The sequence below is a fragment of the Halorubrum sp. Atlit-8R genome, from assembly GCF_003666025.1.
GTDB classification, from domain to species: domain Archaea; phylum Halobacteriota; class Halobacteria; order Halobacteriales; family Haloferacaceae; genus Halorubrum; species Halorubrum salinarum.
Genome location: NZ_QPLV01000005.1, coordinates 1 through 56,129, shown reverse-complemented (window position 1 = coordinate 56,129; position 56,129 = coordinate 1). Strand labels below are relative to the sequence as shown.

Below are 56,129 nucleotides of genomic sequence, written 5' to 3'. Positions count from 1 at the left end.
AGGGTTGTGAGCCTGCGTAGTGTTCGGCGTACGATTCGCGCATCGTGTCGGCGAGTTCTAGTGGGTCGAATTCCATCGGTGGGTATCTCTTGTGGGATGTGGTTAGTCAGTCAACTGTTCGTTTGTGTCACGGTTGTCGAGTGGATGAATCGACAACCTCTGTTCGTCTAAGTTAGCCTGGAGACGGTCACGGTCGAAGGACCGCTGGTCGTTTCTGACGTCGCAGCCGTACTGGTACAGACACGACGGACAGCCATTGTCACAGTCGCAGTCGAACTGCTCGCTCATAAGACCGACTGCTCGAGAGAAGGCGCGGAAATCTCCATCGGACTGCTCGAAGAGCAGGCGTGCGACGTCCGATCCGCCCTCTTGTGACTCGAAGACGTCGACGTGGTCCTCTCCGACGTACTCGGACAACTCACGGATGTTGACGCCGCCGAGGTACTGAAGGGCGACCCGGAGGCCGTGAGCGAGCGTGTGGGACTGTTCACGGTCTTTCAACTCGACTCGGACACCCTGTGTCTCGTATTGGTAACCGAGTCTGACGAACTCAGAGTTTGCCCCTCTCCCTTCGGGGAAGTGTTCGGGGTCTGCGCTACACCGACGCGTCTCATCGTCGTCCTCGTAGATTACACCGTGGCAGTTCTCCTCACCACAGACTTCGAAGGGTGACTCTCGTGCGTCAACCTCTCCTGATTTGTACTTCGTCCGATAGCCGTCGGTGTGCAGGAGAACTGAGTAGTCACCGTATTCGAGCGTTCCGAGTACCTCTCCCTCGTCTGTCTGTAACTCGTACGTCTGCTTAGTATCGAAAGAGAGGATCGAGGTCTCGCGTTCGGCGTATGTGTTCTGAACTTGCTGGTTGGGTTCGCTATGTAAGTAACGTGCCTCGTCGCCTTCGGAAGTGAGTTGTAGGTTGTCGTGATATGCCTCGACCGAATCGAGGACGGCGAGCTGGCGTCGTTTCAAGGGCACGTCGTTCTCGCAGTCACAGCTGGTCGCATCGAGCCCGTAAGTCGAATTACACGCCGGACAGACCAGTTCGTCCGCGAGATGGTCGTCGCCGTTCGCGTCGTTGACTGCTTCTCGTAAATCAGAACCTGCCTTATCATCGAAACGAACGCAAGCGACAGTGTAGGTCTCACCGTTGTCGAGGTACGCCGCTCCCGGATGGAGCTCTGACAGCGCCATCCGCATCGCCCTACCGCTCGATTGGTCCCCGATGTTGCGTCGGTCGTACCCTTCGTCGACCAGCGTTAGACCAGCAGTAGTGGCGACGCTTCGCATCGAGAAATCATACTTGCTCTCGCGGGATTCCCGGAGGAAATCGAAGTAACTCTCTTGGCCTAAGTCAGATAGGTGCTCTTTGAGAACCTCCATGCGTTCTTGGAGTCCCCGGCGCTCACGCATGATTTGACCGCGTTCATCCGCACTCGCACGTTGCTGGTCGCGCCGTAGATCGCGATCTCGTTCGGAGAGCGACGCGCGCTCACTCTCCAGCGACTCCTGATACTCTTGATAGTGCGTGATGTACCGGTCGTCGAAGTTCGAGATTGCGTCTTCGACGAGGTGCCCGAACTGCTCTCCAGCGTGTCTGATTCGACCGTCGCAGTCCTCTCGCTCACAGGTGGTTCGATCGTCGTCGGCTGCGTACCGCCGCTCACAGTCCTCGCAATACTGGTACTCCAGCAGGGACTCGAGGTAGGCCCTGATCTCTGACTCGTAGTCAGATACCACTTCGCTCAGTACCGCGAGTTGCGAATCGTCGCTCCCCAACGATAGCGTATCAGCGGCAAGCGACATGACGTGGGTCAGTTTGCTTGCGTCCTCTCGTTCACTCTCTTCGAGTATGCTGCGTTGATGGTAGGTGTCACCACCGTCGATCGAACGGGAACGACCGTGGCGACTGACATCCCACGGAATCGAGAAGTTGGCCGCTACGAAATCGAAGACGGCCCACGAAAGCGATACTCGTAGTACCTCTTCGTTGTGCTCGTTGAGTGGCACCGGCGTCGGTTCGGCCGAGATGAGATCCTCTGGATGGTCGTAGTAGTAGTAGTCAATTGGATTGCGCTGGCTCACAGAGTGCACTAACGACGAGTGAGAGCTACGTCCAGCACGACCGACACGCTGGAGGTACGCGTTCATGTTGGGTGGCGTCCCGTACAGCAACAGGGCGTCGAGCGCCCCGATGTCGACACCGAGTTCCATCGTCGGGCCCGACGACAGGTGGTGTGGATAGTTCTCTTCGCGGAAGAGGAACTCAAGTTCGCGGCGCTTACGCTTCTCGGTCGTTCCGAGATACTCCTCGGAAACCAGAATACGGGTCTGTGAGTATTCTACCCGGTGCGCACGCTGTGTGAAGCGTGGATGTGACACGGAGGCCAGCTCCGACAGAGTCGCGTTCGACGAGACTGTCGATTGACTGTCGAGCCCGAATTTGTGCTCAAGTGTTGTGTAGTACCGCTCGGTCTCGGGGTCGAAAGCGATGCTATCGTCGTCACCCGCAATAGTGACTTCGAGCGCAGTCGGGTCAAACGAGACGTACTCGTCGGAGTGGCCGTACGTGAGAATGCCGCGTTCGACGAGGTCCGAGACCACCTCGGTTGCGCCTCTGCTAGCGCTTGGATCATCGAAGTTCGCCACACGGTAATCGTTCCCTTCATCGACGAGTTCTCGGACGATTGTACGTTCGGCATCGGAAAGGGCATCCAGTCCGGGAGCGAACCGCACGTCGAGTAAGCCGACTTCTGAGAGAGGGTCGTCGCGTTCCCCGAGACGCTGACTGTATGTGTGCGATATTGCGCGGCGTGTGAGGCGGTCGTACAGCGCATCATCGTCGTCCCACCGTTTACGAGGTTGATCCTTGAGACGGGATTTCAGGTCGAATTCAACGTTCCTCGCCACACGTGGCGGTTCCAGCAACTCGTTGAGGCTGTCAATAGATTCGTCGGCGTATTCGAGGACGTCGTCGAATGGTACCCACGAGGACGAACCGTCGTTCGATGCGCCACGCACGAGCAGTTGGTCCAGCAGCGTCTCGACCTCGGGTTCAGAGAAGTCCCTGCTGAGCTCTTTCATATCGCGGTGCGAGTCAGCGAACGAGAGGAGTTTGGCAGCCTGTTGCCCCTCGTCGTCAGCGACTGCACGCATCAGGTACTGTGATGTCGTCGCTGCCAGGTTGTTCGGACTGCGCATCAGTTCATCGAACCGGTTACCGATTTCGTAGCGAGCATACGAGTGGGGGCACGGAACTGCCGAGCCCTGGGAGCTAATCGAGTGAATTCGACCGTGTGTGTCGAGCGTTTTGTAGGCCCGATGAGACCCCGTTCTCTGGTGGACGTCGGGGTCGTCACAACTACATCCTTCTTCTCCGACGAACGCAGTGTCACATGACCGGCAATGCTGGTCGCGCTGTATCTCGAATAACCCACGCTTCACAAACGACGACGATCCACACTGACACTGGTCAGGGGCATCTCGGAAGTGGATCCGGTCACAGCCGTCGTTCGCACACACCCACGGTAGGTATCGTGTCGATTCGAGTGCCGAATCACACTCTCGACAACGCTCAGGAGCATCTTCGGGCCGGTCGTACGTAGCTCCACATTCAGGGCAATCGAATTGCCCCTCGACAGTGGTAACTTCGAACACAGAGCCCTCACACCGCTCACAGGTGTGTTCAACTGGTTGGGTACTCCCACACTGTGGGTTAATACACGTGGTAGTCTCGGAATCGGTCCTGACAGTACGGGACCCGCAGTCGGAACATCCAGTAATGGTAGTCCGTTCCGACTGGTGATTACATTCCAGACACTCCAAGAAGGGTTGGAACGTGACACGAACCATCTGTACCGCGTCGTCGCGAACGCGTTCACACCGAGTACAGACGTGATCCTCGTCTTGTCCAACTGATCCGTGTTCGGTAGGCGTGTACGATTCTAACTGGTCACATTCGGTACAGTACCAGGCAACAAGGTGTTCGTCGCTGCAATACCGACAGTATGTGGAGCGAGTAACAAACTCGAATCCGCACTGCCGACAGGAATCCTGTGGTGAGCGATAGGCGGTTTCGCACGCAGCACATGCGTAGAACCCGTCGATCGGCCAAGAGAACATGTGACTACGGTTCTCCAAGATTCCGGAGAACTCACCGAGCGTACGGACGTTCTCCACCAGCGTCTCAACACCTGACTCATTGAGGTCGAAGGTCTCAGCCAACTGATCGTGTAGTTCTGACCGCGTCAGCGGATCGTCGTAGAGCAACTGGTGGACGTACTGTATGACCTGTACGCCGGTATTGTCGTGATCGCCGGTCAGATGATCGAAGAGGGCATCGGCGACCAGTGTCTCCCGGCGGTCACGGTCGTAACTCGATGCCTCCTCAAGCGTGTAATCGAACGCGTCAAGCCCCGGTACAGCGTCGTCCGGCGCTCCGGTCGCACGCAGAATGCGGTCGACGGACAGACTGTGCGACGTAAGCTCTTCCGGGACGGACGATGGTACCGTCACGTCGAGCTCGCGCGGCGACTCGCTCACCTGCGTGACATCTACGGCGCCGCTGACTTTCTGGAAGAGTTCGACGTCGTTCTCGACGGTCGCGCTGCTCGCGATGAGTTGCAAGTCGTCGACGCCCCGGTTCTCTCGCAGGGCCTGCACGCGCTTCATCAACGTCGACGTGTAGCTTCCGAACAGGCCGTCGTACGTGTGAACCTCGTCGAACACGAGGAACTCGGGTTCGTAGATGAACCGTTGGTGTTCGTCCTCGGCGTTGGTGTTGATGAGTCTGTAGTTGATCGTGTCGGGGTTCGTAAGGACGATGTCGACGCCGTTTTCGAGGATGTCGTACCGAGTCAGCCGAAGGAAGTCCAACGGCACGTCGTTCGGATCATCGTCCTCGCAGTGAGCTTTCTCCGGAATGAGCTTGAACCGGGAGCCGGTGTTCCTGACGCGAACACCACCACCGCAGTCCTGACACTTGTCGAGTTCGGGATTGTATCCGGGACACTCGAAGTGTTTGAACGTGGAATTGAGGTACCCTTCCGAACCGGACTCGCTCACGTCTCGGGGAGTGTCCCCGTCGTAGATGCCGACTGAGATGCGTTGTGACGACTTCAGTTGCTTGTTAATGAGGTAGAGGTATTGGAGGAGGCGCTTCAACTGGTCTTGCGCTAGGGCCTTCGTCGGGTAGATGAGTGTAGCCTTGACGCTTGTGTCGTCTCCCTCGTCCTCTTCGTGGCGTTTCGCTTCGAGGATCCGGTTGAGAATCGGAATGAGCCAAGCCTCGGTCTTCCCCCGCCCCGTCGCGGCAGTGATCACCGTGTCATCACCCTCGAGTATTGACTCGATACTCCGCTCCTGGAAGTCGTAGAGCCTCTCGAAGCCGATCTCCGAGAACGCCCTCCTGATGTGAGGTTCGAGGTGTGCTGACCTGGCGAAGGCATCCCACGAGCGGTCGCTCCAGTTCGGGATGTCGAGTGCTTGTAGGAATGGCCCACGCATCCCTGTGATGTCGCTTTCCCCGTCGGCTAACCGATGCGCTACGCTGCGGGCAGCGCGTCCCCCGCGACCGATGAAGTAGTCGCGGTAGGCCGCTTGCATCTGTTCCGCGCGGGCGGCGGGGTCTTTCATTGTCAGAGACTGAGTTCTACGGCTGATTCGAGTTCATCGACGCGTTTCATCTCTTCAAGAGTATCCATAGAGACGTCGGCCAGCGTGAGCTGCTGAGACTTACTGAGCGTCTTCACGTCCTCTATGGTTGAGTCCGACAGGTCGTGTTTCTCTTTGAAGTCGTCGAAGCTCTGGAGCGACTGGTGCTCCTCCCAGTTGTCAGTAGCGTTCTCCCACTCGGACACGAACCTAGATGCGTTCTCACTGGAATCCATCAGATCCCGGGTGAGGAGTTGGTGCATGTGGTTGAGCGTACGCGCGAAATCTGAGTTCTGACTCCCGAGGATCTTCTGGAGTTCTTCGGCGGCGCTTACGCGCGTACTCCAAGTGTCACGCTTGCTCTCTAGTTTCGTTTGGATATTCTCACTAACATTTTCTACCATTTGTTTTGCGGATCGAATCTGACTTCGCTGTTTCTTCACTTCCGGTGTGAGTTCAACCTCAAGCCCAGTCAGGTCTTCCTCATGAACGGTTTCGCCCTCATCCATCGCGTTGTTTTGGATATTCGCCAGCAGTTCATCCTGTGTCACTTCAACAGCATTCTCAGCGGCTTGGACAGCACTACTAACCATCGTCGGTACTGAGCCATCGAAGGCTTCCACAAACACGGTTTTGTAGTACCGCAGATCGCGAACTGACTCTTCGAGGTCGTCGAGTTCGCTATTAATTTCGCGTATGTTGTGGCGTGCGACCGAGACGTGATACTCGGTGTTTTGTGCTTGTTTATGCTCTCGAGCCTTGTCTTCCAGAGCGTCAACGGCCGTGGGTAGTGATTGGGTTCCAGACATCTTACAGGTCCTCCGTTACGGAGAGAATCTTCTGGCGTTGCTGCTCGTAGTCACTGTACTCATCAAGTTGTTTGATACGGTGTTCGAGGTCGACACCGGTCGCATGGTCTTGCTCCTGGAGGTCGTCGATGAGCGAGTCGAACGCCTCGTAAATCTCCCAGGCGTCCTGCTCGTGTTGGCTTCGGGCGAAGTCGTGGAGTCGAGAAACGAGCGTCATGCCCGTCGTGTTCCCCATGTTCTGGAACTGCTCGACATCGTCACTGAACGCCGATAACTTCACTTCCTCAGACGATTCGGTGAGCGTCTCGTAGGCGTTTTCGTAACTCGGTTTGATCGGCACGTCCATCGCGCCGGCACATTCGTACAGGGTCTCGAACCACTCGGCCAAGTCGTCGACAGTATGGCTCTTGTCGTACCACCGCTCTACCGGTTCGAGCGCTTCCTGAATGTGGGATGCGTCTTCCTCGACGGTGAGGCGGTCGAGTTCGGCAGCGTAGTCGGAAATACGATCGAGCAGGCTCGACAACTTCGTGTTCGCCTTGTTGCGTGTCGTGCCAACCTTGTATGCGTCCGCTAGATCAGCAGTATCGATCATCAGCGCTGCGTCGACGTGCGCTTGTGGGTCGTCTGTAATATCGCGCCGTGCTTCCGAGAGGCGCTCGTAGTCTACGACGTTCGACTTGAGGAGGAAGATCCCCTCGATCAGGTCGCCGATGTCGCTGGACGACATCGTCAGGTCAGTGAACGCCTGTCCGAACGCACTCTCTCTATCGAAGTGCTCGGACACCGGCTTGCCGTACGGTTGATTACTGTTATACTCCTCAAAAACGAGTTCAGGCGAAATCCCGTCATCCTCAATCTCGACGCCCCGAGCTGCGTTGATCAGGAAGCACTGGGCCAGTACCAGCGTCTTCTCGATGTTGAGCTCTGACGGGAGACACTCTTCGATCTCCTCGCGCATCTGGTGTTTGAACTGAGCGACGTTCGTGTCGGCCCAAGAACGAAGCTGGTCGAAATCCGTCGTCTGGGGGTCGAACACGTCGAAGAGCCCATACTCAAGCATACTGGTGTAGAGGTCGCCATGGTTCTCCCCCCACTCGAGTTCGATGTCGATGCTGGCCTGGCGCTGTTGGTCCCCCTGAATCGAGACGGGGATGCTGTCGCCGCGTGCGTAGTAGATACCTCCAGCAGAACGCGTCGACGCGTTGGGATTACTGAGGCGTGTTGGTTCGTGCCAGCGTTCGAGTGTCGCGACCGCACCGTCGTGGAGTGTGTCTGAACTCGGGTATTCCTCCCCGTTGGTCACCCAATCCTGGAACTCTTGGAATTTCTGCTGGCGCTCGCGCTCTTCCTCCGTGAGTTCCGGTTCGTCAATGACTTCGACTTCATCCTCCTCGTCCTCCTCACCTTCGTCCGTTTCAGTTACCTCCGAATCGCCCTCCTCTTCCTCGGTATCCTTGTCGATGTCCTCGTCTTTGTCGACGTCGTGTTCCGGCGCTGGAGGGTTCTTGATCTTCTCGATGACTGTACTACCTCTCCCACGCTCGAAGACCACATAGTCATCTTTGACCGGTGCTTTGTCGCTGTCAGGGAGATCAATATCGAAGGTTTCGAGAATACCGACCTTCACACCAATTCCATCAGCTACCGGGACGCCGTACCACCGGCTGATATCCTGGTAAATTTGGTCGTACTTCATGTCGATCTCGAACGTCGGCGTATCGACGAACGAGTTCGACTTCATCGCCTCGTAGGGCGGCCAACTCGACTTCAGACAGTGTTTGACTACCCGGAGTAATAGTAGCCTCGGCGTCTTTCGGCTACTCCCTCCGTCGTTCAGTTGTCTGTATGCGACGTGAATGAAGCGCTGGTTGAACGGGTAGAGTTCGTCGAACGCTTCCTCGACTTCTTCCGGAGCGGTCTCAGCGTTGGAGTTCCGCTTGATTGCGCCGAGGTACGACCGGGCGAGCGCGACGGACGCATCGTCGTCGAGGAAGTACGCCTCGCCGTTGTCGTCGGTCATCGTGAGATACCCCTCCGAGCGCCCTTTCATGTACGTCGCAGCGTTCTCACGAGCGAGCGCGTCGTTGATGTTGTCCTGTTCCCATCCGATAGTCCATCCGAGAACGATGTCGAAGCTGCTACTACCGAGCTCGAAAATGTGGTCCAAGAGTTGTTCCTTCAGGACACTGAAGGTGGTGAGGTCCTCACAAATGAGCGTCGGTCGAATACCCTGATCCTGATACCTTTGGGAGTATTCTTGTAGCAGCTCTTTGAAATCGCCGACGAGGTTCCGAGAGAGGTACTCGTGGGCTTCGTTCTTGAGGACGGAAAAGAACACGTCCTTGTTTTCGGTGAGTTTGTTTCCGAAGCTCACCTGTAGCCGAAGATCCCGGTAGTCTGTCCGAGTGAGAAGGTTGAAATCTGGGTTTTCGTCGCGGGATTCGAGAGCCTCCTGGTACTCTTGGATGTTTTTTGCGAAGATTTCGCGAAGGTCGCTCTTGTCTCCCCGGGCTTCCGTCAGTTCGCGAATCTCATCGTCACTGAGGTGTTCGGTCGACCAGATGCCGCGCAGGTACTCGACGATTGCAGCGGCCGCGTCGTCGGGGTCAAGATCGTCGATGTTGCGGACATCGGTGTCAACATCCAGGGGCTCGGTTAAAATATCGAGAATCTGGTCCATTCGGGTCTGGCTGCGTGACACGTGGAGTGCCACACGATCCTCGATTCCCTCGTCATCCTCGCCGTAGCCGTTGATTTGGTACTTAGTCCACTCACAGAGTTGCGACTTGCCAGATCCCGGTTCGCCACGCAAGATGAAGATGCGGTTCGGGTCATCGAGGTTCGACGCCGTGATGGCGTTGAGTATGTCTTCTTGGGTGACAAACTCATCAGAGACGCCGAGCGGCATCAGATTGTCCGCGTAAATCCGGTCGATGTCGACGTGCGTCTCCCTGAACTGTTCTGGTGTCTTCTTTTTCGTATGCGCCTCTGACGTGATGAAGTGGTCGACTTGCTGGTCGTCCCAATATGTGGGCATCTCGTTGCCTACCGTCGATTTTGGAGTCTGTTGGCTCATGAGTGGGTAAGGAACTGGTCGAGGGGGTACTGATAAGCTGTCTCGCTCGGTTTGGAGTGAACCGACACGTACGTCACGCCCTGCCGATTGCCGCGACTGTCGTCGTCGAGATTTTCGGGAGGGAGCTTCACTTCGTTCTGTGAATCTCCCGGTGCTGAGAGGTCGATAACGCTATCTTCGGCCATGTTTCGAAGGACGTCGGCGATAGCGGGGTGGATCTTAGGGGTTCCCGTTCTAGCTGCGTAAACCGTGAACAGATTGTCATTAATCCAGTTGAGCATCTGCTGAGCCTCGCCGTCTTCTACCGGGAGGTCGTCGTACTCGGGATCATCACTCGAACTGGTTGGCGCGAGCGCGAGCGCATCGTACATCAACGCACGACAGGGGCTCAAAACAAGGCCGTCCTCGGTCTCGGTGACGAGCCCCAGCTGCTCGGTCAACGTCACCCACATATCGATTTTCTCGTCGGTCCAAGAGAAATCGTAGTCTGTCTCCCGCTTCAGGATTGTTCGGAGGTTATCCCGGCCGGCGTCCACTGTCCTGCTACCCTCGCTCAAGAGCGCTCGGTGGATGTCAGCGAAATGGCTTTGACGACCATCTTGCTGGTTACAGTGATACAGCAAACGCGACTCAAAGGGTAATTCCTCGAAGTGACGGTCGTTAATTCGCTCAACCGTGTCCAGAACATCCCCAGTCGGACTCTCGACGAGATCGACCGCATTCAGAAACCGCAGCGAATCCTCGACGTGGTTCGTTTTGAGACCACTGCCGGACGGACGACCGAACTTGCTCGTAACTTCTGACGCGCTCGTCGTCCCCTGAAGCGAGGCGTGGATGTGTTTGAGTTCCGGTGCTCGAACCGAGATGAACCCGGTGAGTAGCTTGTCCGGCTTTTGACTCGCCGGTGTGTATGTCGTGGTCATGCGTCTTTTTGATGCCGGTAGCGGTAGTTGTCGAGCCGGTCCTCTTCGAAGTCGACTAGCTCGAGCATGTCGAGCATGCTGTTAGCGACTTTCTGAGTTGGTCCACGTTCGGTCCAAGAACGAAGTGCTTCACGAATGCGTTCAGAGTAATCCTCAAGCACTTGATCGACATCCTCGCGAATGAGATAGTAGAGGGGACCCCACGCGGGACTGTCCGCTGGGATGCGCGTGTAATCAAACAGGTCTGGAATGGAACCAGCTTCTATACCGGCGTGCTTGTGATGCGCTGAAACCTCGTGGAAGTACAGGTTCTGTGTCGTTGACAGGGGGAGCGCGGAGTCGAGATTGTACTGGAGATACCGTTTCAGTAACCCCTTGTAATCTGCGACCGAGCATTCGAACTCGTCGATGAACGACTTGCCGGGCTTTTTCGTGAGCCGCGGCATCTTCGGGGTACTCGTGTCGGTAACAAGTACGTACGTCGCGTCAGTCGGCCGCGCTCGTAGCAGCCGCCGAACGACATCTTGTTCATCGTAGGTGCTGTCCTCGTCCTGTAGTTCACCAGTCAGCATTTCCTGACTGACGTAGTGAACCAGTGGGAATTCGACATCCTCAACACCGTTTTCCCGTAGTGTTTCGTTCGCTACGAGGTCGTATTCCACGAGTCGGAGCCCGTTGTCGTAGATACCGGGATGGGCGACGTTCTGGAGACTGAACTGCGCGAGGAACGGCAGCGATCTGAGTTGTGCGCGGGCCTGTGAGCCAGTTTTGGCGAGTTGCGGGTCTCGGATCACGAGAAACGAGTCTCGTGTTCCGATAAAATCCGCGAGTGCTGGCGTCTCTGGATCGGGTGGGTCTGTCATTTTCTGGGGTGCTTGGGTTGTTCCGGGCGTCGGTGTGGGATGGTTGACGCCGCTCTTTCGCCTCTGCTTCCCATAGCGGTGGCTACGGGATACAGGCCACCTCTGGCCTGGTCATATTGAGTGCTTCCGTGAATCAATCACACCCCGGACATGATAAAAGTGTCGGGTAGATTATGTATTGTAGAGATGCCTCTCCTCGTGCCGGTGGTTACCACCTACCGACACGTAGTATGCGAACATGGACCAGTTTATATTCAGACATCAAATAATTATCGCCGACGAAATAATTCTCCATCACTTGCATTAATCTGGGACAGTTTGGAGGCCTTATTCAGAAAAGTGCTGAGTTAGGCACCTCCGACTCTGTTTTCATCCCAATATTGCGATGACTGTTGCAATATTCCGGAACAGTAACGGGGCTTTGGACCGACACCATGTGTATGAGAACATACCTCGCGCCACTGGGATTCGACAGTCGACGTGTTGTTCGACCGGTATTGAGCGAAGGATTGGATGAATCGGATCGCGTTGTTCTCCTCCAACCCGCGAATGGTTCTGACCAAAGCAAGGACGCGTATGAGGAAGTGGAAAACGTTCTGACACAGGTTGTTCCGGACCTCAAGTTGGAGTCGGAGCATCTCCCGTATGCCGATTTTGTCGAAACGACGCTACTCTGTGCAGACTTTATGCAAGCAGCCGAAGGTGAAACGATAGTTGTACTCGGTGGTGGAGCAAGAGAGATCCTATTCCCGTTGACGGTTGCCACGTTCTCCAACGAGAACCACATCGATACCGTTCTCCAAGTCGGTGATATTGACAGTAGCGTGCGACGGCTTCCACGCGTGAATCTTCGAGGAAACGTCTCCGATGCTGAAGCAGCTTTACTCACTGATCTGAACGGTTTGGAAACGCCATTATCTATCAGCGACATTGCCACAGAACTTGACAAATCAAAAAGCACTATCGCACGTCACGTAGATAGTCTAGAATCTGAAGGTTTTGTAAGAACTACAAAGAAGGGCAGGACCAAAATGATCGAAGTAGCCGATAGTGCTCGGATATTCCTAAAAGGAAAATATGGTTGGTAGATATTCGATCTTCATATGATCACCAACAGATTTTAAATATACTACTCGTATCGGTTTATCCTCTCTTCGTTACCAGAGATGAGTCGTAACATTTGGGGATTAACGTGCTTGTGTTACGCTATTGAGGAGCAGAAAATCAACCTTCAGCATAGAACTGAGGAGGAATACAATGGGAAGACAGATTGAAAAGCGGACACCGCGCTCGCAGCCGTGTCGACAGAGCGCCTTGACGCTGGTGACGTCGAATTTGTGTATATTGTGGCGACTGACATGGTCGCCAGCGAAGGTATTGTTTTGGTTCTCTCACGGAAAGGGTTCGACGGGCGCGTTCAGTTCAAAAATGGGTTCGAGTTGATCGAAGAGATTACTTGGCCCGTCACAGGCTGTCGAAGTAGTCTCCCTGCTGCCCCCCAGTTCTGAGAACCGAAATCGATGCTGCCCAGCTATTCACAAGGGACACAAATTTCTTACAGTCGTGATTTATACGCAAAAATACTGAGGAATACCAGCAGCGAGGCGGGCTAATATAACCCGCTGCGGATCTTCTCTTCAGCGACCCCGTAACCGTCCAGGGGTACTAGATCCAACTTTGATGGGGTATGCCCCAGAAGTTGGCGAATCTCAGACTGTGGAACCCCGAGCTGAAGCAGGCGCGTTGTGAATGTCGATCGAAGTGCTTGAGGGGTGATGTTCTCGGAAAGACTGTCTTCACTGATTGATTTGACTCGGTTCGTCACCGTCGAGCGGGTGATCCCAACCTCACTTCGCGTTGCGAAGAACTCCTCGAACCGTTCGACCCCTTCTTCGGACAGCGGAATCGATCTCACTCGGGACCTAATGCCTTTAACTGCATCTTCCGGGACTTGGAGCATTCGCTCTCCGCTGTCGAGCCATTCACAGCTCAAGCGACTGAACTCACTGCCGCGCAGTCCAGTGTGGCCGAGGGCGTATACGGTGAATCCGTGGCGGTTTGATTTCTCTTCTGCGGTGTTAAGCAGTTTGTTGTACTTTGATGCTGACAGCGGTTTGGGTTCTTTATTCATCTTCACTGAACACTAGGTCGTACAAGTTCGTTCCTTGTGGGCCTCGAGCGTATTGCTTGAGGAACTTGAGGCCGTCTTCCGCTGCTACTTGCCCTTCTTGAAAGATAGGAATCTCAAATGGGCTCCCTGTTCCCTGGGACTCGAGGTGTACGATTGCCTGTATCTGGTCTCTTGCGAACTGAACATGCTTTTGAACATCCAGCGAACCCAGGTAAGAGAGGTTAGCGTGATCCTTGATGACGAGTCCACTCTGTTCAAGCAGAAACTCTTTGGCTGCTACAATGCTATGAGCATCTTCTATCTCGCTGAGGCTGCGGACGTAGTCTTCCAACTCCATTCTACCGTGGTTTTGTGACTTTGATTTTGACATAGATCGCTCTAGCTGGTTCTGCGACTTTCGTCTCAGATGGCTCATTTCGCTATAGATTGGCGAACTCTACTACCTGACTTCGCTACAAGTGATTTTTAGAGAGTTTAGTAAAACGCTTTTTGGTGGTTAAAATGGGCAAATAATCGCTCCTCTTGACTCTATTTAAAGAACATATATAGATTTTCGATCGTCGGAATAGAATGCCATGAATTATCTCTTTTAGAATTGAATAAATACCTCGTGAACCCTCGCCTCAAAATAAAAAACGGACTTACCTATAATAAATCTAATAAACGAAGTGTTCTCTCTTAGAGACTGTAATTCAATTGTCCGTCGTGGACAATTGAACCCAGTAACGCCTCCCTTGGCCAACACTTGGCAAAAATAATACCAATCTACCGACCGGACCTTCTCACGTGTTCCCGCGCGATAAAGAAAAAGATCCAGAATGGTGTCCCAACTGTGAAGAAAAATCAGCTCGAGTTGCATGGTCTGACGACAAAGATTGGTCGCTCACGGCTACCTTTGCTGACCTAGACGATGGGGAGAGTATTTCGATGAGGCGGTACTGTCGACAGTGTGGCTGGGACGAAAAACGCCGTTTCACAACCACTATAGATTCAAATGACAGTCTAGGAAGCGATGAAAGTCAGTAAGATATGCCCACTATTGAGAGCATATTCGACCAGGGGGGAGACGCATAGATCATCTAATTACGATTCGGCGTCACGTAACGACGAGACGCACCTGAAGATGATCGACGTCGATATCTCGCTGGCTAAATTTAGAAATAAATAGCGCTTTGGAAGACCTCTATTGCCGCATAATCGTGTCTTGGAGGGATCCGGGCCGTGCTCCTGACATTCGTTCATACATTTCTATGGCCTGTGTCTCAGTCATGTTTGAGATCATGTCGGCTACGATGCGTGCCCGTGCAGTATCGTCGTCCTCGTCGGTATCATTCAATCGTTCACGATATGGTTCCAGTATTGCTGACGTGTCAACCGATTTTGGTGCCGCTTCGTCGTACAACAGTTCGAACAACTCGTCGATGACCTGAATCTGTCCTTTCTGCTGTCCTCTGAGAGTTGGATTACTGATGACGTAGTAGAAGGTCAGCTGTTTTAGAATCTCAATCTCTTGTCGTAGATCGTTGTCCACGAGCAGTGTCGGATTACCATCTTCGTCATGCTCACCAAGTTCGACGTATTCTCTGTCTCCGGGATCATCTTCAGTCGCCTCCAGATACCAACTGATCATGGACGACGAAAACTCGTTCAGGAGGTTACGTTCCGACTGGGTCCCCTCGTATGGCGTGTAGAACTCTTCGACGACCGTCGCAAAATCGCGAAGTTCAACGAAGAAAGAGAGGACATCCTCAATCGACGCTTCGACATTGGTGTCGTCGTTAATGTACTGGCCGAAATCGTGGAGTTTCATGTCGTACGACTTGGCATAGGATCGGAGCAATTCGGTGTGCTGCCCAATGTCGTCGTCTTCACCAAAGTCGTCTGGGAGCTGATTGCGGAGTTCTCCTGCCTCACGCAGCAATTGGTCGAAGGGGAGCAGCCCACTTCGGTAAAAATCCTCCACGTCATGAATCGCATACGTCAGGTCATCCGCGTAATCCATTATTTCCGCCTCAAGGATCTTGTTCCGGCCGTCGGCGGTCCCAGCTCGCGCGAACTCGAAATACCCCTCTTCCGACGGATAGTATCCCCACTTGTCGTCTGTGTCTTCGTCCGTTTTAGCATCTGCCGCTCTTGACCAAGGATACTTTTGTATGGCGTTGAGAGTCGCCCTAGTCAGGTCAATACCTTCGATACCTGAGCGATGGGATCCCAAGCGAGTCACGGCACGGAACGACTGTGCATTCCCCTCGAACCCCTGAATCTTTGATTCGTCTTGTTCCTCACTATCGTGGTCTCTGTTGGTCTCCCCCTCTTCACCATTTCTTCCGTCACCTTCCGTGTCTTCAAAGTTTTCCTCTACTCCATCCTCTCCCGACTTTTCGCGCACCTTGTCGTCAAGAAGCTCTTCAATCTCGTGACCGAACGGTGGGTGACCGATGTCATGAGCCAGAGACGCTGTCTCGACAACTTCAGGGTCGAGATAATTATCGAGATTCTCGAACTCGGCGTCATAGAATTTCTCAAGCAGTTCAGCGAGCCTACGCCCAACCTGTGCGACCTTCAGTGAGTGAGTCAATCGGTCGTGATACAGATATGACTCGCCTGCGCGAGCGACCTGCGTGACATCCTTGAGCCGACGGAATTCTCGACTGTACAGGATTCGGTCCCTGTCTCGCTCGAATGGACGCCTTTGATCTTCCGTATCGCGATCTACACTCTTTTCTGACTCTTTTTCTGGATCATACCCGGAACTCAAATCTTGATCGAGATCTGAGGGGCGGCGATCACGTGGAAAATCCGCTGTCATCTAAAACGATGCTATGCGGTCGCAGAAACGTCACTTGCAAGCTTATATTTGAAACCAGGAGTGGTCGAGATCATCCCCTCGTCGATCATCGTCCGGAGAACCTGCTTCGCTTCTCTCCGGCTCTCAACGGAAGTTTCGTTGAGTAAATAGTCGATGCTCACAGCCTCGCCTCGATCAGAGAGCTTCTCGATGAATTCCGATCTCAGGCTTTCCTGTGAGGCCGCTCTTTCTCTGGCACTCATCACACACCGACTTTCTGACCGACTACACTTATAATCTGTTACTATCCGGATCCTCGAGCACGCTGTTACATCGGCTCGTCACGGAATTATTGTCGGCAATTCACGCGCTCATTATATATCACAGAGTCGACAGCGACCGAATTCGCGTCGTTGCTAATCAGGTGTAACGGAGTGTCAGTAATTCTAAATCTGTCGTTTTGTCCATCAAACACTATGAGACAAATGTTGACACGCCTTGGGCTGACCCTTAAGTCAGACTAGCGAAGAAGCATCGAACCCCAAAATGGAACTGAACGAGGATTGGCCCAGCAAAAGGGATCTAACGTCGGTTCAAGGGCTTGTACAAAATCACGCGACGGACAGCCGGTCTCAAATGCGTAATCATCGCTGGACGGAGGACGAATAATATGTCGTCCGATCTCAACCCGATCACGCCAGAGCAAGCGAAGGATCTCTACCTCGATGAATACGAGGAGAAAAGGAGCTATGAATCATTGCGCAAGGCTCGCTCTGTCCTCGATACGTTCGTCGAGTGGACGGAACAGGAAGGTCTAGAGAACATGAACGAGATCGACGGTCGCCAGTTACAAGAAATGAAGATGTGGTGGAAGAGAGAATCCGACACCAACAACGTCAGCCTCAACGGGTATCTTGCGGTCGTCCGGAGATTTCTGGTGTTCTGTGAACGCATCGAAGTTGTCTCCGAAAACACACCGGACAGGATGCCTCAGGCGAGCATCGATGAAGACGAAGAAGTCTGTGATCGGAAACCGGACGACGAGGCAGTAGAAGCGATCAGTGCGTACTTTCACAAGTACGACCGCGCATCCCGCCGTCATATCGAATTTGCTCTGCCGAAGGAACTGACGATTCGTCTCGGTGCCCTCGTCAGTATCGACGAGGACGACTACTACCCTGACGAGCAGAAGATCGAACTTCGGCATAGACCTGAGGAAGAATACGGTGGGAAGGGGACACCATTAAAAAACGGGTCCGACGGAGAGAGGAACATCAACGTCCCGAGTCACCTCTGCGAGCTGATCAACGAGTACCTCGAACATCCTGAACGAAACGGCGAGGGGACGGACAAATTTGGTCGAAAACCCTTACTACGGAACAGGAACGGCGGTCGTCCTTCGACAACGACGGTCCGTCGGGATCTGTATAAGATGACTCGACCGTGTGCCTTCTCGAATGAATGTCCTCAGAACCGAGACATCAACGAGTGTGACGCAGCCAAAGACTCGATGGCGTCGGAATGTCCCGTCAATTACAGTCCGCATCCGATCCGCCGTTGGTCTATCGAAGACCATCTGGACGACGGCGTACCGAGGGAAGACCTCGCTGACCGAGCCGATGTCTCCGTTCCTGTGCTCGACAAGCACTACGACCGACGGTCCAAAGAGCGCAAGCGCCAGCGAAGAATGGAGACTTTGGCCGCCACCCGAGAAGGGTACGAAACGTCAGATGGCGACTCACAGATGAGCCTATCACAGTTCGAAAACGGTCCCAATGCGGTAGCACATCCGGTGGCTTTCCCCGTTCAGATCGGTGTCGAGATCGGCGCGTGGATACCAGACCGACTCAGCCGTGAGCTGAACGAACTCAGTCCTAGTGATGGAATCTCGACGCCTGACGCTACCACGGCCGCGAAGGGGATGGTCACGTACAGCATGATGGTCTGTATGGTCGCTCTCAATCTAGCTTTGCTCGCGAGCTGATGGTGAGTACCCTTCACTTGATTCAAGCCTGATTTGAGAATACGAGAGCTGAAGGGGTGACTATCGACACCGATTTTGAATTCGTGATGAGCAAAGAAAGGATAGCTAGGATACAGAAATTGGGGGAGATCCTACGATCTCACGATTCAGATCCAGTTCAGATATTATCGAGGAAACTCCGACGCTGCTCGACTTTGACCTCCTCTGTTCGTTTGTCGTAGTGCTGATCTAGAACCTTCCTGCTGACATTCATCCTATCGGTCACGACTTCCGGAGGTACGTCTTCGGTCAGGTAGTGAGTGATCGACCCCCTCCTGATCGCGTGAGGACTAACTGCCTCGTCGCACTTTTTCTCCCCGTCCTCGCAGCCATCACACGGTTCGTCCCTGAAGCAGGGAGCTGTTATCCGATACACATGGCGTCTGATCGCGGCTCGAGACATGCGGCCCTTTGTTGTCGTCAGTAACGGCTCACGACCGTTGTCGTCAATCTGGTCTTTCCGCCTGTTGGTGATATAATCCTCCAGCAGCTGAGTCAGCTCAGGCGTGATCGCGACCAGTCGCTCCCCGGCTTCGCCGTTCTTCAGGTTCGTTCCCTGGTGTGGGCGGTGTTCCAACCGGAGGTACCGCTCTTCTAGGTTGACGTCGTCGAGATCGAGCGAATGCACACCGCCGATACGCATCCCGGTCTCCCAGAGTAGCGCCATCACGACGTGCTTCTCGCTACCGTAGTGGTATTTTGTGAGATACTCGAGGATTTCTTCAGCAGTGTCCGCATCGAGTGTTTCGTCGCGCTGCCGCTCTTCGGGAGCGACACGTGGGATCATGATCTTGTCGTAGAGATCCGACGGCACGGCCTCGATCGATGCGGCCCACTTCAGGAAGACGCGCAGCGTCGACATTTGTGCCTTGACCGTGAGCGGACAGAGATCGCCGTCTTCCTTGCGCCAGAGACGGTATTCCTGGAGGTACCGTCCGGTCAGGTCGTTTAGGTTGTCGATCCCTTCGATGTCGCACCAGCGGACGAAGTGGTTCGTCCTGTAGCGGTGGTTACGGACAGTAGCTTCGGTACAATTGGTCGCCTTGTGGTCGAGGAACAACTCTTGCGCGTCAGCCGGACTCATCGGCTGAAGTTCGTTTCGTTGTATGCTCATGGGTGGCATGGAACCCCCAGAAACGCTCCATACCGCCCGACAGCGCGGGGGAAGACTTCGTACGTACTTGTTCAGAGTCCCGCCCCAACCCATACGTTTTCCTGCTGTTTTTGAAGGAGACGCAGAACAGGCCAGCGTTCGATCCCCCTCCCCCGAGTCGCGTCTGATCGCCCGAAGCGACGAGCGCCGCTTTCGACGACCGGGAGGCGGACACAAGAGGTAATCCGCTGGCTCCGAGTGAGGGCGTATGGACGAGACGCCGTTACACGAGCGGATGGAGACGCACGATGCGCTGGCGAGCGAGGCGGCCAAGGCGGCGCGGAAGCGCGACGAGACGGCGTCGGCGATCGCAAGGCGGCTGGCGAACTCGGTCTCGGAGGCCGTCGAGCGGGCCGGGGCGAACGTCGAAGCAACGGGACGGTCGGCCGACGGGCACCGGTTTCGGTTCGCGGCGCGGCTCGACCGGGCGGCGCTCGTGGCCGCGCTGACGGAGACACTCCCGGACGGCTTCGTCGTCTCGCACGTCAACACCGACGGCACGCTCTCGATCGAGTGGACCGGAAAGGACCGAACGCCCTCGAAGCGCGAGCGCGGCGCGATCCTCAAGGCCGTCATCGCCGAGGAGCTGGTGGTGGACGACGACGGGCTCATCGAGGACGTTCCCACCCGCGATCGGGTCATCTCGCGGGCGGTCGAACTCGGAGTCGAGGAGGCGGACGCGACCGAGCGGCTGCGCCGGCTGGCGGCGCTGGACGTGGTCGACCTCGCGGACGGGCGCGTCTACCCGGACGACAACTTCTCGCGCTACTGACCGGCGGCACCGCCGGATCGGGGCGCGTTCGAGGGCGACTCGACTCCGACCGCACGCGCCGCCGGCACCTGAAGGGTTTTGCGGCGACGCGCCGATCGACGAGGCGAGTCATGAACGGAATCGCTGGCAAGACGGCGCTCGTGACGGGCGCGGGGTCGGGGATCGGCCGGGCCTCGGCGCGCCGCTTCGCGGCGGAAGGCGCGAACGTCGTCGTGGCGGACATCGCGACGGAAGAGGGGAGAGAGACGGTCGACCTGATCGACGACGCCGGCGGCGAGGCGACGTTCGTCGAGGTCGACGTGGCGGACGCGGAGTCGGTCGAGAACATGGTCGACGTCGCGGTCGAGACGTACGGGAGCCTGGAGTTCGCGCACAACAACGCCGGCATCCTGACCGACTTCGTCGACGTGACGGGGATATCCGAAGCGCGCTGGAACCGGATCATCGACGTGAACCTGAAGGGCGTCTGGACGTGTCTGAAGGCCGAACTGCCGGTGATGAAGTCGCAGGGGGAAGGCGCGATCGTCAACACCGCCTCGGAGGCGGGGCTGGTCGGGATCCCCGGCCTCTCCAGCTACTCGGCGAGCAAGCACGGCGTCGTCGGACTGACGAAGTCGGTCGCGCTCGAACACGCCGAGCGCGGGATCCGGGTCAACGGGGTCGCGCCCGGCCCGACGAAGACGAACATCCAGTCCGGGCTGCTGGGGGAGGCCCCCGGGGGCGCGGCGCCGTCGCTCCGGGACCGGCTCCGGACCGCGGTCCGACTGATTCGAACGGCGGTCCGGACGATCCGCGCGGACTACGACACGTCGGCGATGCGCGACGTGCCGATGGGGCGGATCGCCGACCCCGAGGAGATCGCCGGCGTCGTCGCGTTCCTCTGCTCGTCCGACGCCTCGTACGTCACGGGCCACACGATCCCGGTCGACGGCGGGCAGGCGGCCGACTGAGCCGTCGTTCGGGAGCTCTGGTCTGGAGCCCGCGAAAGCCGACGCGGCCGGCGCGGACCGCTGGGAACGTGACGACTTTCACGCGCCGGCCCGTACCCGAGCCATGGCTCGCACGGCAGTCATCGCCGGCGTCGGTCCGGGGCTCGGGGAGTCGCTCGCGCGGAAGTTCGCCGCGGAGGGGTGTCGGGTGGCCCTGTTCGCCCGCTCGACGGAGTTCATCGAAGACCTCGCCGCCGACCTCCCCGAACCGGGTGAGGGGCTCGCGGTCACGACGGACCTCGCCGACGTCGACGCGATTCGGGAGGGGTTCGAGACCGTCCGCGAAGCGTTCGGGCCGGTGGACGTGCTCGTCAACCACGCGAGCGCCGCGTCGTGGACCGGGCTCATGGACACGAGCGTCGAGGCGTTCGAGGAGTCGTGGGCGGTCAACGGCCGCGGCGCGTTCGTCTGCTCGCAGGAAGCCGTCGACGACATGCTCGAAACCGACGGCGGCACGGTGATATTCACGGGCGCGACGTCGGCGGTGCGGAGCCGCGGCGGAGCGATCGGGTTCACGGCCGCGAAGTTCGCCGCCCGCGGAATGGCGATGGACATCGCTCAGGAGTTCGGCGGCGAGGGCGTCCACGTCGCGCACGTCGTGATCGACGGTCAGATCGACTCGCCGGACGCCCGCGAGCGACAGCCGGACCGCGAGGCCGAGACGTTCCTCGACCCCGACGAGATGGCCGAGACGTACTGGCACCTCGTCGAGCGGGACGACGTCGGCACGCAGCCGTTCGAGGTTCACATCACGAACGGGCCGAACCCGTCGGAGTTCATCTAGCGAGGCGACCACGAGGGACGCGAGGGAGGGGACGGGACGGGACGAGACAAGACAGGGTAGGACGGCAACGGCCACAGCTCGGCGTCCGACCGGTCCGACTACCGCTCGCTCCGGACCGACACCGTCTCCTGTTCGAACTCGTCCGCGTCGTCGCGCCAGCGCCACGAGCCGACGAACGGGTAGCCGTCGAGCGCGCAGATGACGTACGAGCGGTCCGGCCACGTCGCCCGCGCGGCGTCCGTCTCGCTCGGGTGCGTCGGGCCGGTGGGATGCGAGTGGTAGAAGCCGACCACGTCGCGGCCCGCCGCCTCGACGGCCTCGATCAGTTCGAGCTGCGTTTCGGGATCCATTCGGTAGCGGATCTCGGGCGTGTCCGCGACGTTCTCGGCCGGGTGCGTCTCCGTGACGACGCTGGGATCGCCGTCCGTCCCGCGGTCGCCGGCGAGGACGCCGCAGACCTCCGCCTCGCCGCCCTCGTAGGCGTGATACACGATGTCGTCGTACGCCGCCCGCGTGAGTTCGATCATACCGGAGGAAGGCCCGACGACGGCATAAGTCCGATCCGACCGGCATGGCTACGACTGGTCGGCGATACCGGCAGTCGCTGGCGAGGTGAGAGCGTCGATAAAAGCGTGAGTGCGGTTCGGCGGACCGAGCCGCTCAGAACGTGATGATCTCGTAGTCGTCGTCGACGAGCGAGCGGATGCTCGGGTGGCCGTCGTACTCCGCGAGGGTGGCGAGCCCGGAGTCGGAGACGGCGTCCGCGACGTCGAACGCGCTCGAACAGTAGTCACAGACCGCGGCGTCGTCGCGGACCGCGCGGTAGAGCTCGTGGTAGTCGCTCTCCTCGTCTTCGAGCTCCGGGACCCACTGCGTCCCGGCGCCGTCGAAGATGAGCTTCAGCTCGTCGTCGTCGTTCTCGGCGAACTCCTTGGCCGCCTCCAGGGCGTTCGCGAGGCGACCGTAGTCGGCGTGCGACTCGTTGCCAGCGAGGATCACGATTGCTGCTTTCGCCATCGTGGCTCCCGATACATGGCACGCACTCAAAACCCGCCCGCGGCTGTGTGTTCGGATCGCCGGACCGACGGAAGGGCCCGAAGCGGTCCGCGGGCGACCTCGCGCTCACCAGTCCCGGGACACCGGCGTCTCGCTCGCGTCGACGTGCTCCAGCAGCCACGCCGCGGCCGCGTCGAGCGCGTCGTCGTCGGTCCCGGTCACCTTGAGCCGGTTGTGGTCGGCCTCGCGGTCGGGGTAGCAGCCGACGGCGACGTCGAACCGCTCCATCGACTCCTCCAAGGCGTCGATGATGTTCGACTCCGGCTCGACGGTGTAGAGGAACCGCGAGCGCCGGTCGCCCGCGAACTCGTCGGCGACGGTCTCGAACGTCGCCTTCAGCTCGTCCGGGATCCCGGGCATGACGTAGACGTTCTCGACGACGCAGCCCGGCGCGAGCCCGGCCTCGGTCACCAGCGGGCGGCCCCCCTCGGGGACCGACGCCTCGGCCTCGACGTCGACGTCGAACTCGCGGTCGGGGACCCGCTCGCGGATCGCGGCCAGCCGGCGCTCGACCGACTCGCGCGTGAGGTCGGTCGGGGCCATCTCGCGGTCGAACGCGTCCGCGACCGCCTCCATGGTCACGTCGTCCGGGGTGCTGCCGATCCCGCCGGTGACGATCACGGCGTCGAAGTCGGCCGCGTACTCGCTGACCCGGTCCGCGATCTCGGCCCTGTCGTCGGGGATCGAGAGGATCCGCGACACGGCGACGCCGCGCTCGCTCAGCTCCGCGGCGAGCCAGTTCGCGTTGGTGTTCACCGTGTCGCCCGAGAGCAGCTCGTCTCCGACCGTGATCAGCGCGACCTCCATCGGGCCGTCGTACGACCGGCCGACGGATGTACGTTTCCCGCCGCGGACGGACCCGAATAATAATGAGGGACCGCGGCCTCGGTCGGGAAGTGACACGCGACACCACGCGCCGCGCGGTCCTCGCGAGCGTCCTCGCGGCCGGCAGCGCCGGACTGGCGGCGAGCGACGCGGCCGACCTCCTCGACTCGTTCGCCCCGCTGTCGGGCGAGACGTGGGACGCGGCCGACCGGTCGCTCCCGGAGACGGTCGAGAGCCCGCACGGGGCGGCAAGCGTCTCGCGCGACGAGTTCGGGGTCCCGCAGGTCGAGGCCGACGCGGAGCCCGCGGCGTACTTCGCGGTGGGCTACTGCCAGGCGTTCGACCGCCTGTTCGCGATGGACCTCCAGCGCCGGGTGATGCGCGGCCGGCTCTCCGAGGTGATCGGCGAAGCGACGCTCGACAGCGACGAGTTCAACGTCGCCATGGGGTTCGCCGACGCCGCCGCGGTCACCTGGGACGCGGTCGCCGACACCCGCGCCGGCCCGCTCGTCGAGGCGTTCGCCGACGGCGTCAACGCCGCGATGGACGACCTCCCGCTCCCGCTGGAGTTCGAGCTGATCGGCTACGAGCCCGAGCCGTGGACCCCGGTCGACTCGATGCTGATGGAGAAGCAGATATCGTGGACGCTCACGGGGAGCTTCTCAGAGCTGCGCCGCGCGCTCGTCGCCGACCGCCTCGGCGCGGAGCGCGCGGTGACCCTGTTCCCGACGCGGTACGACCACGACGACCCGATCCTCGACGGGACCGAGACGCGGCTCGACGGGGCGCGGGAGTCCGCGCTGGCCGACGCGGGCGAGCGCGGGTCGAACGGCAGGGAGCGAGCCTCGAACGGCCAAGACCGGGCTTCGAACGGTCGGGAGCGCGACTCCGTCGACCCGGTCGACCCCGCGCTGACCGACTGGCTCTCGGGCTTCGAGTCGCCGACCGGCGTCGGCTCGAACAGCTGGGTCGTCTCGGGCGAGCACACCGCGAGCGGGACGCCAACCGTCGCGTACGACCCGCACCTCTCGCTTCAGGCGCCGCCGCTGTGGTACGAGCAGTCGGTCGACACCCCCGAGCGCTCGGTGCGGGGCGCGACGTTCTCGGGGGTGCCCTTCGTCATCGCGGGGGCGAACGACCGCGGCGCGTGGTCGTTCACCAACCTCGGGGCCGACGTGCTCGACTGCTACCGGTACGAGATCGACGAGGCGGGCGACCGCTACCGATACGACGGCGAGTGGCGACCCTTCGAGGTCGACGAGCGCGAGACGATCCCGGTCGCGGGCGGCGAGGACCGCGAGCTCCGCGTGCGCCGCACCGTCCACGGCCCCCTGATCGAGCGCGAGGGGCGGACGGTCGGCGTCGCGTGGACCGGCCACACGGCGACGCGCACCACGACCGCCATCGAGGCGTACGGGCGCAGCGAGGGGATAGACGACCTGCTCGAAGCCACCCGCGACTTCGACCTGCCGACGCAGAACCTCGTGTACGCGGACGCCGACGGGCGGACGCTCTACTTCGCGACCGGCCGGCTGCCGATCCGCCGGACCGACGGCGAGGTCGTCGACGGCGACCGGGTCTTCGACGGCTCCGCCGGCGAGGGGGAGTGGACGGGGTTCGAGCCGTTCGGCGAGTCCTCGTGGGAGGGGTTCGTCCCCTTCGAGGAGAAGCCGCACGCGATCGACCCCGACGCGCTCTCGACGGCGAACCAGCGGCCGATCGACGACCCGATCCACTACGTCGGCGTCGACTACGCGACCCCGTACCGCGGCGCGCGGATCGCCGACGGGTTGGCCGAGCGGACGGCCGACGGGGGGACGACCGACCCCGAGTTCCACCGCGGGCTCCAGAGCGACGTGCGCGACGGGCGCGCGCCGGAACTCGTCCCCGAGGTGGTCGCCGCCGTGCGCGACCGGTCCGACCCCGACCCGGCGCTCGTTGACGCAGCCGACGCCCTCGACGACTGGGACTACCGGATGGCGCGCGACGCCCGCGGCGCGCTGCTCTTCGCGCGCTACCTGCCGGCGTTCCGCGAGCGCGTCTTCGGCCCCGCGTTCGGCGAGGCCGACCTCGACGACTCCTACTACCCGAGCGACTGGACGCTCGCGCGGCTCCCCGACGACGACCCGCTGTTCGACGGGCGCTCGCGGGCCGACCTCGCGGTCGCCGCCCTCCGCGACGCGCTCGCCGAGGCCGACGAGGCCGGCTGGGAGGCGTACGGCGACTACAACACCACGCGGGCGATGACGCACCCGCTCGGCGGCGAGGCGCCGTTCCTGAACTACGAGGCGCTGCCCGCCGACGGCTCGCCCGCCACCGTGAAGAACTACCGCGTCGAGTCGTCCGTCGGGTCGAGCTGGCGGATGGTGGTGCGGCCGGGGACCGACGCCACCGCGGTCCTCCCGGGCGGGAACTCGGGCGACTACTTCTCCGAGCACTACGACGACCAGCTCCGGCGCTGGCTCGAAAACGACCAGCGCCCGATGCCGCTCGGCGGGGGCGGCGACCCGGCGGTGCGGTTCGAGCCGACGGAGGGGTCGCGATGAGCGACGCGCCGTCGCCGGTAGAGCGCGTCAGGACGGAGCCGCGGGCGCACGCGGTCGCGGTCGTCGCCGCCGCGGCGGTCGGCGTCGCGCTCGCGTCGGTCCACTGGCTCGGGCTGATCGCCGCCGGCGCGCTCGCGTCGCTCGTCGCGCCGACGGTCCGCCGCGGCGTCGCGTACGCGCTCGGGGCGGGCGTCGTCGCCCTCGCCGCGTTCGCGGTCTCGCTCGGCCCGGCGGCCGCGGCGGTGCCGGGGATGCGGCCGATCACCTACGTCGCGGTCGGCGCGGGGCTGGCGCTCCCGCTGTTCGGGTCGCTCGCGCGGGCCGTCGCGACCTGACGCGGTCCGGCGCCCGGCGCTCAGTCCAGCCGATCTACGTCGGTGACGGTCTCGTCGGTCTCGACGTCGCCCGTGTTGCGCGTCTCGCTCGGCTCGAACAGCAGGATCTCTGCCTCGGGCTCGGCGACGGGCCGGTGCTCGGTCCCGCGCGGGACGACGGTGAAGTCGCCGGCCTCCAGCACCGCGTCGTCCGCCTCGCGGAACTCGATCCGGAGCCGGCCGTCGTGGACGAAGAAGAGCTCGTCGGCGTCCGCGTGGCTGTGCCAGACGAACTCCCCGTCCGCCTTCGCGAGCTTGACCGCCTGTCCGTTGAGCTCGGCCGCGAGCCGCGGCGACCACGTCTCGTCGAACGAGCCGAACGCCTCGGCGAGGGACACCGTCTCCATACCGGCGGTCGGGGCCGGAGCGGTAAAGTCGCTGTTCACCCAGGGGCCGCGGCGCCCGCGACGGTTACCGAATCGCGGCGGGGTATATAGCGCTCCGGAGCGGTGCGGACCGCTCGGGCGCGCGCCGGACCCCTCATATAAGCGTTTACGAGGGGACTGTGCGTGCCGCGACGTATGGCAGCGACCCACGCGGACGAGGGGAGCGATCCGATCCGGGCGGCGCGGGCCGCGCTCCGCGTCGAGCGCCGCCGGACCGTCGACGAGCGGGAGGCCCTCCGCGCGTTCCGCGGCCGCGTCTCGTCGGTCCCGACCGAGGACGGGAACGCGACCGCGGCGGGTCCCGCCGCGATGGATCCGACCCGCGGCGCGGGCGGCGCGATCGGCGGGGCGGCGGGCGGTCCCGACGGCGGCGCCGGCGGGGCGGCGTCGCCCGGGTCGAGCCTCGTCGCGGTCCGAGACGCGTATCGGGCGACGGTGATGTCCGTGCCGCACTACGAGGCGGAGTACGACGACACCTACGAGCGGAGCGTCGCGGCCGAGTTCGGCCCCGAGATCGCGTACGCGCTCACCCGGACGGACAGCTTCCACGAGGCGTACAAGCGCTCGCTCCTGAGCGCCGTCGAGACCGCGGTCCAGGAGCGCGAGGCGTTCCTCGACGCCTTGGAGTCCGAGGTCGAGTCGGTCGAGCGCGCCGGGTCCCGGCTCGACCCCGTCCGCTCGGAGGTCGCGGCCATCGACGACGAGCTCGGCGACGGCGACGCCGCGGCGGCGGCCGCCGGGTTCGGCGCGCTCGACGCCTGCCGGACCCGGACCGAGGCGCTCGTCGAGGACTGCGACCGGATCGCCGCGCGGCGCCAGCGCGTGCTCGCCGACCACGAGCGCCGGCTCGCGATCGGGGACGATATCGACTTCGCGGCGTACTGCTATCAGGACCTCGACGCCTCGTATCCGGTCCTCGCCGCGGTCGGGACGGTCGGCGACCGGCTGGAGCGCCTGCGCGACCGGATCGAGCGGGCGATGGCGCGGACGCGGTGAGCCGCCCGTCGCCCGCAGCCGGGACCCGGTAACACCCGTGTCCGCGCCGATTCAAGTCCCTCCGCGACGTAGTGCGGGGCATGACAGACGCCACCGACGACGGCGCCGACAGACACGCGAGCGACGGCCCGACTCCCACGCCGGGGATCCACCACGTGACCTGCGTGGCGGGCGACCCGCAGCGCAACCTCGACTTCTGGGTCGAGACGCTCGGGCTCCGCCTCGTGAAGCGGTCGATCAACCAGGACGACCCCGGCACGTACCACTTTTTCTACGGCGACGCCGAGGGGACGCCCGGCACGAGCATGACGTTCTTCCCGTGGACGGACCTCCCCGAGGGCGAGGTCGGCTCCGGGCAGGTCTCCCGCACCGCGTTCCGGGTCCCCGAGGGGAGCCTCGACTACTGGGAGGAGCGGTTCGACGAGCGCGGCGTCGACTACGACGCCCGCGAGGAGCGGTTCGGCGAGACGGTGCTCCCCTTCCGCGACCCCGACGGGCTCCCGGTCGAACTGGTCGCCGTCGAGATTCCGGACGACGACCCGACGACCGCGTGGACCGCACACGTCCCCGAGTCGGCCGCGATCCACGGCTTCCACTCGGTGACGCTGTGGATCGACGAGCCCGAGCGCACCGAGCGCCTCCTCCGGACGATGGGGCTGACTGAGGCCGAGTCCGAGGCCGACGCGAACACGGACGGCGACCGCACCCGGTTCGCGGCCGGCGGCCCCGTCGGGAAGTACGTGGACGTGGTCGAGGTCGACCGCCGCGGGCGCTCCGGGCGCGGCACCGTCCACCACGTCGCGTTCCAGACCCCGACCGACGACGACCAGTCCGGGATGCGCGACGCGGTCGCGTCGATGGGCCTCCGCCCCACCCAACAGATCGACCGCCACTGGTTCCGCTCCGTGTACTTCCGGGAGTTCGCGGGCGTCCTCTTCGAGCTCGCCACCGCGGACCCCGGCTACGCGAGCGACGAGCCGCTCGACGCGCTCGGCGAGCGCCTGGTGCTGCCCGGGCGGTTCGAGGACCGCCGCGACGAGATCGAGTCCGGCCTCGCCGACGTGACCGTGCCGCGGACCGACGGCGAGTTCGCGGCGAACCGCGCCGACTGAGCGCGGCCGGCACGGAGGTCGGACGAGACTGGCGGTGCTGGCGGGGCGAGCGGCGCGGTCGATACGGCGACGCGGCCGCGGACCGGACCGGGTCGCCGCCGCGGACCGATCCTTCTAATCCGTCGCCGCCGAACCCACGCCCATGACCGAGGACCTCGGCACGCCCGTGCTGGACAACCACCTCCACCTCGACCCGCGACACGGCCGCGGGATCGAGGCCGTCGAGGAGTTCGCGCGGCTCGGCGGCACGCACCTGCTCGTCGTGAACAAGCCCTCGTGGCTGCTCGGCGTCGAGCCCGACGAGCCCGACGACTTCCGCGCCGTCTTCGAGGAGACGTTGGAGACCGTCGCGGCCGCCAGCGAGGCGCTCCCGGGGCGCGCGTGGCCCGTCCTCGGCGTCCACCCCGGACTGATCAGCCGGCTCGTCGACGAGCGCGGCTTCTCGCCCGAGGCGGCCCGCGACCTCATGCGCGGCGGCCTGTCGGTCGCGAGCGAGTACGTCGCGGACGGCGACGCGCTCGCGCTGAAGTCCGGCCGTCCCCACTACGACGTGAGCGACGCTGTGTGGGACGCGTCGAACGCGGTCACCCGCCGGGCGTTCGAGCTGGGCGCCGAGGTCGGCTGCGCGGTCCAGCTCCACACCGAGGCGACCGAGGACCTGACCGACCTCGCGGCGGTCGCCGAGGAGGTCGGACTCGATCCCTCGAAGGTCGTGAAACACTACGCCGCGGGCGAGCTGGCGGGCGTCACGCCCAGCGTGATGAGCGACAAGGAGCGGCTGGAGCGCGCCGCCGAGGCGGGCGAGCCGTTCCTGATGGAGACGGACTTCGTGGACGACCCCGACCGCCCGGGGATGGTGCTCGGCCCGAAGACCGTCCCCCGGCGGGTGCGCTGGCTGCTGGAGGCGGGTCACGAGGCGGCGGTCCGCCGGGCGCACGTCGAGACGCCGCGCGACGTGTACGGGATCGACACCGAGGCGACGCTAGAGCGCGAGGAGCTGTGAGCGGCGCCGACGCCTCGCGGCCGCCCCAGGTGTTGTTCACCGGGTTCCCCGGCTTCCTCGGCTCGGCGCTGCTCCGGCGCGTGCTCGCCCGCGGCGACGGCCCGGTCGCCTGCCTCGTCCAGCCGCGGTACCGCGACCTCGCGTCGCGGCGCGCCCGCGACATCGTCGCCGACGTCAAGGACGAGTCCGGCGACGGGGCGGCCGTCCACCTCTACGAGGGCGACATCACGGAGCCGGACCTCGGGCTGGGCGCGGCGCTCGACGACCCCGACCTGCTCGGCGGCGTCGACGAGGTGTACCACCTCGCCGCGGTGTACGACTTGAGCGTCGACGCCGACCTCGCCGAGGCGGTGAACGTCCGCGGCACGGAACACGTCCTCGACGCGGCCGAGCGCGTCGGCGTCGACCGCCTCCACTACGTCAGCACCTGCTACGTCAGCGGCCGGTACGACGGGGTTTTCACCGCCGAGGACCTCCGCGAGGGCCAGTCGTTCAACAACCACTACGAGGCGACGAAATACCGCGCCGAGGTCGCGGTGCGGGAGCGGATGGCCGAGGGGCTCCCGGCGACCGTCTACCGCCCGGCGATCGCCGTCGGCGACAGCGAGACGGGCGAGACCGACAAGCTCGACGGCCCCTACAACCTCCTGCGGCTACTCCTCGCGCAGCCGCGGCGGCTGGCGGTCGCGTTCTCGATCCCCGGCGCGGCGGACACGGAGCTGAACGTCGTGCCCCGGGACTACGTGGTCGACGCGATCGCCGAACTGAGCGGTCGCCCCGAGACCGTCGGCGAGACGTACCAGCTCTGCGACCCCGACCCGCTCACCGTCCCGGCGTTCGTCGCCGCGATGAGCGACGCCGCGGGGCGCCGGACGGTCACGGTCCCGACGCCGAAGCCCGTCGCGAAGGCGGCCGCAAAGCTGCTCTCGGCGCGCGGCGTCGACGTGGAGCCGGCGACGATCGACTACTTCGACCACCCGACCCGCTACCGCTGCCCGAACGCGAGCGACGCGCTGGCGGACACCGACGTCTCCGTCCCGCGGTTCGAGTCGTACGTCGACCGGATCGTCGCGTTCGCGCGGGAGCACCCCGACCTCGGCGACGACCCGATGACGTGAGTCCGGGAGGGCGACGGAGGCGCCCGACCCCAGGACGGAGGCGTCCGACCGCGGGACGGTGGCGCCGCCGGGAATCCGGGATTCACGCGGGTGAGACGCGGTCTCGCGCGGCGATCGATAGGAAAGGCATTTGAGTTGGCCGGGCGACGTACGGCACATGACCGACGACGACGCCGTCGAAACGTTCTATACCGACGAACGCTGGCAGAACTGGCTCGACAGGCTGGCCGAAGAGGAGCTCGACCCCGAGAACGAGGACTCGGCGCGCCTCCTCCTCAACCTCCAGGACGACGCGGCGATCGCCGTGGTGAAGGTGCTCGCGGCGTTCGACGACGACCGCATCGGCGAGGAGCGCGCCGTCGAGGAGATCCGCGACATCCGCGAGATCGTCCTCGCCGACGTGGAGTTCGACGACGAGGATAAGGTGATGCTGATCGACGGCGTCCAGACCTCGCTCGTCCCCGTCTTCTACGCGGCCGAGGAGTACGTCGTCGGCGGCGTCGTCGACGGCGACGTGAGTGAGTTCGTGCGCGCCGCCGCCGAGGCCGAGGAGGGCGACGACCTCGACGCCGCGCTCGGCTACGTGGTCCAGGCCGGCACGCGCGTCATCGACGGCGAGGCGCTCGACATCGAACTCGTCGAGGACCTGGAGTACGGCCTCGTCTCCGAGTGGGTCAACGGGCTCGACTCCCTCCAGTCGGCCATCGAGGACCCGGAAGTCGTCGAAGAGGAGGACTGACGGCGTCGCCGGACCCGCCCCCGCCGGGTCGATCGAGGTGAAGTGTTTTCAGCGCCCGTAGCGTCGGGTCCGCATGGTCTCTCTCGCGGCCGGCCTGGCGATCGCGCTCCTCGTCGTCTGGACGGCCAGCTCGTTCGTCCCGTTCGTGCCGGGCGGCGTCCTCGCGGCGCTGACGGTCGTCGGCTACGCGTACACCACCGGCTTCGCCGAGCCGAGCCTCCCCGCGCTGGTCGCGCTCGTCGCCGTCTCGCTGCTGGCCTCCGCGGCGGACCTCGTGTCCGGAATGGTCTCCGGCCGGATCGGCGGCGCCTCGACCCGGACCGTCGTCGTCGGGACGCTGATCGGGATCGTGCTCCTGATCCCGCTCGGGCCGATCGGGCTCGTCGTCGGGCTGGGCGGCACCATCTTCGTCGCCGCCCTCGACGAACACGACGGCGACACACGCGAGGCCGCTCGGCAGGCGGCCTACGCGGTGGTCGGCGCCCTCGCCAGCGCGTTCGTCCAGGCTGTCCTGCTCGCGGGCGTCACGGTCGCGTTCGCGCTGGCGGTCGTCTGAGCCCCGGCTCGGCCTCACGCCGCCACGGAGAACAGGATGAGGTTGTGCGCGGCCGGGCCGAGCCCCATCGCCGCGACGAACCCGAGGAGGAGGTACCCTTCGGCCGGCGTCTCGCGGACGTACGCCGCGAACAGCCACACGACGGCGCTCGCGACCGCGAGCTTCACGAGGAGGAACAGCCACCCCTCCCCGATCACCGGGAGCGACGGCAGCCCGCCGACCTCCAGCAGGACCCGCGAGAGGGGCGTGCGCTCGCCGAAGCCGAGCTGAGTGGTCCCGACCGCGGTCGAGACGCCGTCGAGCGCGTGGCCGAACACCGCGAGCGCGCCGACGGAGCCGGTGACCGCGGCCTCGGGCCGGAGCCGCGTCAGCCCGGCCCAGGCGGCGCCGGCGACCGGGACGGTGAGCGCGAGCGCGACCGTCGACCAGCGCGCGCCGACCGGGGAGATCCCGGTCCCGACCGCGACCGCGACGACGGGGACGAGACAGAGCGCGCCGGCGGCCGCAAGCGTCGCCGCGACGCGGTCCGGCCGCGCGGCGTCGGCGGCGAGCCACGCCGCGCCCGCGAGCGCCCCCACGGTGAGGTAGACGGTCGGCGAACCGGCGAACGGGGCGAGGAGCGGCGGGAGCGCGTCGACGACGTAGAGGACGTGGGCCGCGGAGCCGAGCGCCATCCACGGGGCGAGCGCGAGCACGCGCCGCGCGGTGACCCGCGGGCGGCGGCGGCGGAGCGCGGCGACGACCCCGCCGGTCGCGAGCAGGACGGCGAGGAGGTGCGGCAGGGGCGGCAGCGTCGTGCCCGCGGGGAGGAGGCCGCCGACCATCAGACGGACAGGACGGGCTGGCTCGCGTACAACAGCACGTACTCGGCGGCCTTCCCCAGCACCTCGCCGGGGTCGCCGGAGACGGGCTCGCGCGGGACGACGATGAAGTCCGACTCCAGCTCCTCGGCCGTGTCGAGGACGACGCTCCCCGGGTGGACCGTCTTCACCGACGTGGAGAAGCCGTAGGCGATGGAGTTGCTGTGAGGCACCCCGGCCGCGTCCGCGCGGCGGGCCACGGAGTCGGTGAACGCCTCGGAGTCGTCGGCAACCTCGCTCTCGTCGACCACCCCGTGGTCGATGGCGCGGACGACCTCCTCGTCGAGGACGTACAGCGCGTGGACGCTCGCGTCGTACTCCGCCGCGAGCGCGATGGCGTAGTCGACCGCCTCGTGTGACTCCTCGCTGCCGTCGACGGGCACGAGGACGAGGTCGATGTCGAGATCGGTCATACCCGACCCGTCGGCGGGGGAGGTCAAAAAGCCCGCCCTAACGGGGCAGCCAGGTGGCGGAATCAGGTGACGATACCTGTGATATTCTACCTCCACTCTACTTGGGTGACGTTTATAATGCTAGGCAAGCCACCCTCAGATAAGATGGTTGAGCCGGTTCTGAAATGGGCAGGAGGGAAGCGTCAAATTCTCCACGAGATACGAGCATGTTTCCCACCTGAATCAGATGTGAATGCCTACCACGAGCCGTTCTTCGGTGGGGGTGCTCTCTTCTTCAAGACTGGACCTCATGCGCCCGGGAGTAGTATCAACGACATCAACGAGCGCCTGATGAGTTTCTACGAGGTTGTCCGTGACGATCCTAAGGATCTCATCGAGTTGCTCGAAGAATTCGATGCTCCAGAGTCGGACCCAGATCCCGATCGAGAGTTCTCAGATGAAGAGGACATTGACCAGTATTACTACCAACAGCGAGAGCTCTACAACCGACGTCCGAGAGGGGAAGATTACGACAAAGTGGAGGAGGCCGCACTCCTAATGTATCTGAATCGGACCTGTTACAACGGCCTCTACAGAGAAAATCAATCGGGAGAATTCAACGTCCCGATTGGCCGACACAGTGAGGCAAACTGGGTCCAAGCATCCCGTATAATGGAAGCTCATCGGGCACTCCAAGATGTAAATATCGAGTGTGGCGACTTCTCCTACGTACTCGATTACGCATCTGAAGACGATCTCGTGTACTTTGATCCACCGTACGAACCCGTTTCGCGTACGTCCAGTTTTGTTGAGTACTCTTCAGAGGAGTTCGGCACTGAGCAGCAGGAGCGGCTCTGTGAGGTAGCTGTCGAACTAAACGAAATGGGAGCATACGTCGTTATTTCAAACTCACCCCCGATGCGGGAACTGTACGAATACCTCGATGAGTTCCAAGTCCACGATGTTGGAGCAAAGAGACATATCAACTCGGACAGCGATGGACGAGGAGAAGTCGGAGAGATTATTGTGACGAATGTGCCAACAGATAACCGGCGAGAAAAAACAGCTTACCTTGATCAGTTTGCTAAAGCCGACGGCGGGGATAAGTAGTCAATAGTCGCCTAGGTTCTTTTCCAAATACTCGTATTTGTAGGTTTGACCGTCCCGAGACTGCCGGACCTCAGGAAGCATATTGAGCCACTTACCGACCGTTCCGCGTCGCCGTTTCGCGGTTGTCTCATTTAGTTCGCTTTCTCTCTCAATAACTTGGGCTAAGTCATCATGGCTTATTGGAGTATGCTCACGGAGGTACTGTAAGACACTCTGAATGATATCAGCTTCTTGAATGTGTTTTAGAAGGCTATCCTGAGCGGACTCATCGTCTTCCTCTCGAATGAATGTCAGGTACTCTTCACCGTCTCGAGTGAGTCCCCACTGACGCATTTGTCGGCCATCGTACTCACCCTGTGGATCCTTGTGAACGTATCCGAGCGCCCACGCTGCCTGTGGGTAATAATCAGCTTGTCGAGGTGTCCAATCCTCTCCGGTCATACGCTTCATATATTCCAAAATCTGGTGTTTGTACCTGTGTCCCTCGTCGATTCCCTCTATTACAGTATTAATAACATCGAAAGAATCAGCCTGCGGCACCGCATCCGATTTTACAAGATCCTCTCCGGTTGAAGTCCCAAACAGATCCCAGAATTCGTGATCTATTTCAAATTCTCCTCCAGCCTGAACGACGCCCAGTTCCTCTTCAAGCATGATATCTGTTAGACGGTCTCGATCGATTAGTGTGATAGGCTGGGCTACCTCACCCTCAGCTACATCGATAGCTCCACTGTTGAACTCGGAAGATGTGATAAATGAGCCAAACTGGTAGTCATGGGAACTTAGTGCGCCAACGAAGTTTCGCATTGCTGGGCTTCCAACCCTCTGTGTATACTGCTTTACCTGTACTCCGAACTGCGCGCGATAAAATTCACGTCCGATAGAGCCACGAATATCAATACCACCATCTCCGTGAAACGGAGTCAGTTCGGCATCGTTTGTCTGTTCCGTCTGCTCAACAAGAATTTTGCTCAGCTGCTCAAACTCTTCAGGCTCAATGCTCAGGGCGTGATCGAGAAGCTCATCTTTGGCCCGTGAGCGTTTCATCACTCATCTACAGTTGACGATGTGATAAAAATTCAATGTCCAATCAATTAAGTGAGATTTTTATGACTACACAGACCGCTTCAAAATTGAATATATTTTGAGCTACAGTGGTAGTTCAAAAATTGGTTGTCCGCCCGCGGGGATCAGTCGTCGGAGGCCTCGACGCCCGGCATCGGGAGGTCATCGACGTGGCTCGCGGCCTCCTCGAAGTTGGGACCGGGCTCGATGGTCCCGGCCTCGCGGTCCCACTCGATGTAGCCGGCCTCCTCTAAGGCCGGCAGGTGCGTCTCGCGGAGTTCGGCGGCGATCTCGTCGGCCCGCCCGCGAACGCGCAGATCCGCGACCGTCTCGACGGCGCCGTCCGCGAGGGCGGCGACCGCGCGCCTGCGCTCCGGCGCCGAGACCACGGCCGCTGGATCGGTGGTGGGAGTGTCGAGTGTCATCGTGTGGCTCCGTTCGTATCTACGAAAGCGGTCGTAACGAAATAAAAGCACCGCCGAACGCGCATCTCCGCCTCGTCGACGCGCTCGACGGCGCGTGACGCGACGGCGGCGTCCGCGACCGGTCGCCCCGGCCGGCGAGGGAGGGGAACCCGCGCCGAACGACCGCTCGTTACCGACACTTTACAGAAATATGAGAAGTATACCAATTAGTACCATGGTATCGTTTACACCCCGTTAACAACCGTTTCAGATGTTCTGAATGCGTGATGTGTGGTACCGTTTCTCAAAACTTATTTGGAAAGTGAAAGGTTTTAGTCGGCCGAGCGTGTACGGTGAGATATGTACCAAGGCTCTATCACCTCGGCGGAGACGCACCGGCCGATCGGCGCCGACTCGCCGCCGGGCAGCCGCTCGCCGCTGGGGACGCTCGCGTTCCTCGCGCTCGTCGTCGCACCGTTCGTCGCGTTCGCCTACCCCGTCGCGACCGTCGCGCTGCTGACCGGCACCGTCGCGCTCGCCGTCGTCTCGCGGTCCGTCCTGCGGACCCTGCGCCGCCGCAGCGGCCGCGTCCGGACGCTCACGCTCCCCGGCCTGGGGACCGTCGAGTACCGGATCACGACGAACTGACGCGAACGACCCGCGTCCGACCGAACCGCCGCGGAACCGCTTTTCGAAAGGACTCGCGCGCCCAGCGGCGGCGCCGAAAACAGTCGCAGAACCGTCGCGGATTGCCTTCTCGCCGATCTCCTCAGATCCCGTACGCGACGCGCTCGCCGACGTCGAGGCCGTTCGCGAGCGCGGCGTGGAGCCGCCCCTCGCCGGCGACCCAGTCGCCGAGCAGGTACAGCCCCGCGTCGCGCGCCGAGTCGACCGGACCGCGGTCGACGCCGCCCTCGGGCAGCGCGTAGCGCCACCCCTGGTGGTCGGTCCACACGGGGTCGGCCAGACGCTCGTCGCCGACGATGGCGGCGGTGTGATCCGCGAGCGCGGCGACGTTCTCGGCCGGGTCCTCGTCGTAGCGGGCCGTCGACCAGGCGTCGTTCGCCTGGACGACGAGCAGCGTCTCGCCGTCCGGGACGTGGCCGGCCTTGCACTCCTCGCGGGAGATCCAGCCGACGGCGTGCTCCTTGTCGGTGTTGACGAGCGCGTAATAGGGCACGTCGAGTTCGAACGGGTACCGGAGGACCGCGGTCCAGACGCTGCCGTACTCAACCTCGCCGACGGCCTCGACGAGCGTCTCGCGGAGCGGGTCGTCCCACTCGGCGGTCGCGAGGAGGTCCCTCGTCTGGGGGGCCGGCGGGTTCATAAGGAGGGCGTCGAACGGCCCGCGCGTCTCGCCGTCCGCGTCGACGAGCTCCCAACGGCCGTCGCCGTCGGCCGCGCCGTCCAGGCGTCGGACCGTCTCGATCCGGGTCCGCCGGTGGACGGTCGCGTCGGTGCGGCCGAACAGGCGCTTGGCGATCTGCGTGAGCCCCCGCCGGTAGCTCCACTTGTGGCCGTCGGCGTCCCGGCCCGGCGACACCGTCTCGTCCGCCTCGAAGGTGTACACCGGCTCCGTCACGTCGACGAGCCCCTCGTCGTCGAGCGTCTCCGTGATCAGCTCGACGACGCGGTCGTCGTCGCTCTTCAGGTAGTTCGCGCCGTAGTCGTACGTGAGCTCCTCGTGGCGCCGCGTGGCCGCGCGCCCGCAGAGCCCGCCGGACTTCTCGAAGACCGTCACGTCCGCGTCCGGGACCGCACCGTCGATGACGAACGCCGCCGCGGCCGCCCCCGCGCCCGCGCCGACGATGCCTACGTGGGTCACACCGATCGTAGGGACCGCGACCACTTAACCGGTCGCCGCGCGGGTCAGTCGTCGTCCGGGCCGACGACCATGACCGGGACGTCGACGCCGCGCCGGACGCGGGCCGGGACCGGGTCGGGGTGGAGGAGGCGGTCGAGCCCGGTCCGGCGGGCGGCGCCGACCACCACGAGGTCCGCGTCGTGCGCGGCGGCGAAGTCGACCGCCTCCCGGTGCGGCGTGCCGTAGCGGAACCACTTCTCCACCTCGACGCCGGCCGCCGCGCCCGCGTCCGCGGCGGCCTCGACGAGCTCCTCGCCGGCCCGCTCGCGGCGCTCGACGACCATGTCCCAGCCCTCGGTCGTGTCGACGACGTACAGCGCGTCGACGGTCGCCCCGTGCGTCGCCGCGAGGTCGACCGCCGCCGAGGCCGCGGCCCGCCCCGCGGGGTCGTCGGTCGTGACGACCAGCACGCGCTCGAAGCGCCCCGTCCCGGGAGACCGCGGGACGCGGTCGGCGTCGCTGGAGGCGCTCGCGGTTCCGTCGCGCGGGTCGGCGGCGTCGGCGTCGGTGGACATGGTGTGGGTTCGGGCGTCGGTCTGTGACGCCCCGTGTTCGAATACGGCTACGAGAGGCTTCATCTTAACAATTTTCGACAGGATAGACGATTATCATAATTTATCCGGGGCGGCGCGCGACGGGTCGCGACCGCTGTCGGACGGCGACCACCCGTTATTGGGCGGCGACCGACCGCCGGGCGACCGCGGGCGGTTCCGGACCGGCGAACGGCTCGCGGGGACCGACCGCAACGACGAGTTTTAGTCGGCGAGCGCGGTGGGTGGAAATGAGAACTCCCCGAACCGGGGGACCGGTGCCGAGAGGCGGACCGACGGGGGTACGCACGCCATGACACAGACCGACACCACGCGGACGACGGACGACGATGGGTGAGGGCGAACCGACGGCGGGAGACGCCGACGGGGAGGGAGAGGCGACGGCCGGCGGGGACGGGTCGACGGGCGGTGTCGACTACGCCGCGCGCGCCGCCGACACGCTCGGCTTCTCCCGGTGGTGGCAGATCGCGGCCGCGGCCGGGATGATGGCCGCGGTGAGCCCGTACCAGTACGTCTGGTCGTCCATCTCGCCGGCGCTCTCCGAGGGCCTCGACATCGCGCTCCCGGCGCTGGGCGCGGTGTTCTCGTTTTACGTTGTGTTCCAGTCGCTCTCGCAGTTCCCGGCGGGCAAGTGGCGGGACAGCCGGGGGCCGGGCGCGCTCACCTTCCTCGCGGCGGTGCTCGCGGGCGGCGGGTACATCGGCCTCGCGTACGCGACGAGCCTGTGGCAGCTGTACCTGCTGTACTCGCTGGGCGCGGTCGGCGTCGGCATCGTCTACACCGTCGCGGTCAACACCGCAGTCAAGTGGTTCCCCGACCGCACCGGGCTGACGACCGGGGTCGGGACGATGGCGTTCGCGGCCGGCAGCGCGCTCGTCGTCCCGTACGTGCGGGCGAACGCGACCGTGGCGGCGTACAGCGACGTGCTCCGCAACATCGGGATCGGAATCCTGGTCGTGACGCTCGTCGGCTCGTTCCTCCTCCGGGACCCGCCGACGGACTGGTTGGACCGCGACGGGGACGACGGCGGCGACGAGGGCGACGACGGGCTGGCCGCCTCGATCCGCGGCCGCAACTACTCGACGCGGGAGATGCTCTCGACCTGGCAGTTCTGGCTGCTGTACGCGATGTTCATCGCGATGGCGAGCGCCGACCTCCTCGTCATCGCGAACGTGGTCCGGTTCGCGGAGAACTTCGGGCTGGCGGCGCTCGTCGCGACGCTCTCGGCGACGCTGCTCCCCGTCGCGGCCGGCGTCTCGCGGCTGATCCTCGGCGAGGCGACCGACCGCTTCAGCCGCAAGCGCGTGATGGCGGGCTCGTTCCTCCTCGCCGGGCTCTTCCGGGTCGGACTGGTGGCGGCCGGCGAGGCGGGCAACGGCGCCGTCTTCGTCGCGTTCGTCCTCGGCGCGATGTTCTTCTCCTCGCCGCTGTACGTCTTCTTCCCGTCGCTTTTGGCCGACTACTACGGCTCGGCCAACTCCTCCGGCAACTACGCCGTCCTGTACACCGCGAAGGTCGGCGGCGGGGTCTTCTCCGGGACGGTCGCCGGCTACCTCGTCGCGAGCCTCGGCTGGAACCCGACGTTCCTCCTCGGCGGCGCGCTCGCGCTCGCCGCCGGGGCGGCGGTGTTCGTCCTCCGCCCGCCGAGCGGCTCCGGGCTGGAGTCCGCGCCGTCGACGGCGGACTGACGAGCGGCGCGGGCGCGTTCGCCGCCCGATTCCTCTACCGCGTTCGCCGGCCACTACCGCGTCCGCCGGCCACTACCGCGTCCTACCGCCCTACCTCGCCGCCCGTCGGACCGCGAGCGACCAGAGTCCGACCGCGACGCCACCGACGGTGAGCACCGCGTTGACGCCCGCCGGTTCGAGCCCGAACGGCGTGAACGCGGGGACGATCGACGCGTGAAGGAGGAAGCCGACCCCGAACGCCGCGGCGGTTCGCCGCGGGCGCCACACCCACGAGTCGACGGTGCTCCCCGCCGGGCCGAAGACGCGGTCGCCGGAGGCGACGAGGACGTGGCCGAGGCCGAACACGGCGCCGAGCGCGACGGAGCCGGCGAGGTCGACGGCGACGCTCGTCTCGAAGAGGCGGTACCAGAACACGTGCGCCAGCCGCGCGGCCGCGCCGAGCGTCAGGGCGAGCGCGAGGTCGAAGACGCCGACCGCGACGCGGCGAGGCGTCACGGGAGCGTCCCCACTAGGGCGTAGAACGGGTCCTGAGCGGGGCGCTCGGCGATCCGTTCGGTGACCTGGAACCCGCCCGCGTCGAGGTACCGCTCGACGAGGTCGGCGCGCTCGGCCATCGATGCGGCGCGCCACGCGCGGACGGCCTTCGTCGGGAACATCCGGTTCGAGAAGCTCACGACGACCGTCCCGCCGGGCGCGAGGACGCGCGCGAACTCCGCGAACACGGGGCCCGGGTACTGGAGGTATTGGACCGACAGCGCGCAGCAGACGGCGTCGAAGGATCCGTCGGCGAACGGGAGCGACGGGTCGGCGTTGAGGTCGCTGACGACGAACTCGTCGAGGCGGTCGTTGGCGGCCAGTTCGGCCTCGTTGAGCCCGTGGCCGACGACGCGCTCGTAGTCGGTCTCGGGCAGGTGCGACACCCAACTGCCCATCGCGTCGAGGACGCGGTCGCCGGGCTCGGTGACGGAGTCGTACAGCGCGGTGAGCCGGTCGAGGAACGCGTCGTCCGCGTGGGTGACGAACCGCGGCTCGTCGTAGAACGTCCCGTCCGGCCGGTCGTCGCGCTTGCGGCGGTCACGGTCCGAGAGGACGGTCGTCACGGTACCGGAACGAGGTGCGCGGGATAAAAGAGCGCGTCGCCCCCACCGGACGCCTTTTGCCGGCGGAGATTTTACCAGTTGGTAATGGACTCCACTCCCACCGCCGCCGACCGGGGGCTCCACCCGGCCCCGCGCTCCGACGTGTTCCAAAATCAGGGGAAGTTCCGCACCCGATTCAACTTCCCCGGCCGCAACGCGCCGGACCACGACGACCACGGCTACGGGCCGCTCTCGACCGTCGTCGAGTCGTTCATGGACCCCGGGACGCTGATCCGGATGCACCAGCACCGCGACGAGGAGATCGTCTCGTGGGTCCCCGCGGGCGTGATGCGCCACGACGACCGCGAGGGCAACGAGCTGGTCACGGACCCCGAACACCTGCTCGTGATGAACGCCGGGTCGGGCTTCTGGCACGCCGAGGAGACGCTCGCGGACGACCCGCCGCTCCGGATGCTCCAGATATTCGTCCGGCCGCACGAGCTCGGCCTCGAACCCGGGATCCAGCACGGGCCGCTGCCCGACCCCGAGCCGAACGAGTGGCGCCGCGTGTTCGCGCCCGCGGGCGCCGACCACCCGTTCACCGTGCGCAACGCGGTCGACTGCTACGACGTGCGCCTCGACGCCGACGCGGGCGCGACGCTCCCCGAGATCGAGGGGCGCGACGCCTACGTGTACGTCTTCGAGGGCGCCGTCGACGTCGACGGCGTCGCGCTCGACGAGACGGAGAGCGTCCTCTGGACCGGCGACGGCGCCCCGCCGACCGTGACCGCGGGCGGGGAGGGAGCGACCGCCGTGGCGTTCCTGATCGACCCCGGCGCGCCCGTGACGCGGCAGGGGACGATCGGTCGGTAGCGCGGCGGCGACCCCGAACGCTCAACTCTCGGCCCGCCGAACGCGACGTATGCGCACCCCGCTCGCGGCCGCCGGGCTCGTCGCGCTCGGCGTCCTCCTGATGGCGAACCCGCTGTTCCTCCCCGTCTCGGTCGGCGAGCCGACCCCCGCGTACACGCACACCGTCCAGCCGGTGACCGAGGGGTCCGTCGCGGGCTTCGAGTCGCCGGCGAACGGCTCGAACGCTTCGGACGCCGCCGTCGCGTACGCCGACCTCTCGCCCGACGCCCGGGCGGCGTTCGACCGCGCTCGCGACTCGCCGGAGGGGGGCTTCGGCGTCGAGCGTCCGGACGAGCGCGTCGACTCGCTGTCGTATCCGACGGAGCCGACGCTCGGTGACGGGATCTTGATCGTCGAGCGCGACGGCGAGCAGTATGAGTTCTGGACGCGGACCGTCGAGCGCGAGCCGGGCGCCGTCGTCGCGCAGCGCGTCCTCATCCAGCCGGCGGCGTTCCTGGTCGGGTTCCTCGCGGTCGTCGCCGGCGCGGCGGTCGGACTCCGGGGACGGCTCGGCGGGGAGTGACGGGGCCGCGACGGCGCGACCGACCGGCTCACTCGGACGGCGTCGGCTGGCCGACAGGGGTGGGCGCGTCGCCGGCCTCGATCGCCCGGCGGGTCGACTCGCCGATCTCGACGAGGTGACACAGGGGGTTGCCGGGGTAGACGACCGGGTTCTCCAGGAGGCCGATCAGGAGGCCGGTGAACGGGGCCTCGACCCCGACGGCGTCCTCCTTGAACGGGTTGGTGATCGTCGCGATGCGCTCGCCCTCGCGGACGAGCGACCCGCTCTCGAAGTGGGTGTCGACGATGCCGCCGGAGTCGGCGCGGAGCCACGTCTTCTCGCCCGCGCCGGCGACGATGGTGCGCCAGCCGGGCCAGCGCACCGCGTCGGTCTCCAGGAGCCCGTACTCCGCGAACACGGAACGCACCCCGTCGAGGGCGTCGTCGATGAGCGGGCGCTGGAACCGGTGGGCCTCCCCCATCTCGATCGTGATCGTGGGGATGCCGTCGTCGGTCGCCTCGCCGCGGAGGGTGCCGCTCGGCCCGTCGCTGTCGATGACGACCTTCGAGCCGAACGCCATCGCGAGGCGGTAGACGGCCTCGTCGGTCATGTCCGCGCGGACGTGGAGCATGTTCGTCCGGCCGCGCGTGGAGGTGTGGAAGTCGAGCCCGAAGTCGCACGGCGCGATGAAGTTCTCGTAGATCCGGTGGGCCATGCGCTTGGAACTGGTCGACTCGGGCTTCCCCGGGAACGACCGGTTGAGGTCCCGGTCGTAGACGGGGAGGTACCGCTGCTGCGCGAGGAACCCGGGGACGTTGAGCACGGGCAGGCAGACGAGGGTGCCGGCCAGTTCGGAGAGGTCCCACTCGTGGGCGACCTCGCGGACGACCTCGATCCCGTTCAGCTCGTCGCCGTGGGCCGCGGCGGTGAGGAACGCGGTCGGCCCGTCGCGCTCGCCGTTGACGATGGTGACGGGGATCCGCACCGGGTCGCCGAGATACGTCTCGCTGATGCCGTAGCGGATGTTCTGCGTGTCGCCGGGCGGCACCGCCCCGCCGTTGTACGTGAACGCCCGGTCGTCGCTCATACCTGAGCGGAGCGGGGGGCGGGCTATATATATGGCGACCCGTCCCTCCCCGGGCGGCCCGTCGGCCGAGTCGATCGGTCGAACTTTTAGGCACGCCCGCGCAGGAGTTGCTATGAGTTCGGACCCGGTTCGGGTGGGAGTCCTGTCGCTGCACAACAGCAAGGAGACGAAGGCGATCTGTAACGCGGTCGAGGACCTCGGCCACGAGCCGGTGTGGCTCCGCGAGGAGAACGCCGCGGTCAGCGTCGAGGACGGCGACGTCTCCGTCGAGCCCGCGGTCGACGTGATCGCGAACCGCCTCCTCCTGTCGAACACCGACCAGCCCGCGGAGCTGCTGGGGCTGGCGGCGACGTTCGAGCGCATCCGCCCGATGCTGAACGAGCCGAACGCGGTGCTGGCGTCGATCCACAAGTTCGCCACGGCCGCGACGCTCGCCGACTGGAACATCCGCGTTCCCGACGCGCTGCTGGCGCTGTCGAACGACCGCCTCAACGAGGGCCGCGAGCGGTTCGGCGACGTGGGCGTGTACAAGACCGCGATCGGCACCCACGGCGGCGGGACGTGGAAGGTGGACCTCACGGAGCGCGTGAACCCGAAGGTCGGCAACCGGCAGGCGTTCCTCCAGAAGCTCATCGACCGCGACGACGAGAAGCACCGCGACCTGCGCGTGTACGTCGTCGGCGACGAGATCGTCGGCTCGATGTACCGCTACGCGCCCGAGGGCGACTGGCGCACCAACGTCGCGCTCGGCGGCGCGGTCGAGGACGCCACCGACGACATGCCCGAGGAGGCCGCCGACACCGCCCTCTACGCCGCCGAGGTGATGGGGCTCGACTACGCCGGCGTCGACCTCGTGGAGGGGTACGACGGCTGGTACGTCCTCGAGGTGAACCCCACCGCCGGGTTCAAGGGCCTCTTCGAGGCGACCGGGACGAGCCCGGCCCCGTACATCGCGAAGCACGCGATCGAGACGGTCGGCGGCGAGGTGGACGAGGCGGCGGTCGAGCGCGTCGCCGCGACGCTCGACGACTCGCGGCCGTCCTGCGCGCCCGCGCCGAAGCCGAACACGACAGAGCAGCCCGACATCGGCTACATCGAGGAGGTCGTCGTCACCGGCACCTCCGGCTCGACGCAGGCGCTCGCGAAGTCCGACACGGGCGCCACCCGGACGAGCATCGACACCCAGCTGGCCGCCGAGATCGGCGCCGGCCCGATCAAGAGCATGACGCGCGTCAAGTCGGGCAGCGTGAAGGGCGGCAAGGCCCGCCCGGTCGTCGACCTCGTCATCGGGATCGGCGGGAACCAGCACACCGTCACGGCGAGCGTCGAGGACCGCGGGCACATGGAGTACCCGCTGCTGCTCGGCCGCGACATCCTCACCGACTACCGGGTCGACGTGCGCCGGCGCGCCGACACCGACGAGGCCGAGCGCGGCGAGGCGGGCGAGATCCTCGAAGAGGAGGAGTAGACCGCCCGGGCGGCGCCGGTCCGGGCGTCGGGCCCGTCTGGCGAAGGTATAAGACCGGGGGTGTCAATGTGACGGCATATGGTGAAGAGCACGGTTCGATTCCCCGAGCCGGTCGTCGAGGAGATCGAGTCGCTCGTCGACGAGGGGCAGTTCGAGAGCAAGTCGGAGTTCTATCGGTTCTCCGCCGACTACGTGCTCTCGCGGACGCTCGACGAGTACGAGCCGTCGACGATCGACTACGACGCGATCGAGGCGGAGGTGATCCCCGAGACGGAGCGGAAGCTCGGCGGCGACGACGGCGAGACGGGGGAGCCCCCGTTCTTCGACTCGGTGGCGTTCGTCCGGAAGCTCGCGCTCCGCGGGCGGTTCAGCGACGCCGAGGACTTCATCGACCACCAGTACGTCCCGGGCGACCGGCACGCCGTTCTCCTCGAAGAGCTGCTCCGGCTGTACCGCGAGGACGCCGCCGGCGACGACCCGGCGCCGGCCGAGGGGGAGGGGCGGCGCCCGCGACAGGGCAGCGAGGCCAACTGATCCGCGCGTCCGCGACCGGCGCCCCGCGCTCGACCGCCGCCGGCCCGTCGCCGACTCACGACTCGTACTCCGCCCAGACGTACCGCGTGCCGTAGCTCCGGTAGGGGCGCCACGCCTCGCCGATCTCGCGCATCTCCGCGCGCGACAGCTCCTCGCCGTCGTTGTAGATCCGCTCTATCCCCTTTCGCACCGCGAGGTCGCCGAGCGGCAGCACGTCCTCGCGGCCGAGCGCGAAGATCAGGTACATCCGCGCCGTCCACTCGCCCACGCCGCGGATCTCCGTGAGTCGGTCGACGACGGCCGCGTCGCTCAGGTCCGCCAGCCCCTCCCGGGTGAGGTCGCGCTCGCCGTCGCGGAAGGCGTCGGCGACGTTCCGCAGGTACTCGACCTTCGTGGCGCTGAGCCCGGCCTCGCGCAGCGCCGCCTCGTCGGCCGCGAGGACGCGGGCGGGCGTCGGGTCGCCGCCGAGGGCGTCCACGAACCGCTCGTGGATGGCCGCCGCGGAGGCGGTCGAGAGCTGCTGGTTCACGATAGAGGTACAGAGCCGCGCGAACTCGTCGTCAGCGGGCGCGACGTCGAGGGGGCCGTGGCGGTCGATCAGCGCGGCCATCGTCGGGTCCTCGCGCAGGGTCGCCGCGACTCGGTCGTCCATGTCGGGACCCGGGACCGCACGCGGGAGTACGATTCGGTTCGGACCGCCGCGGCGGGGGCGGCCCGCCCGAATAAACTTACTTCGAGTTTGGCGTTTGGAAGATGGAAACGTTCAACCATGACGGTTCCGACCGTTCGGGTATGCAACTCGAAGACGTCCAGCGCGTGGCAGTGCTCGGCGCCGGGAACATGGGACACGGCATCGCGGAAGTGGCCGCCCTCGCCGGCTACGACGTGTCGCTCCGCGACATCAACGACGACCTAGTCCAGAAGGGGTACGACCAGATCGAGTGGTCGCTCGGCAAGCTCGCCGAGAAGGACCGGATCGGCGACGACGAGGCCGACGCGGCGCTCGACCGCGTCGACGCCTTCGTCGACCTCGGGGACGCGCTCGACGGCGCCGACGTGGTCGTCGAGGTCGTCCCCGAGAAGATGGCGATCAAGAAGGACGTGTACGACGACGTGGTCGAGCACGCCCCCGACGAGGCCGTCTTCGTCACCAACACCTCCAGCCTCTCTATCACCGAACTGTCGGAGGTCACCGACCGGCCCGAGCGGTTCTGCGGCATGCACTTCTTCAACCCGCCGGTGCGGATGGACCTCGTCGAGGTCATCTCCGGGAAGCACACGAGCGACGACACCCTCGAACTGATCGAGGGGCTCGCGGAGTCGATGGGGAAAACCCCCGTCCGCGTCCGGAAGGACAGCCCGGGCTTCATCGTGAACCGCATCCTCGTCCCGCTGATGAACGAGGCGGCGTGGATCGTCGAGTCCGGCGACGCGACGATGGAGGCCGTCGACTCCACGACGAAGTTCGACATGGGCCTGCCGATGGGCTCGTTCGAGCTGGCCGACCAGGTCGGCATCGACGTGGGCTACCACGTGTTGGAGTACATGCACGAGGTCCTCGGCGACGCCTACCGCCCGTGCCCGCTGCTCGGCGAGAAGGTCGAGGCGGAGGACCTCGGCAAGAAGACGGGCAAGGGGTTCTACGACTACGAGGACGGCGACGGCGCCCAGATCCCGACCGACGCGGTCGACGCGGACGTCCGCCGCCGCCTGCTCGCGGTGATGGCCAACGAGACGGCCGGCCTGATCGGCGACGACGTGGCCGACGCCGACGACATCGACGAGGCGGTGAAGCTGGGCGCCGGCTTCCCCGACGGCCCGGCCAAGCTCGCGGACGAGGAGGGGCTCGACGCCCTCGTCGAGACGCTCGACGCGCTCGCGGAGGAGACCGGCGAGGCGCGCTACGAGGCGACCGACTACCTGCGCGAGGCGGCCGAGGAGGGCGGGTTCCGCGGCGACGGCGGCGGCGACGCCGACGACGGCCCCGACTACGAGGTGCTGAACGTCGAGGTCGACGCCGAGAGCCGGGTCGGGCACGTCGAGATCGACCGACCGCACCGGATGAACACGATCAGCGGCGAGGTCCTCGACGAGCTCGCCGACGCGGTCGACCAACTCGACGACGACGACGAGGTCCGGGCGATCCTGCTCTCGGGCGCGGGCGACCGCGCCTTCTCCGCGGGCGCCGACGTCCAGAGCATGGCCGCCGGCGGCGCGGACCCGATCCACGCGGTCGAGCTCTCCCGACAGGGCCAGCAGACGTTCGGCAAGCTGGAGTCGTCCGACAAGCCCGTGATCGCCGCCATCGACGGCTACTGCCTCGGCGGCGGGATGGAGCTCGCGACCGCCGCGGACATGCGGATCGCCTCCGAGCGCTCCGAGCTGGGCCAGCCCGAACTCGACCTCGGCCTGCTGCCGGGGTGGGGGGGCACGCAGCGGCTCGCGCGGATCGTCGGCGAGGGCCGCGCGAAGGAGATCATCCTCACCGCCGACCGCTACGACGCCGAGACGATGGCCGACTACGACTTCGTCAACGAGGTCGTCCCAGACGACGAGCTCGACGAGCGGGCGCGGGAGCTGGCCGAGCAGCTGGCCGGCGGCCCGCCGATCGCCCAGAAGTACACGAAGCGCGCGATCCACGCCGGCCGCACCGACAACGAGGCCGGCCTCGAAGTGGAGGCGATGGGCTTCGGCCACGTGATGAACACCGACGACCTCATGGAGGGCATCACGGCGTTCATGGGCGACGGCGAGCCGGAGTTCGAAGGGAAGTAACTCGACCGGAAGCCGTCGCGCGCGCCGGCTAGAACGGCGTGTCCGCCGCGGCGGCGACCTGCCGCCCGAGGCTGCCGACGAGGTAGGCGACGGCCGCGACGAACAGCCCGACGCCGACGACGTCCGAAACGCCCGGTAGCGCGGACTCCACGAATCCGGGGAGGGAGGCCGCTCCGGAAAGTGGGATCAGGAGGAGGGCGACGCCTCGACGGAGGGTACGGGTCGGTTCCGACATGGCGAGCGGGAGCCAGTCGCCGGAGCGGCAAACCGGTGACGGTCGGGGGCGCTCAGACGTACCCTTCCTCGACGAGCAGCTCGCCGTTGAGCAGCGAGGCGCCCGCCGCGCCGCGGATCGTGTTGTGCGCGAGGCAGTTGTACTTCGCGCCGGCGTCGGTCGACTGGACGCCGCCGGCGACGATCCCCATCCCGTCGGCGTACGTGCGGTCAAGGCGGGGCTGCGGGCGCTCGGGCTCGTCCTCGCCGAACACCTTGATGAGCTGGTCCGGCGAGCTGGGGAGGTCGCCGACGCCCTCGAACGAGCGCATCGCCTCGCGGAGGTCCGCTGGCGACGGGTCCCCGCTGAACTCGGCGAAGACGTTCTCCAAGTGGCCGTCGAGCGTCGGGATCCGGTTACAGGAGGCGGCCACGTCGGCGTCGTGGAGCGCGACCTCGGCGCCGTCGAACTCGCCGAGCAGCTTGCGCGACTCCGTCTCCATCTTCTCCTCCTCGCCGCCGATGTGCGGGATGGCGTTGTCGATGATCTCCATCGAGGTGACGCCGGAGTAGCCGGCGCCGGAGACGGCCTGGAGCGTGGAGACGCGGACGCTTTCGAGGCCGAACTCGTCGATCGCCGCGAGCGTCGGCACCATCGTGATCGTCGAGCAGTTAGGGTTCTTCACCAAGGCGCCGTCCCAGCCGCGCTCGTCGCGCTGGACCTCGATCAGGTCGAGGTGGTCCGGGTTGATCTCGGGGATGGTGAGCGGCACGTCCGCGGCCATGCGGTCGTTCGAGGAGTTCGAGGAGACGACGTAGCCGGCCTCCAGGAACGCGGGCTCGACCTCCGCGGCGACGCCCGAGGGGAGCGAGGAGAAGAGGAGGTCCACGTCGGCGTCGGCGATCCCCTCCGGGGTCGTCTCCGCGACCTCCATCTCGGCCACGTCCGCCGGGATCGGCGTGTCGACGCGCCACTTGGCCGCCTCGCGGTACGTCTCGCCCGCGCTCTCCGAACTCGCCGTGACCGCGGCGAGGTCGAAGGTCGGGTGGTCGTCGAGCAGCTGGATGAATCGCTGGCCCACGGCGCCCGTCGCGCCGAGGATACCGACTCGGACAGACATTGCGCGTGGGTCCGTGACAGGGACGTAAGTGCGTTCGGATACGGGTCGATTCCGCCGGTCGCGGGCGGCGGATCAGCGGAACGGCCGATACGACGATGATGCGTCGGCGATGGCGGCCCGCGCCCGACGGACCGTCACCGAGCGACGCGATCCGCCCGAGGTCTCCGGATCCGCTCCGACGGCTAACACGTGATAAATATGAATGCGTGACACTCTCACGCTGCGTCCGAGTTCGACGCCGGGCTCCGCGGACGGACGTTTTAACTTCGGTCGGCGGGTACCGGCAGCCGCGCGCCATCAGTCCCCGCCCGAGTACTCCCCGATGGGAGCGATGACAGCGCGGAGAACCCAGGCGCGTGACATCGGTCGCAGACGCGACCCGCCCGTCGCCGCGCAGGCGACCGCCCGCCACGAGGGTTTCCCGGTCGACGCGGCACGCCGCCGGAGATGAGACCGGTCGTTAGTGTCGCGGGCGACATCTTCCGCCCCCGAGCGCAGCGTCTCTCCGAGAGCGACCGCGCCCGCTACTCGGAGTCGCGCAGCACCAGCGGCCCGATGGCGAGCGTGCGCTTCGCGAGCGTGAGCACGCGGAGCAGGTAGGAGACGAAAAGCGAGAACGGGAGGAGCGCGACCGCGAACGCGCCGCCGACGGCGAGCGTCACGTGGGCGACGCCGAGCGTGCTCCCCGAGAACGTGCCGGCGTCGACGACCGTGACCATGAGGCCCGCGACGACCAGCGCCGGCACCGCGGCGTAGAGGATGAGCCGCGAGAGGTCGATCAGCGCCCACTGGAAGTACAGCGTCTTGACGTGCTCGCGGGCGGGCCCGAACAGCGACACGGTCGCTTTCAGCTCGTCGAGGAGCCCCCGCTCGTCGTCGGTGAGGGCGTCGTCGTGCTCGGTGGCGATGCGCTCTATCTGTCCGATCTTCGGCCCGTAGTCGAAGTTCAGCGCGGCGAAGACGACGTCGAAGGATCCGAACTCGGCGCCGTCCAGCTGGCCGCGCACGGCGTCGGCGTTCCCGGTGAGCCCCGTCGCGAGGTCGTCGACCTCCGCTCGGAGCGCGTCCCGGCTCGATCCGTCGCCGTCGTCCCCCTGCCCCGCAACCGAGTCGCGGAGGTCCCGAGCGCGCCCCGCCGCGGCGCCGAGGATCGCGTCGAGGAACGCGGCCGGGTCGGTGGGCGTCGGCCCGCCGGTCAGGTCCGCGATGTCGTCCCGGACCGCGAGCGTGTCGTCCATGCGGTCCCGCTGGTCGCCGAGCGGACCGTTCTCTTGGGTGAGCACGAGCTGACCGATCGTGACGACGAGCGTCGCCCCCGTGACGATCGCCGTGATCATCGACGCGAACAGTGTCTCGACGGGGTCGCTCGACCCGACCTTCGTCGCGAGCGACGGCGATATCGCGACCGCGACGGCGACGAACGCGACGAAGACGGCGAGCGTCAGCACCGCCGCGACGACGAGCCGGTCTGCGCGCAACAGCAACCAGAGCTTCACCCGGTTCTCGCCGGCGCGCTCGCGCATCGTGTCGGCGGTGTCCGTGCCGCCCGCTTCGGCGGCGTCCGCGCTGCCCGCGTCGGCGGCGTCCGCGTCGCCGCTCGTGCTCGACGATCCCTCGCTCGACCCGCTCATCGCGACCCGACGCCCGCCGCGCGGTCGTCACCGGTCCCGTCGCTCGTGGAGCACAGACCGCGCGGGCTCACGTCGACTCACGTCCGTTCATGACGCACGGGTTGACCCGCAGCCGACAAATAACTCGCGGACGCCGCGGTCGGCGGCGGGCCCGCCGCAAGCCACAACACCGCGCTCGTCGAAGGGGCGGTATGTCGACCGACGCCGCCCTCGACGTCACCCTCGCCCGCAACGCCACGGTCCTCGCGACCGTGGACGAGACGACCTTCCTCGTCGATCCCCTGTTCGCCGAGGAGGGCGCGCTGCCGCCGATCGACGACACGCCGAACGACCGGAACAACCCGCTCGTGCCGATGCCGGACGTCGACCTCGCGCACGACGCGGTGGTCGTCACCCACCGCCACCCGGACCACTTCGACGAGGCGGCGGTCGAAGCGCTCGACCCGGACGTGCCGCTGTTCTGCCAGCACGCAGAGGCCGAGGCGTTCACCGAGGACGGCTTCACCGACGTGCGGCCGGTCGAGGAGACGGCGTCGTTCGACGGCGTCACGCTCCACCGGACGCCCGGTCGCCACGGACACGGGGAACTGGCCGAGGCGATGGGGCCCGTCTCCGGGTTCGTCTTCGAGGGCGCGGAGACGCTGTACCTCGCCGGCGACACGGTCTGGTACGAGCCGGTCGCGGAGACGCTCGCGCGGTTCGAGCCCGACGCGGTCGTCCTCAACGGCGGCGCGGCGCGGTTCAACGAGGGCGAGCCGATCACGATGGGCGCCGACGACGTGCGGGCCGTGCGCGAGGCGACCGACGCCGCGGTCGCTGTGGTCCACATGGAGGCGATCAACCACTGCCTGCTCTCGCGCGAGGAACTCCGGGCGGCGACGGAGGACGTATTGGTTCCCGAGGACGGCGAGCGGATCGGGTTCTGACCGCCACGCCGTTCCACCCTACGGACCCCCGGCGACTTTGTGCGTCACCCCGGAACGGACTCGCATGTCCCGCGCCCCGGACCTCGACCGGTTCTACGACCTCCTCGATCGGCTCGAAGCGAACGTCGGCGGGAAGCGACGCCTCGCGGAGTGTACCGGGCGCATGGACTGGCCCGAACGAGGGGTCTACTTCTTTTTCGCGGGCGAGGAGACCCGAGAGGCTACAGGCCAGCTACGAGTCACGCGCGTCGGCACGCACGCCGTCTCGACGGGGTCCGGAACGTCGCTGTGGAATCGGCTGCGGACGCACCGGGGAGCGAACCGCGGGAGCTACGAGGGCGGCGGGAATCACCGCGGCTCGGTGTTCCGCAGGCACGTCGGCCGGGCCATGATCGAACGGGACGGGCTCGGCGACGAGTACCCGCACTGGGGCGAGGGGTCGACCGCCGACCGGGAGCGTCGCCTCGCAGAGTTGGCCCACGAGCGCCGAGTCAGCGAGTACATTCGCGACCTCCCGTTCCTGTGGGTCGAGATCGAGGACGAGCCGGGCCCCGAGAGCGACCGCGCGTACGTCGAGCGGAACGCGATCGCACTCCTCAGCAACTACGAGCGTGACACCGTCGACGCCCGGAGCGACGAGTGGTTAGGACGGGAGAATCCTCGCGACGAGATAGCCGACTCGGGACTGTGGAACATCGCGCACGTCGACGAGCGACACGAAGTGGCGTTTCTCGACCGGCTCGAAGACGCCGTCGGCGAGACTTCCGGGCTCTAACGCACCCCGGTTTGTCGAAGGTCCGGGTGCGAGGATTGAACCCGAGGCGAGACTCGCTCCGCTCGTCTCGCGTGCTTCAATCTCGCCGTCCGGCCTTGTCACTCCTCCCTTCGGTCGTCGTGAAAAGGTCCGGGTGCGAGAATTGAACCCGCGTCTCAGCCTCCACAAGGAACCTACCCAAATATGCTCACAAAACGCTTCACAGATTTCTGCTTAGAACGGCCCACCAGTAGCTGTAAAATGGTCTAATCAGTGATGGTCACAGGCGTAAACCGACCCAATAGTGCCTACTAAAATTTGGACTTCTCAACGACCTCTTCGTCCACGTCCAAGAGCAATCTCCCCTTGGGCCCAATCCGCCAAATCGCAGCCTGCTTGCTCTTTCGCTCAACCCAGCCCTTCGACTCCATCTCGCGCACCACTCTTCTCACTGTATGCTTCTCGCTGTCTTCAAACGGTAACTCGGATAGCTTGAACCGCCCTTCGTTCACCAGAACCGTCAAGACTGTGTCCCAGCAGTCGTCGCGAAGAGTCATTACCAAATATGAGTCCTCACCGCTCTTTAAGCCACCTCCGAATGCTCGGCTCATCCGTGTGGATGTACCTGAGCGCGGTGTCCGTCCGCTTGATACGGAGCTGAGCCTTTAGCGCATGTATGCCTTCGGCATTCCCGATTTCAGTCCCGACCCCCCGCCGAATCATGTACCAGCCATTCTCCCGGTGTTCGGGGTTGATTCCCGCCTCGGGCTGAAGCTTGAGCATGATGTCTCGGAGTGATTTTGAATTGTACGGAGTCTTATTCCGACCGTTGAGCCAGATGTTCTCACGACCCTCGTACTCCGGCCGGGTCGCCCGTTCGTCGACCCACTTTCGAGTGATTCGAGCTGCTTCGGAACTCAGAAAACACCGCCAGTAGTCCTTCCCGGACTTCGCATCCTCCTGCTTTGGAATTTTGAGGTAGGCATCGTCCTCTTCGTCGAGAACAAGCCAGCTCATCTTTGTGTTTCCAACCTCGCTTGGACGGAATCCCACGTCCCGGCTCACGTACACAAGCGATGGTATCTTCCACGAGTTAGCGAACTCCCAGTCCTCCTCCGTGAGTTCGTACTTGGGCTTCTCAAGCAGTTGTGCAAGCCGTGCTGCCCACCGGTCACGCTCCTCTGGAGAGAGTTCTCGCTGACGCGGCACTGAGTACAGTCGAAGTGCTGCTCTTCTGAGACCGTTTAGCTCTCTGGTGGTGTGCCAGTCAGGGAAGCCTGCTCCAGACTCCTTCGAAATCTTCCGATACGTCTTTTCACTGTTTGGAATTTTCCAAGATATTCCGCGGTGCTTGAGAACCAGCGATACGTCGTTGATGAGTCGACGCTTGGAGTCTGTCAGACAGTCTCGCTTCTGCTGTCGGAGGAGGTGCCAGTACCCGTTGACATGTTCTTCGGTGAATTCCGTAGTGAACCCCTCCCGAGCGAAGACCTCCTCAGCGAAGGTGTCCACTCGACTCACGATATTCTTCATCGAGCTCAGTGCAAAGCCCTCGTAGTCCTCGGGCTCTTTCCCACAGTAGAACGCCCACCGTGCGAACTCCAGTCGCCAGCTCTCGTACTCTTCGAGTTCAAGACGGCTGAGTTGATTCTTGATACTCTCTCGCAGAGGGGCGACATTCATTTCCTCCAGCGTGTATTCGGGAATCGATTCTTCGCTTGTCCATTTTTCTGAGGTTGCCATTTCCTAGTTCCTCTACCGCCCTGACGAGACCTAACCATATATGAGTTTCTTTTGAATTTTTGCCCCCAAAATCGCTCCTAAATGCCCAAATCTGCCATCTCAGGCTTTTTTAGGGGTAACCAATAATGCTGTGGTCTCACCATACAGTGGCTATTGCCAGACAATGCGACTCCCCACAGAGCACCCATACAACGTTAGTAGAAGGTTGTCCTAGAAACACAATCTGATAATCCCAACCTGATAATTTTATAACTCTTTTCTGTTCGAACACACTGTGAAAGCAGTTGCACTCAACATCGGTGCGAACAGTAGTTCACCCGGCGGCAGGGGGCCAATCCACTCTGATGGTTCGTTTCGGTATGTTCCTATAGCCGAAGCGGACGAGTCAGTCGATTCGCCAACATACGAAGACCTTGGTCTGAATGACATCCGCCCAGATGAGGTTCGCGATACGGTCACGCATTTTGACCCCGCGTTTCCTGAAATCTCCGAGAGTACAGAGTACACCTACGGCGATAGACATCCTCCGAAGACCACTGAGATTGAGCGACTTGAAGAGGGGGACCTCTTGTTCTTCTACGCCACGCTCGATTACGTAGATGACCGCGCCCCCGAGCACGAGTGGATAAATGAGGACTGGGGTGCGTACGGCGATGTTAAGTTAAGAACGAGGCGGTCGGTAGTTCGAGTGTCTATGTGCGAATCCAACCGCCTCATCGACTCTACTGAGTGGATTGACTTGGATTTTGTGGAGCGAGAGCGGACACCCCACGAGA

At 64.2% G+C, this 56,129-nt stretch carries 53 protein-coding genes and 1 pseudogene (1 of these 54 running past the window's edge); 24 read left to right on the top strand and 30 right to left on the bottom strand.

The window, feature by feature from the left end; all coding sequences use genetic code 11:
- The 6 genes in view from DVK05_RS12960 to DVK05_RS17570 are tightly spaced (at most 26 nt apart) and all read right to left on the bottom strand, a layout consistent with a single transcriptional unit that may run on beyond the window.
- Positions 1-76, bottom strand: the 5' portion of a protein-coding gene (locus tag DVK05_RS12960) for a DEAD/DEAH box helicase (protein WP_121563910.1). It extends 5,381 nt beyond the left edge of the window; 76 of the gene's 5,457 nt are visible here — the first part of the coding sequence; it begins with the start codon at positions 74-76; the stop codon falls past the left edge of the window.
- A gap of 26 nt (positions 77-102) precedes the next feature.
- Positions 103-5,631, bottom strand: a complete 5,529-nt coding sequence (locus DVK05_RS12955; protein WP_199712330.1) for a DEAD/DEAH box helicase — start codon at positions 5,629-5,631, stop codon at positions 103-105.
- Positions 5,632-5,633: 2 nt separating this feature from the next.
- Positions 5,634-6,458: a hypothetical protein gene (locus DVK05_RS12950; protein WP_121563908.1), complete on the bottom strand. Its 825-nt coding sequence runs from the start codon at positions 6,456-6,458 to the stop codon at positions 5,634-5,636.
- A 1-nt stretch (position 6,459) separates the two neighbouring features.
- The gene (locus DVK05_RS12945; RefSeq protein WP_121563906.1) at positions 6,460-9,537 is read right to left on the bottom strand and encodes a hypothetical protein; all 3,078 of its coding nucleotides are present in this window, start codon (positions 9,535-9,537) and stop codon (positions 6,460-6,462) included.
- Positions 9,534-10,460, bottom strand: coding sequence for a hypothetical protein (locus DVK05_RS12940; RefSeq protein ID WP_121563904.1), 927 nt, complete (start codon positions 10,458-10,460; stop codon positions 9,534-9,536). The genes DVK05_RS12945 and DVK05_RS12940 overlap by 4 nt, the downstream gene beginning before the upstream one ends.
- A complete protein-coding gene (locus DVK05_RS17570) occupies positions 10,457-11,323 on the bottom strand; it encodes a hypothetical protein (protein ID WP_121563902.1) in 867 nt (288 codons plus the stop codon). The genes DVK05_RS12940 and DVK05_RS17570 overlap by 4 nt, the downstream gene beginning before the upstream one ends.
- A 440-nt stretch (positions 11,324-11,763) precedes the next feature.
- Here DVK05_RS17570 and csa3 point away from each other — a divergent pair, with 440 nt between their 5' ends.
- Positions 11,764-12,411, top strand: a complete 648-nt coding sequence (gene csa3, locus DVK05_RS12930; protein ID WP_121563900.1) for a CRISPR-associated CARF protein Csa3 — start codon at positions 11,764-11,766, stop codon at positions 12,409-12,411.
- Between the two features lie 521 nt (positions 12,412-12,932).
- On the opposite strand, the gene DVK05_RS12925 is transcribed toward csa3, so the two are convergent.
- From DVK05_RS12925 to DVK05_RS12910, 4 genes are all read right to left on the bottom strand, one after another.
- The gene (locus tag DVK05_RS12925; RefSeq protein WP_121563898.1) at positions 12,933-13,454 is read right to left on the bottom strand and encodes a tyrosine-type recombinase/integrase; all 522 of its coding nucleotides are present in this window, start codon (positions 13,452-13,454) and stop codon (positions 12,933-12,935) included.
- Positions 13,447-13,791 (bottom strand): hypothetical protein, encoded by a 345-nt coding sequence (locus DVK05_RS16930; protein WP_147437778.1) that lies wholly within the window; start codon positions 13,789-13,791, stop codon positions 13,447-13,449. The genes DVK05_RS12925 and DVK05_RS16930 overlap by 8 nt, the downstream gene beginning before the upstream one ends.
- Positions 13,792-14,637: 846 nt before the next feature.
- Positions 14,638-16,263, bottom strand: coding sequence for a deoxyguanosinetriphosphate triphosphohydrolase family protein (locus DVK05_RS12915; protein ID WP_199241176.1), 1,626 nt, complete (start codon positions 16,261-16,263; stop codon positions 14,638-14,640).
- 11 nt (positions 16,264-16,274) lie between these two features.
- Positions 16,275-16,505, bottom strand: coding sequence for a hypothetical protein (locus DVK05_RS12910; RefSeq protein ID WP_121563894.1), 231 nt, complete (start codon positions 16,503-16,505; stop codon positions 16,275-16,277).
- 407 nt (positions 16,506-16,912) lie between these two features.
- Between DVK05_RS12910 and DVK05_RS12905 the strand changes: the two genes are divergently transcribed.
- Complete coding sequence (locus DVK05_RS12905; RefSeq protein WP_233559420.1) at positions 16,913-18,226, top strand: hypothetical protein; 1,314 nt, start codon at positions 16,913-16,915, stop codon at positions 18,224-18,226.
- A 157-nt stretch (positions 18,227-18,383) separates the two neighbouring features.
- Here DVK05_RS12905 and DVK05_RS12900 read toward each other — a convergent pair whose 3' ends face one another.
- The gene (locus DVK05_RS12900) at positions 18,384-19,379 is read right to left on the bottom strand and encodes a site-specific integrase (RefSeq protein WP_121563892.1); all 996 of its coding nucleotides are present in this window, start codon (positions 19,377-19,379) and stop codon (positions 18,384-18,386) included.
- Between the two features lie 247 nt (positions 19,380-19,626).
- On the opposite strand from DVK05_RS12900, the gene DVK05_RS12895 reads away from it, so the two are divergent.
- The 3 genes from DVK05_RS12895 to DVK05_RS12885 all read left to right on the top strand — a co-directional run bounded on the left by DVK05_RS12895 (position 19,627) and on the right by DVK05_RS12885 (position 21,963).
- Positions 19,627-20,190 (top strand): hypothetical protein, encoded by a 564-nt coding sequence (locus DVK05_RS12895; RefSeq protein WP_121563890.1) that lies wholly within the window; start codon positions 19,627-19,629, stop codon positions 20,188-20,190.
- Positions 20,191-20,300: 110 nt separating this feature from the next.
- Positions 20,301-21,140, top strand: a complete 840-nt coding sequence (locus DVK05_RS12890) for an SDR family NAD(P)-dependent oxidoreductase (protein ID WP_121563888.1) — start codon at positions 20,301-20,303, stop codon at positions 21,138-21,140.
- Between the two features lie 103 nt (positions 21,141-21,243).
- Positions 21,244-21,963, top strand: a complete 720-nt coding sequence (locus DVK05_RS12885; RefSeq protein ID WP_121563886.1) for an SDR family NAD(P)-dependent oxidoreductase — start codon at positions 21,244-21,246, stop codon at positions 21,961-21,963.
- Between the two features lie 98 nt (positions 21,964-22,061).
- Here DVK05_RS12885 and DVK05_RS12880 read toward each other — a convergent pair whose 3' ends face one another.
- The 3 genes from DVK05_RS12880 to DVK05_RS12870 all read right to left on the bottom strand — a co-directional run bounded on the left by DVK05_RS12880 (position 22,062) and on the right by DVK05_RS12870 (position 23,826).
- Positions 22,062-22,490 (bottom strand): desampylase, encoded by a 429-nt coding sequence (locus DVK05_RS12880; protein WP_121563884.1) that lies wholly within the window; start codon positions 22,488-22,490, stop codon positions 22,062-22,064.
- 133 nt (positions 22,491-22,623) lie between these two features.
- Positions 22,624-22,980 (bottom strand): DsrE family protein, encoded by a 357-nt coding sequence (locus DVK05_RS12875; RefSeq protein WP_121563882.1) that lies wholly within the window; start codon positions 22,978-22,980, stop codon positions 22,624-22,626.
- A 105-nt stretch (positions 22,981-23,085) separates the two neighbouring features.
- A complete protein-coding gene (locus DVK05_RS12870) occupies positions 23,086-23,826 on the bottom strand; it encodes a molybdopterin-binding protein (protein ID WP_121563880.1) in 741 nt (246 codons plus the stop codon).
- Between the two features lie 89 nt (positions 23,827-23,915).
- Here DVK05_RS12870 and DVK05_RS12865 point away from each other — a divergent pair, with 89 nt between their 5' ends.
- Together DVK05_RS12865 and DVK05_RS12860 are read left to right on the top strand one after the other, a co-directional pair.
- The gene (locus DVK05_RS12865; protein ID WP_121564301.1) at positions 23,916-26,390 is read left to right on the top strand and encodes a penicillin acylase family protein; all 2,475 of its coding nucleotides are present in this window, start codon (positions 23,916-23,918) and stop codon (positions 26,388-26,390) included.
- Positions 26,387-26,725 carry a hypothetical protein gene (locus DVK05_RS12860; RefSeq protein WP_121563878.1) on the top strand — a complete coding sequence of 113 codons (339 nt, stop codon included), beginning with the start codon at positions 26,387-26,389 and terminating at the stop codon, positions 26,723-26,725. The genes DVK05_RS12865 and DVK05_RS12860 overlap by 4 nt, the downstream gene beginning before the upstream one ends.
- A gap of 20 nt (positions 26,726-26,745) precedes the next feature.
- Here DVK05_RS12860 and DVK05_RS12855 read toward each other — a convergent pair whose 3' ends face one another.
- Positions 26,746-27,111 (bottom strand): cupin domain-containing protein, encoded by a 366-nt coding sequence (locus DVK05_RS12855; RefSeq protein WP_121563876.1) that lies wholly within the window; start codon positions 27,109-27,111, stop codon positions 26,746-26,748.
- 174 nt (positions 27,112-27,285) lie between these two features.
- Between DVK05_RS12855 and DVK05_RS12850 the strand changes: the two genes are divergently transcribed.
- From DVK05_RS12850 to DVK05_RS12825, 6 genes are all read left to right on the top strand, one after another.
- Positions 27,286-28,146 (top strand): hypothetical protein, encoded by an 861-nt coding sequence (locus DVK05_RS12850; RefSeq protein WP_121563874.1) that lies wholly within the window; start codon positions 27,286-27,288, stop codon positions 28,144-28,146.
- Between the two features lie 80 nt (positions 28,147-28,226).
- On the top strand, positions 28,227-29,258 hold the full coding sequence (locus DVK05_RS12845; RefSeq protein ID WP_121563872.1) for a ring-cleaving dioxygenase: 1,032 nt from the start codon (positions 28,227-28,229) through the stop codon (positions 29,256-29,258).
- A gap of 142 nt (positions 29,259-29,400) precedes the next feature.
- Positions 29,401-30,261 (top strand): TatD family hydrolase, encoded by an 861-nt coding sequence (locus DVK05_RS12840; RefSeq protein ID WP_121563870.1) that lies wholly within the window; start codon positions 29,401-29,403, stop codon positions 30,259-30,261.
- On the top strand, positions 30,258-31,379 hold the full coding sequence (locus tag DVK05_RS12835; RefSeq protein WP_121563868.1) for an SDR family oxidoreductase: 1,122 nt from the start codon (positions 30,258-30,260) through the stop codon (positions 31,377-31,379). Before DVK05_RS12840 ends, DVK05_RS12835 begins: the two co-directional genes overlap by 4 nt.
- Positions 31,380-31,536: 157 nt before the next feature.
- Positions 31,537-32,118, top strand: a complete 582-nt coding sequence (locus DVK05_RS12830) for a DUF2150 family protein (protein ID WP_121563866.1) — start codon at positions 31,537-31,539, stop codon at positions 32,116-32,118.
- Between the two features lie 73 nt (positions 32,119-32,191).
- A complete protein-coding gene (locus DVK05_RS12825) occupies positions 32,192-32,674 on the top strand; it encodes a DUF456 domain-containing protein (protein WP_121563864.1) in 483 nt (160 codons plus the stop codon).
- A gap of 14 nt (positions 32,675-32,688) precedes the next feature.
- Here DVK05_RS12825 and DVK05_RS12820 read toward each other — a convergent pair whose 3' ends face one another.
- A complete protein-coding gene (locus DVK05_RS12820; RefSeq protein ID WP_121563862.1) occupies positions 32,689-33,498 on the bottom strand; it encodes a DUF63 family protein in 810 nt (269 codons plus the stop codon).
- A complete protein-coding gene (locus DVK05_RS12815) occupies positions 33,498-33,947 on the bottom strand; it encodes a universal stress protein (RefSeq protein WP_053772750.1) in 450 nt (149 codons plus the stop codon). The genes DVK05_RS12820 and DVK05_RS12815 overlap by 1 nt, the downstream gene beginning before the upstream one ends.
- 144 nt (positions 33,948-34,091) lie before the next feature.
- On the opposite strand from DVK05_RS12815, the gene DVK05_RS12810 reads away from it, so the two are divergent.
- Positions 34,092-35,036, top strand: coding sequence for a Dam family site-specific DNA-(adenine-N6)-methyltransferase (locus DVK05_RS12810; protein WP_121563860.1), 945 nt, complete (start codon positions 34,092-34,094; stop codon positions 35,034-35,036).
- On the opposite strand, the gene DVK05_RS12805 is transcribed toward DVK05_RS12810, so the two are convergent.
- Positions 35,037-36,083, bottom strand: a complete 1,047-nt coding sequence (locus tag DVK05_RS12805; protein WP_121563858.1) for a restriction endonuclease — start codon at positions 36,081-36,083, stop codon at positions 35,037-35,039.
- A 143-nt stretch (positions 36,084-36,226) separates the two neighbouring features.
- Positions 36,227-36,526, bottom strand: a complete 300-nt coding sequence (locus DVK05_RS12800; protein WP_121563856.1) for a hypothetical protein — start codon at positions 36,524-36,526, stop codon at positions 36,227-36,229.
- Positions 36,527-36,865: 339 nt separating this feature from the next.
- On the opposite strand from DVK05_RS12800, the gene DVK05_RS12795 reads away from it, so the two are divergent.
- The gene (locus tag DVK05_RS12795; protein WP_121563854.1) at positions 36,866-37,153 is read left to right on the top strand and encodes a hypothetical protein; all 288 of its coding nucleotides are present in this window, start codon (positions 36,866-36,868) and stop codon (positions 37,151-37,153) included.
- A gap of 121 nt (positions 37,154-37,274) precedes the next feature.
- On the opposite strand, the gene DVK05_RS12790 is transcribed toward DVK05_RS12795, so the two are convergent.
- Together DVK05_RS12790 and DVK05_RS12785 are read right to left on the bottom strand one after the other, a co-directional pair.
- Positions 37,275-38,330: an NAD(P)/FAD-dependent oxidoreductase gene (locus DVK05_RS12790; protein ID WP_121563852.1), complete on the bottom strand. Its 1,056-nt coding sequence runs from the start codon at positions 38,328-38,330 to the stop codon at positions 37,275-37,277.
- 44 nt (positions 38,331-38,374) lie between these two features.
- Positions 38,375-38,884 carry a universal stress protein gene (locus DVK05_RS12785; RefSeq protein ID WP_121563850.1) on the bottom strand — a complete coding sequence of 170 codons (510 nt, stop codon included), beginning with the start codon at positions 38,882-38,884 and terminating at the stop codon, positions 38,375-38,377.
- A 365-nt stretch (positions 38,885-39,249) separates the two neighbouring features.
- On the opposite strand from DVK05_RS12785, the gene DVK05_RS12780 reads away from it, so the two are divergent.
- Positions 39,250-40,608 (top strand): OFA family MFS transporter, encoded by a 1,359-nt coding sequence (locus DVK05_RS12780; protein WP_121563848.1) that lies wholly within the window; start codon positions 39,250-39,252, stop codon positions 40,606-40,608.
- 90 nt (positions 40,609-40,698) lie between these two features.
- Here the strand turns inward: DVK05_RS12780 and DVK05_RS12775 are convergent, their stop codons facing one another.
- Together DVK05_RS12775 and DVK05_RS12770 are read right to left on the bottom strand one after the other, a co-directional pair.
- Complete coding sequence (locus DVK05_RS12775) at positions 40,699-41,103, bottom strand: hypothetical protein (protein ID WP_121563846.1); 405 nt, start codon at positions 41,101-41,103, stop codon at positions 40,699-40,701.
- On the bottom strand, positions 41,100-41,708 hold the full coding sequence (locus tag DVK05_RS12770; RefSeq protein ID WP_121563844.1) for a class I SAM-dependent methyltransferase: 609 nt from the start codon (positions 41,706-41,708) through the stop codon (positions 41,100-41,102). The genes DVK05_RS12775 and DVK05_RS12770 overlap by 4 nt, the downstream gene beginning before the upstream one ends.
- Positions 41,709-41,792: 84 nt before the next feature.
- Here DVK05_RS12770 and DVK05_RS12765 point away from each other — a divergent pair, with 84 nt between their 5' ends.
- Positions 41,793-42,560: a pirin family protein gene (locus DVK05_RS12765; protein ID WP_121563842.1), complete on the top strand. Its 768-nt coding sequence runs from the start codon at positions 41,793-41,795 to the stop codon at positions 42,558-42,560.
- 49 nt (positions 42,561-42,609) lie between these two features.
- Entirely contained in the window at positions 42,610-43,122 is a 513-nt protein-coding gene (locus tag DVK05_RS12760) for a hypothetical protein (protein WP_121563840.1), read from the top strand.
- A gap of 28 nt (positions 43,123-43,150) precedes the next feature.
- On the opposite strand, the gene DVK05_RS12755 is transcribed toward DVK05_RS12760, so the two are convergent.
- Positions 43,151-44,188 carry a succinylglutamate desuccinylase/aspartoacylase family protein gene (locus tag DVK05_RS12755; protein ID WP_121563838.1) on the bottom strand — a complete coding sequence of 346 codons (1,038 nt, stop codon included), beginning with the start codon at positions 44,186-44,188 and terminating at the stop codon, positions 43,151-43,153.
- Between the two features lie 112 nt (positions 44,189-44,300).
- Between DVK05_RS12755 and DVK05_RS12750 the strand changes: the two genes are divergently transcribed.
- Both DVK05_RS12750 and DVK05_RS12745 read left to right on the top strand, forming a co-directional pair.
- Positions 44,301-45,656: a RimK/LysX family protein gene (locus DVK05_RS12750; protein ID WP_121563836.1), complete on the top strand. Its 1,356-nt coding sequence runs from the start codon at positions 44,301-44,303 to the stop codon at positions 45,654-45,656.
- Positions 45,657-45,734: 78 nt separating this feature from the next.
- Positions 45,735-46,190: a hypothetical protein gene (locus DVK05_RS12745; protein WP_121563834.1), complete on the top strand. Its 456-nt coding sequence runs from the start codon at positions 45,735-45,737 to the stop codon at positions 46,188-46,190.
- A 55-nt stretch (positions 46,191-46,245) separates the two neighbouring features.
- On the opposite strand, the gene DVK05_RS12740 is transcribed toward DVK05_RS12745, so the two are convergent.
- Positions 46,246-46,842, bottom strand: a complete 597-nt coding sequence (locus DVK05_RS12740) for a DNA-3-methyladenine glycosylase (RefSeq protein ID WP_121563832.1) — start codon at positions 46,840-46,842, stop codon at positions 46,246-46,248.
- A gap of 140 nt (positions 46,843-46,982) precedes the next feature.
- Here DVK05_RS12740 and DVK05_RS12735 point away from each other — a divergent pair, with 140 nt between their 5' ends.
- Positions 46,983-48,965: a 3-hydroxyacyl-CoA dehydrogenase/enoyl-CoA hydratase family protein gene (locus tag DVK05_RS12735; RefSeq protein WP_121563830.1), complete on the top strand. Its 1,983-nt coding sequence runs from the start codon at positions 46,983-46,985 to the stop codon at positions 48,963-48,965.
- 28 nt (positions 48,966-48,993) lie between these two features.
- Here the strand turns inward: DVK05_RS12735 and DVK05_RS17720 are convergent, their stop codons facing one another.
- From DVK05_RS17720 to DVK05_RS12720, 3 genes are all read right to left on the bottom strand, one after another.
- Complete coding sequence (locus DVK05_RS17720) at positions 48,994-49,116, bottom strand: hypothetical protein (RefSeq protein WP_255409717.1); 123 nt, start codon at positions 49,114-49,116, stop codon at positions 48,994-48,996.
- Between the two features lie 136 nt (positions 49,117-49,252).
- On the bottom strand, positions 49,253-50,299 hold the full coding sequence (gene asd / locus DVK05_RS12725) for an aspartate-semialdehyde dehydrogenase (RefSeq protein WP_121563826.1): 1,047 nt from the start codon (positions 50,297-50,299) through the stop codon (positions 49,253-49,255).
- 524 nt (positions 50,300-50,823) lie between these two features.
- Positions 50,824-51,930: a hypothetical protein gene (locus tag DVK05_RS12720; RefSeq protein WP_121563824.1), complete on the bottom strand. Its 1,107-nt coding sequence runs from the start codon at positions 51,928-51,930 to the stop codon at positions 50,824-50,826.
- Between the two features lie 191 nt (positions 51,931-52,121).
- Here DVK05_RS12720 and DVK05_RS12715 point away from each other — a divergent pair, with 191 nt between their 5' ends.
- Together DVK05_RS12715 and DVK05_RS12710 are read left to right on the top strand one after the other, a co-directional pair.
- Positions 52,122-52,856, top strand: a complete 735-nt coding sequence (locus DVK05_RS12715) for an MBL fold metallo-hydrolase (protein ID WP_121563822.1) — start codon at positions 52,122-52,124, stop codon at positions 52,854-52,856.
- A gap of 64 nt (positions 52,857-52,920) precedes the next feature.
- Entirely contained in the window at positions 52,921-53,631 is a 711-nt protein-coding gene (locus DVK05_RS12710; RefSeq protein WP_121563820.1) for a hypothetical protein, read from the top strand.
- Positions 53,632-53,921: 290 nt separating this feature from the next.
- Here the strand turns inward: DVK05_RS12710 and DVK05_RS12705 are convergent, their stop codons facing one another.
- On the bottom strand, positions 53,922-54,167 hold the full coding sequence (locus DVK05_RS12705; protein WP_199712329.1) for a hypothetical protein: 246 nt from the start codon (positions 54,165-54,167) through the stop codon (positions 53,922-53,924).
- A gap of 16 nt (positions 54,168-54,183) precedes the next feature.
- A complete protein-coding gene (locus tag DVK05_RS16920) occupies positions 54,184-55,353 on the bottom strand; it encodes a hypothetical protein (protein WP_147437774.1) in 1,170 nt (389 codons plus the stop codon).
- 274 nt (positions 55,354-55,627) lie between these two features.
- Between DVK05_RS16920 and DVK05_RS17140 the strand changes: the two are divergent.
- Positions 55,628-56,129 (top strand): annotated as a pseudogene (locus tag DVK05_RS17140) (hypothetical protein); the annotation flags it as partial.

Excerpts from the sequence above, each read along its gene's own strand:
- DVK05_RS12955 (WP_199712330.1), bottom strand. The coding sequence starts at position 5,631 with ATGAAAGACCCCGCCGCCCGCGCGGAACAGATGCAAGCGGCCTACCGC.
- DVK05_RS12950 (WP_121563908.1), bottom strand. The coding sequence starts at position 6,458 with ATGTCTGGAACCCAATCACTACCCACGGCCGTTGACGCTCTGGAAGAC.
- DVK05_RS12945 (WP_121563906.1), bottom strand. The coding sequence starts at position 9,537 with ATGAGCCAACAGACTCCAAAATCGACGGTAGGCAACGAGATGCCCACA.
- DVK05_RS12940 (WP_121563904.1), bottom strand. The coding sequence starts at position 10,460 with ATGACCACGACATACACACCGGCGAGTCAAAAGCCGGACAAGCTACTC.
- DVK05_RS17570 (WP_121563902.1), bottom strand. The coding sequence starts at position 11,323 with ATGACAGACCCACCCGATCCAGAGACGCCAGCACTCGCGGATTTTATC.
- csa3 (WP_121563900.1), top strand. The coding sequence starts at position 11,764 with ATGAGAACATACCTCGCGCCACTGGGATTCGACAGTCGACGTGTTGTT.
- DVK05_RS12925 (WP_121563898.1), bottom strand. The coding sequence starts at position 13,454 with ATGAATAAAGAACCCAAACCGCTGTCAGCATCAAAGTACAACAAACTG.
- DVK05_RS16930 (WP_147437778.1), bottom strand. The coding sequence starts at position 13,791 with ATGGAGTTGGAAGACTACGTCCGCAGCCTCAGCGAGATAGAAGATGCT.
- DVK05_RS12915 (WP_199241176.1), bottom strand. The coding sequence starts at position 16,263 with ATGACAGCGGATTTTCCACGTGATCGCCGCCCCTCAGATCTCGATCAA.
- DVK05_RS12910 (WP_121563894.1), bottom strand. The coding sequence starts at position 16,505 with ATGAGTGCCAGAGAAAGAGCGGCCTCACAGGAAAGCCTGAGATCGGAA.
- DVK05_RS12905 (WP_233559420.1), top strand. The coding sequence starts at position 16,913 with ATGTCGTCCGATCTCAACCCGATCACGCCAGAGCAAGCGAAGGATCTC.
- DVK05_RS12900 (WP_121563892.1), bottom strand. The coding sequence starts at position 19,379 with ATGAGCATACAACGAAACGAACTTCAGCCGATGAGTCCGGCTGACGCG.
- DVK05_RS12895 (WP_121563890.1), top strand. The coding sequence starts at position 19,627 with ATGGACGAGACGCCGTTACACGAGCGGATGGAGACGCACGATGCGCTG.
- DVK05_RS12890 (WP_121563888.1), top strand. The coding sequence starts at position 20,301 with ATGAACGGAATCGCTGGCAAGACGGCGCTCGTGACGGGCGCGGGGTCG.
- DVK05_RS12885 (WP_121563886.1), top strand. The coding sequence starts at position 21,244 with ATGGCTCGCACGGCAGTCATCGCCGGCGTCGGTCCGGGGCTCGGGGAG.
- DVK05_RS12880 (WP_121563884.1), bottom strand. The coding sequence starts at position 22,490 with ATGATCGAACTCACGCGGGCGGCGTACGACGACATCGTGTATCACGCC.
- DVK05_RS12875 (WP_121563882.1), bottom strand. The coding sequence starts at position 22,980 with ATGGCGAAAGCAGCAATCGTGATCCTCGCTGGCAACGAGTCGCACGCC.
- DVK05_RS12870 (WP_121563880.1), bottom strand. The coding sequence starts at position 23,826 with ATGGAGGTCGCGCTGATCACGGTCGGAGACGAGCTGCTCTCGGGCGAC.
- DVK05_RS12860 (WP_121563878.1), top strand. The coding sequence starts at position 26,387 with ATGAGCGACGCGCCGTCGCCGGTAGAGCGCGTCAGGACGGAGCCGCGG.
- DVK05_RS12855 (WP_121563876.1), bottom strand. The coding sequence starts at position 27,111 with ATGGAGACGGTGTCCCTCGCCGAGGCGTTCGGCTCGTTCGACGAGACG.
- DVK05_RS12850 (WP_121563874.1), top strand. The coding sequence starts at position 27,286 with ATGGCAGCGACCCACGCGGACGAGGGGAGCGATCCGATCCGGGCGGCG.
- DVK05_RS12845 (WP_121563872.1), top strand. The coding sequence starts at position 28,227 with ATGACAGACGCCACCGACGACGGCGCCGACAGACACGCGAGCGACGGC.
- DVK05_RS12840 (WP_121563870.1), top strand. The coding sequence starts at position 29,401 with ATGACCGAGGACCTCGGCACGCCCGTGCTGGACAACCACCTCCACCTC.
- DVK05_RS12830 (WP_121563866.1), top strand. The coding sequence starts at position 31,537 with ATGACCGACGACGACGCCGTCGAAACGTTCTATACCGACGAACGCTGG.
- DVK05_RS12825 (WP_121563864.1), top strand. The coding sequence starts at position 32,192 with ATGGTCTCTCTCGCGGCCGGCCTGGCGATCGCGCTCCTCGTCGTCTGG.
- DVK05_RS12820 (WP_121563862.1), bottom strand. The coding sequence starts at position 33,498 with ATGGTCGGCGGCCTCCTCCCCGCGGGCACGACGCTGCCGCCCCTGCCG.
- DVK05_RS12815 (WP_053772750.1), bottom strand. The coding sequence starts at position 33,947 with ATGACCGATCTCGACATCGACCTCGTCCTCGTGCCCGTCGACGGCAGC.
- DVK05_RS12810 (WP_121563860.1), top strand. The coding sequence starts at position 34,092 with ATGGTTGAGCCGGTTCTGAAATGGGCAGGAGGGAAGCGTCAAATTCTC.
- DVK05_RS12805 (WP_121563858.1), bottom strand. The coding sequence starts at position 36,083 with ATGAAACGCTCACGGGCCAAAGATGAGCTTCTCGATCACGCCCTGAGC.
- DVK05_RS12800 (WP_121563856.1), bottom strand. The coding sequence starts at position 36,526 with ATGACACTCGACACTCCCACCACCGATCCAGCGGCCGTGGTCTCGGCG.
- DVK05_RS12795 (WP_121563854.1), top strand. The coding sequence starts at position 36,866 with ATGTACCAAGGCTCTATCACCTCGGCGGAGACGCACCGGCCGATCGGC.
- DVK05_RS12785 (WP_121563850.1), bottom strand. The coding sequence starts at position 38,884 with ATGTCCACCGACGCCGACGCCGCCGACCCGCGCGACGGAACCGCGAGC.
- DVK05_RS12780 (WP_121563848.1), top strand. The coding sequence starts at position 39,250 with ATGGGTGAGGGCGAACCGACGGCGGGAGACGCCGACGGGGAGGGAGAG.
- DVK05_RS12765 (WP_121563842.1), top strand. The coding sequence starts at position 41,793 with ATGGACTCCACTCCCACCGCCGCCGACCGGGGGCTCCACCCGGCCCCG.
- DVK05_RS12760 (WP_121563840.1), top strand. The coding sequence starts at position 42,610 with ATGCGCACCCCGCTCGCGGCCGCCGGGCTCGTCGCGCTCGGCGTCCTC.
- DVK05_RS12755 (WP_121563838.1), bottom strand. The coding sequence starts at position 44,188 with ATGAGCGACGACCGGGCGTTCACGTACAACGGCGGGGCGGTGCCGCCC.
- DVK05_RS12750 (WP_121563836.1), top strand. The coding sequence starts at position 44,301 with ATGAGTTCGGACCCGGTTCGGGTGGGAGTCCTGTCGCTGCACAACAGC.
- DVK05_RS12745 (WP_121563834.1), top strand. The coding sequence starts at position 45,735 with ATGGTGAAGAGCACGGTTCGATTCCCCGAGCCGGTCGTCGAGGAGATC.
- DVK05_RS12740 (WP_121563832.1), bottom strand. The coding sequence starts at position 46,842 with ATGGACGACCGAGTCGCGGCGACCCTGCGCGAGGACCCGACGATGGCC.
- DVK05_RS12735 (WP_121563830.1), top strand. The coding sequence starts at position 46,983 with ATGCAACTCGAAGACGTCCAGCGCGTGGCAGTGCTCGGCGCCGGGAAC.
- asd (WP_121563826.1), bottom strand. The coding sequence starts at position 50,299 with ATGTCTGTCCGAGTCGGTATCCTCGGCGCGACGGGCGCCGTGGGCCAG.
- DVK05_RS12720 (WP_121563824.1), bottom strand. The coding sequence starts at position 51,930 with ATGAGCGGGTCGAGCGAGGGATCGTCGAGCACGAGCGGCGACGCGGAC.
- DVK05_RS12715 (WP_121563822.1), top strand. The coding sequence starts at position 52,122 with ATGTCGACCGACGCCGCCCTCGACGTCACCCTCGCCCGCAACGCCACG.
- DVK05_RS12710 (WP_121563820.1), top strand. The coding sequence starts at position 52,921 with ATGTCCCGCGCCCCGGACCTCGACCGGTTCTACGACCTCCTCGATCGG.
- DVK05_RS12705 (WP_199712329.1), bottom strand. The coding sequence starts at position 54,167 with ATGACTCTTCGCGACGACTGCTGGGACACAGTCTTGACGGTTCTGGTG.
- DVK05_RS16920 (WP_147437774.1), bottom strand. The coding sequence starts at position 55,353 with ATGGCAACCTCAGAAAAATGGACAAGCGAAGAATCGATTCCCGAATAC.